Genomic DNA, 54112 nt, shown 5'->3' on the forward strand with positions numbered 1-54112 from the left:
GGCCGCCGCCCGGACCGAGCAGGCCTCGCTCCGTAGCCGCAACGCGACCGCTTTGGCCCAGATCGCCGCTTTGGCCCCCCAACAGGAGCGCGTCGGCGCCGAGGCGGGCGAATCCGGCGAGGCGCTGGAGCGCGCCCGCGCGGCCCGTACGGCGCTGCCGGACCTGGGCGTCGCGCGGTCGGAGGTGGATCAGGCGCGCCTGGCGCTGGCCGGCATCCGCAGCCGCGCCGCCGAGGCGCGCGGCAAGGTCCTGGCCCTGCAGGGCGAGCGCGAATCCCTGGCCCTGCGCCGCGAATCCGCGATCGCCGAGCGCGCGGCCTGGGCCCAGCGCCTGGCCGATGCCGCGAGCCGCCTCACCGCCCTGGAAGCCCGCCGCGAGGAGGCCACCCGCCGGCGCGACGAGGCCCGCCGCCTGCCCGAGCGCGTCGCCGAGGCGCAGGCGGAGGCCACCCGCCGTCTCGAATCGAGCGAGGCGGCGCATCTCGCCGCCCGGGCCGCCCTCGATCTTGCCGAATCCCGCGCCCGCGAGCGCGACGAGACCCGCCGCACGGCCGATTCGGCCTTCGCTGCCGCCCGCGAGGCCGCGCTGCGCGCCGAGGCCGCCGGTGAATCGGCCATCCAGGCCGGAACGGCGCTCGCCGCACGCATCGCCGAGCGCTTCGGCGAGACGCCCGAGCTGCCCACCCCACCCCAGGACGTCTCCGACACCGCCGAGGACCGCGCGCGCCGCCGCGCCGAGCGCCTGGCCCGCGAGCGCGAGGAGATGGGTCCGGTGAACCTCCGCGCCGAGGGCGAGCTGGAGGAGCTGGAGGCGCGCATCGCCCAGATCGTGAAGGACCGCGAGGAGGTGACCTCGGCCATCGCCAAGCTGCGCGGCTCCATCGGCCATCTGAACCGCGAGGCGCGCGAGCGGCTGCGCGTCACCTTCGACCAGGTGGACCGCGAGTTCCGGCAACTTTTCGGCAAGCTCTTCGGCGGGGGCAGGGCGCATCTCGCCTTGGTGGGCAGCGAGGACCCGCTGGAGGCGGGCCTCGAGATCTATGCCGAGCCGCCGGGCAAGAAGCTCTCAGCCCTGTCGCTGCTCTCGGGCGGGGAGCAGGCGCTGACGGCGCTGTCGCTCATCTTCGCCGTCTTCCTCTGCCACCCCGCGCCGGTCTGCGTGCTGGACGAGGTGGACGCGCCGCTGGACGACGCCAATGTCGAGCGACTGTGCGACCTGCTGGACACCATGTCGGGCACCGGCACGCGCTTCCTGGTCGTCACCCACCACGCGCTGACCATGGCGCGGATGAACCGTCTGTTCGGTGTCACCATGCAGGAGCGCGGAGTCTCGCGGCTGCTCTCGGTCGACCTCGGACAGGCCGTCGCCATGGCCGAGGGATAGGCCTTACCGGGGCAAATTCGTGGCCTGCGCGACCCTTTCGCGCAACGATCGCCACATTCACCCGTTCCCCGCCGGAAACGCCGCCTTTCAACGGGTTCATGCGCTTGACAGTCATGCCCCGCCGCCATAGAGCCAGCCTCGCCTTCCAGCGAAAACAAAGTCAGGGAGGAGCCTATGGTGGACGAGCGCAATTCCTTCGAGACGCGCCTCAAGGCCGCTCGGGACCGACAAGGTCTCGACAAGCCCGAGGCCTCGAAAGGAGCCCTGCCTTCCACCTGGGGGTTTGGTCTTCGGGCCGGCGTGGAGATCGTCTCCGCGCTGATTGTCGGAGTGGGGCTCGGCCTCATGCTCGACAAGTGGCTCGGCACTTCGCCCTGGCTCTTCCTGGTGATGTTCTTTCTGGGGGCCGCCGCGGGGATGCTGAACGTCTATAGGCTGTTCACGCCCCGGCCTGGTGCGCGCAAGTAATCTGGTTCGAAGAGGTGCCTGGTGGCCGTTGAAGGGAAAGCGATCGACGCGCTCAGCCAGTTCGAGCTGGGTACCGTCGGCGGAACGATCGGCGCCTCGGTCGGATTCACACAATCCAATATGCACATGGTCATCGCGGGCGCGCTGATCGTGCTCATGATGGTGCTCGGCATGCGTCGCCGCGCCATCGTGCCCGGCCGCTTCCAGAGCCTGGCCGAAAGCGCCTACGGCTTCATCGACGACATGGTGGTTTCGCAGGTCGGTCCCGAAGGCCGCCGCTTCTTCCCCTTCGTCTTCACGCTGTTCATGTTCATCCTCTTCGGCAACATGCTCGGCCTCTTCCCCTACGCCTTCACCTACACCAGCCACATCAGCGTGACCTTCGTGATGGCCGCGCTCGTCTTCGTGCTGATCACGGTGGTGGCGCTGTCGCTGCATGGGATGAAGTTCTTCGGCTACTTCTTCCCCGAGGGCGCGCCGCTCTGGCTCGCGCCCATCATCATCCCGGTTGAGATCGTCTCCTACCTCTCCCGCCCGATCAGCCTCAGCATCCGTCTCTTCGCGAACATGGTCGCGGGTCACGTGATGCTGAAGGTCTTCGCGACCTTCATCGTGATGCTGGCCGGCCTGGGCACGGTTGGACCGTTCCTCTCCATTATGCCGCTCGCGATCAACGTCGTGCTCGTCGGCTTCGAAGTGCTGGTCGCGTTCCTGCAGGCCTATGTGTTCGCGATCCTCACCTGCATCTACCTCCACGACGCTGTCCACCTGCACTAAGCGGACCGTCTGCCCACCTACCGCTTCTCAGCAAACAGAAGGATTGAGAACATGGAAGTTGCTGCCGCCAAGGCTCTCGGAGCCGGTATCGCCGTTATCGCGCTGTTCGGCGTCGGCCTCGGCATCGGGAACATCTTCTCGGCGCTGATCACGAGCGTTGCGCGTAACCCCGCCGCCCGCGATGCCGTCTTCCCGATCGGCATTCTCGGCTTCGCCCTCACGGAAGCCGTCGCGCTCTTCGCGCTGCTGATCGCCTTCCTGATCCTGTTCGCCTGAGCTCGCTGGGCCGGGGCGTCATGCCCCGGCCTCTCCGGCCTCAGCATCTGGTCGCATTTTCCGCGTCGGTCGTCATCGTCCGGCCGGAATTTGCCCCACCACAGGAACACCGCCATGCCGCAGCTCGATTTCGCCAATCCGCTGATGATGAGCAAGCTGGTATGGCTGCTCATCATCTTCTGCCTGCTCTACTACGTGCTGAAGACCTACGCCCTTCCGGGGGTCGCTTCGGTCCTGGATGAGCGCGCTGCGCGCATCACGGCCGATCTGAATGCCGCGCGCGACGCGCAGTCCGCCGGTGAGGCCGCTTTGGCCGAGCTGCGCGCGTCTTCCGCCGCCGCCCGTGCCGAGGCCCATGCCGCCATTTCGGCCGCCATGGTCGAGGCCCAGCTGGCCGCCGCCAAGCAGGCGACCGAGATCAACGAGCGTCTGTCCGCCCAGGTCGCCCAGGCCGAGGCCCAGGTGCGCGCCGCGCGGGACCAGGCCATGGGCGCGCTGCGCCAGGTGGCCGGCGAGACGGCGACGGCCATGCTGGCCCGTCTCTCCGTCGCAGCCCCCGCCAATGACGTGGCCGCCGCGGTCGATCGCGCCGCCAGCCAGGGAGCGGTCTGATGGCCCATCACTACGAACACTTCTATCTCGACCCGAAGTTCTGGGTCGCGGTCAGCTTCGTCATCTTCATCGTCCTGTTCGGCAAGCTCGCCTGGACCAAGGCGACGCAGATGCTCGATGGCCGCGGCGCGCGCATCAAGGCCGAGCTCGAGGAGGCCAGCCGCCTCCGCGCCGAGGCCGAGGCGATGATGGCCGCCGCCCGCAAGGAGCGCGAGCAGGCGATCAAGGACTCCGCCGCGATGCTGGAGCGTGCCAAGGCCGAGGCCGAGCGCGTGGCCGCCGCCGCCAAGGCGGAAGCCGAAGCCTCCGCCCGCCGCCGCGAGCGGATGGCCATGGACCGCATCGCCGCGGCCGAGGCCAGCGCCGTGACCGAGGTCCGCAATGCGGCCGCCGAGATCGCGACCGCCGCGGTGCGCGACATCATCGCGCAGAAGCACACCGCCGCGGCCGACGCGCCGCTGGTGGACAGCGCGATCTCCAGCCTGCCGGCGGCCTTCAAGGCCGCCTGAGACGCTCCACCGATCGGGGCGTGACCAAGGGGGCCTCGCGGCCCCCTTTTTTCGTTTGGGCGCTCCCCCGGCAATCCCTCGACGCATTCCCAAGCCAAGGCTAGCCTCCCGCGACGTCCACAATCGGGAGACCAGAATGATCCGCCCTTTCCTCGCCGCGACGCTGCTCGCGGCCGGCCTCGCGATCTCCGCTCAGGCGGCGACCTTCCGATGGGCCAATGACGGCGACGTCAATTCCATGGACCCCTACACGCGGTCCGAGACCTTTCTTCTCACCTTCAATTCGAACATCTACGAGCCGCTGATCCGCCGGAACCCGCAGCTGCGCCTCGAGCCCGCGCTCGCCGAGCGCTGGGAGCAGGTCGACCCGACGACCTGGCGCTTCCACCTGCGCCGCGGCGTCAAGTTCTCCGACGGCTCGCCCTTCACGGCGGCCGATGTGGTCTTCTCGATCGCGCGCGCCCGGGGCCCCGGCTCGAACATCGCGGCCTATTTCGCCTCCGTCGACCAGGTGACCGCGCCTGACGACTTCACCGTCGTCGTCACGACCAAGCTGCCCAATCCGATCTTCCCCGAGGAGATCACCAGCTTCGGCATCATGAGCAAGGCCTGGCTGGAACGGAATAACGCCCAGCGCGTGGCCGACCTCACCTCGCGCGAGGAGAACTTCGCCACCCGCAACGCCATGGGCACCGGCCCCTTCCTGCTCGCCTCGCGCGAGCCCGACCGCCGCACGGTGCTGACGCGCAACCCCAACTGGTGGGACACGCCGGTCCATAACCTCGACCGGATCGAGTTCAACGTGATCGCCAATGACGCGACGCGCGTGGCCGCCCTGCTCTCGGGCGAGGTGGACATGATCTACACGGTGCCGCCGCAGGACATGCCGCGCATCGGCAGCACCGCGGGCCTGCGCGTGATCCAGAACGCGGAGCTGCGCACCATCTATCTCGGCATGGACCAGAACCGCGCCGAATTGCTGAAGAGCGACGTGCGCGGGCGCAATCCCTTCCAGGACGTGCGCGTGCGCCGGGCGATGTACCAGGCCATCGACATCCAGGCGATCCGCTCGCGCGTCATGCGCGGGCAGTCGCGCCCCACCGGGCAGATCTTCGGACCCGGCGTGAACGGCTTCCTCGAGGCCAACGACCAGCGCCTGCCGCTCGACGTCGACGGCGCGAAGCGGCTGCTGGCGGAGGCCGGCTACCCGAACGGCTTCGGCGTCACGATGGACTGCCCGAACGACCGCTACGTGAACGACGAGGGCATCTGCCAGGCCGCGGTCGCCATGCTCGCCCGCATCGGCGTGCGCGTCACGCTCGCCGCGCAGACCCGCGTGCGCTACTTCGCCGAGGTGAATGCGCCGCGCTTCAACACGAGCTTCTACCTGCTCGGCTGGACGCCCAACACCTATGACGCGCACAACGCGCTGTTCAATCTGGCCGGCACGCGCGACGGCACGCGGGGCATGTTCAACAACGGCGGCTTCTCCCACCCGCAGCTGGACTCGCTCATCGACCAGATCGCCGTCGAGGCGAATCCGGCCCGCCGGCAGGAGCTGATCACGCAGACCTCCAACATCATCCGCGACGAGGCGCTCTACATCCCGCTGCACCAGCAGCAGGTGGTCTGGGCGGCGCGGACGACGGTGCAGCTGGAGCAGCAGGCCGATAACGGCTTCCCGCTGCGCCTGGTGCGCGTCGGCAACTGAGCCGGCAATCCCGCAAGCACCCCCCGTGGGCGCTTGCGGAACGTTCCCAGGCCGGCAGGCCTGACTTTGCTTGACACGAAGGGGTCGATGCCCCTGACTGCGCCTTGAATGCGGCCGGTCGAGTACCGGTGAGAAGCGGGGAAGTAAGGTGAGCCGCGTGGATAGCTCGACGGCCACCACCCCCCTTCGTGGTACCGGCAAGGCGCCTCCGCTCCACGAACCGATGCCGGCGCCCTTTCCCCTTCGCAGCCGCCGCACGCGCTTCGCGCTTCTGCTGCCCTTCGCCGCGGTGCTTGTGCCCATCGTCACCCTGGCCGGCGGCGCCTGGCTGAGCTGGCGCACGGCGATCGAGGACGCCACGCTGCAGCTCAGCCGCACGGCCGATGCCGGCGCCGAATACGCCGCGCGGGTCCTGGAGGCCCAGGCCGTGGCGGTCGGGCGCATCAACGAGCGCCTGCGCGGCCTCTCCGACCGCACCATCTCCGAGGACGAGCGGCGCTGGCACGACGAGTTGGGCGCGATGGTGGAGGAGCTGCCGCAGGCCGACCTGGCCTTCGTGCTCGACCGCAACGGCCATCCGCTCGTCGCGAGCAATCTCTATCCCGTGCCGCGCGACATAGACGTGACGGACCGGGATTATTTCATCGCGCTCCGCGCGGAGGACGCGCCGTCCACCTATGTCAGCCGGCCCTTCCTGGGCCGCGTCGCGAGCCAGCTCCTCTTCGCCGTCGGCCGAAGGCGCGTGGGCACCGGCAACGACAACCTGGAGCCCGGCGCCTTCGATGGATTGATCTTCCTGGCGATCCGCCCCAGCTCGCTGGCCGAGGGCATGCGCCGGCTGCTCGGGCCGGAGGGCGACATGCTCGCTTTGGTCCGCGACGACGGCTACATCCTCAGCAGAACCATCGGCCAGGATGGCCTGCTGCCGCCCATCCCGCGCGATCGGGCCTTCCATGCGGCGGTGGCGAGCGGCGAGAGCGCGCGGACCTATCGCACGATCTCGAGCGTCGAGGGCTTCTCCAGCCTGAACGCGGTGCGCCGGATCGAGGGCTTCCCGATCTATGCGGTGAGCCTTCGGCCGACATCGAAGATCGTCGCGCATTGGGGCCAGCAGATGGTCAGCCATCTGTTGCTGGGCATTCCCGCGGCGCTGTTGCTGCTGCTGCTGGCGCTGCGCGTGCGGCGTGACCAGCTGCGGCTCGACGCGATCAATTCCGGCCTCGAGGACGATGTGGAGCGCAGCGCCGATCGCCTTCAGCGCGCCGCGCGCTTCGGCCTCGTCGCGACCTTCGAGATCGACCTGCGCACCGGGGTCAATCGCCGTTCGGGCGAATACATGGAGCTGCAGGGCGAGGCGCGGTCGCCGGCGGAGGAGAAGCACGAGAACTGGGTCAGGCGCCTGCATCCCGACGACCGCGCGCGCGCCGAAGGGCATTTCCTGCACGCGATCTCCGATACGAGCGCCGTCACCGAATATTCCCAGAGCTACCGCATCGTGACGGCGACCGGCGAGACGCGCTGGATCGCCGCGCGCGGGGAGATCGAACGCGACGAGCATGGGCGCGCCCTGCTCATGCGCGGCGCCCATGTCGATGTGACGCCGCTGCGCAGCGCCGAGCAGGCGCTGGCCGAGAGCGATGCGCGGCTGCGCCTGGCGCAGGAGGCGGCGGGCGTCGGCACCTGGGAGTGGAATTCCGAGGCGCGCACCTTGAACTGGTCGCGCATGATGATCGAGCTCTGGGGCTTCGATCCCGAGGCGGGCCAGCCCGACGTGTCGGCGACGGTCGCGCGGATCGACCCGGCCGATCGCGGCAAGGTGCGGCGCGAGATGGCGCGCGCGCAGCGCCATGGCACCTTCCGCTGCGAATTCCGCATCCGCCGGCCGCGTGCCGACGAGGGGCCGGAAGGCGAGGGCGAAACCATCTGGATCACCGCCCAGGCGCGGCGCGTGCCGCTCGACGGCAGGCCCGGTTCGCGGCTGCTGGGCGTCGCCTACAACGTGACCGAGCGCAAGCTGGCCGAGGAGCAGACGGCCCTGCTGGCCCATGAGGTGGAGCATCGCGCCAAGAACGCGCTGGCCATCGTCTCGGGCCTGCTGCGCGTGACCACGGCCGACACGCCCGAGACCTTCGTCCAGATCATGGAGGGCCGGGTGCAGGCCCTGGCACGAACCATGACGCTGCTCAGCCAATATCGCTGGAAGGGCGCGCAGCTGAAGGAGTTGGTCCAGCACGAGCTCGCGCCCTTTGGCGAGGCGCGCGTCGCGCTCTCGGGGCCGCCCGTGATGCTGGGCTCGGAGGTGGCGCAGCCGCTGTCGATGGCGGTGCACGAGCTCACCACCAATGCCGCGAAATACGGCGCGCTCTCGGCGCCGGGCGGCCGGCTTGAGGTGACCTGGTGGATCGAGGGGACGACGGTGCAGATGGTCTGGCGCGAGATCGGCGGCCCGCGGCTGGACGGGCCGCCGGCGCATCAGAGCTTCGGCACGCAGCTCATCCGCCAGACCTTCGAGAACCGGCTCGGCGGCAGGATGCAGCTGCGCTGGGAGCCGGATGGGCTGGTCTGCGAGCTGAGCTTCGAGATGAGCGGGGCCGCTTAGTCGCCGTTTGAGAAAGGCTTGGCAGGGCTCGGCGGGGATGCTTCAAGCTTGGGATGTGGACACGGGAGGCCCGTGGTCGGGGGGCGCGACCATGCAAACCGGATACTGGTAGGCCATGAACGATCTGAACCGCAGTGTCACCCTTACCTTGACCGCCGATGACTATGTCGCGGCCAACAAGCTGTTCATTTTGAAGTACTTGACCTCATGCTGGCCGCTTATTTCCTGGTTGGGCTTCGCAGCCCTGCTGCTTGGCATCTTTTTCGTACCGTCATTGCAGATGCACGATGCGCCTTTTGCGCCAGCCGTCTATATCGGCTTCGCGGTCGTGATTGCGTTGCCGTTCTTCCAATATTTCGTCGGCGCGGCCATTTTTGCCCGCAAGGCCTACGCGGCCCAGAAAGTCCTCCAGCACCCGATGACAGTTTCATGGTCAGCCGAAGGCTTTAGGAGCATCGCGCAGCAAGGTGACTGGAACATTGCCTGGGGCGACTACATGAAATGGGCAGAGGACGACAAGGTGATCCTCCTGTATCAGGGGCCACGCATCTTTAACATGCTGCCAAAGCGGATACTGACAACCGCCCAAGTCGATGACATCAGGCAAGTCGTGGAAGCCAACGTCAAGCGCGCATAAGGACAGAAGCGTAGGTCGAGCGCCGTCAGATACAAGAGAATCGTGATTCTGAAGGCAGCACTTAGTGACCGTTTGAGAATTCAGGGATGGGCGATCCTTCGCAGGAGGAGGGCACCCATGGCGAGGTGGATCATGGCTTCTGAGACGTCGAGGCGTTGCTCGTAGTCTCGAACCAGGCGGCGCCAGCGGATCATCCATCCGAAGGTCCGCTCCAACACCCAGCGCCTCGGGAGGATATGGAACCCCTTCGGATCTGAGCGTCTGACGATCTCGACGACGAAGTCGAGGAAGGCCGCCTTGTCCATCAGCCTCGTTCGGTCGTAGCCCGCATCCGCGAAGAGGTGCTTCAGCCAAGGCCAGCGCTTTGGAATGGCGGCGAGGATCATCTGGGCGCCTGCGCTGTCCGACACATCGGCCGTGGTGAGATGGACCATGAGCAGCCGCCCATCCGTGTCCACGGCGACATGGCGCTTGCGTCCGACGACCCGCTTGCCTCCGTCATAGCCTCGCACCTCGGCGAAGGGCGCTTTCACCGTCTGGCTGTCGAGAACCCCGCCACTGGGGCTTGCCTCCCGCCCCGCCGCCTCGCGATCCAGCATCAGCGCCACGTCGTGGATCGTGCGAAACAGCAGGCGCCGCACGAAGCGGCGGAACCACCAATAGACGGTCTGCCATGGCCCGAAGTGGATCGGCAGCATCCGCCAGCCTCCGCCCGAGCGCGCCAGATAGCGGATCGCGTTCAGCATCTCGCGCAGGTCCACTGATGGTTTCCTGCCCCGTCTCGGCGGCTTCGGCATCAGCGGCTCGACCTGCGCCCACTCCCCATCCGTCAGATCAGACGGGTAGCGCTTCGTCTTGCGGGCAATCTCGGCCATTCGGCGGCGCGTCTCTCGGGTTCACATCCCGAGCTTGAATCACCACAACCAAGCCGCGCCAACCCATTCTCAAACGGTCACTAAGAGCAGATCCCGATCAGGCTGCTTCGCCTGATCGGGTGAAGATGCTCGAAAAACAACGGGCCAGAGCTTTTGAAGTGAGCCTGTCCGATCGGAAAAAGCTCTGGGACCCGCCGCCCACCGGATCAGAGTTCCATGAACCCGAAGGCCCTGGACGCATCCCCGCGCCAGGCCCCGTGGAACTGCTGCAGGATGCGATCGGCCTGCGTCATCCCGCTCTCCACGATCTCGTGCAGCGGCGCGAGATAGGCCTCCTCGCCCAGGCCGCGCGCCTTCAGCCCGCCTTCGGCGATGGCGAGTGCGTCGCGCGCCACGTCGCGCAGGCTGCGGGCCGGCGATGGTCGCGTCCAGAGCGAGCTTCGGCGCCTCGGCGCGCAGCGCGTGCATCTGCGCCACGCTCCAGTCCTTCGTCAGCGCGCGGGCGGCCTTCTGCGCGGCGTCGTCGTAGATGAGGCCGACCCAGAAGGCGGGCTCGGCCAGCAGCATCGCCTCGCTGCCGGCGTCCGAGCCGCGCATCTCCAGGAACTTCTTGAGGCGGACCTCGGTGAAGAGGGTGGTCACATGGTCGGCCACATCGCCCATGGTCGCCTCCACGCCCCGCAGCCCGTCCAGGCCCCCGTCGGGTCCCCGGGTCATGAAGCGGCGGAAGCTCTGGCCGGCCACGTCGTGCAGCTTTCCGTCGCGCGCGACGAAGTACATCGGCACGTCCAGCGCGAATTCGGCGAAGCGCTCGAAGCCGAAGCCCTCCTCGAAGACGAGGCCGGGAATTCCCGTGCGATCGGGGTCGGTGTCGGACCACACATGGCCGCGCAGCGACTTGTAGCCGGAGGGCTTGCCCTCGCGCAGCGGCGAGCTGGCGAAGAGCGCGGTGGCGAGCGGCTGCAGCGCCAGCGAGACGCGCAGCTTCTCCACCATGTCGGCCTCGTCGCCGAAGTCGAGATTCACCTGCACGGTGGCCGTGCGCAGCATCATGTCGAGGCCGAGATTGCCCTTCAGCGGCATGTAGCGCCGCATGATGGAATAGCGGCTCTTGGGCATCCAGGGCATGTCCTCGCGCCGGACGACCGGATTGAAGCCGATGCCCGCGAAGCCGAGGCCGAGCGGCCCCGCGATCTCATGCACGTCGCGCAGATGCGCGGCCGTCTCCAGCCGCGTCGCGTGGAGGTCCTCCAGCGGGCCGCCGGAGAGCTCGAACTGCCCGCCCGGCTCCAGGCTGACGGAGCTGCCGTCCTTGGTCAGGCCGATGACATTGGCGCCGTCATGGATGGGCTCCCAGCCCTTGGCCCTGATGCCCTCGAGCATCGCGCGGATGCCCTCATGCTCGTAGTCGGGCGGCGTGAAATCGGTGCGGCGGAAGCCGATCTTTTCGTGCTCGGTGCCGATCCGCCATTCGGAGCGGGGCTTGGAGCCCGAGGCGAACCAGTCGGCGAGCTGACGCGCGGAGGTGATCGGCGTGGGATCAGCCTGGCCGGGATTGGACATGGGGGCGCTTTCTATTCCTGGAGACTAGCCTTGGACGTCGAGAGACAAGGAGATCGCTCCAAGTCCCGCGACCAGCGCCGTCTCCGCGCGCAGGATGCGCGGCCCAAGCGTGGTAAGCGTAACAAAGGGACGCCGGGCCAGATCGTCAAGTTCGGGTCGGTCAAAGCCCCCCTCGGGACCGACCAGAAAGCCACAGGGCGCCCGCAGGCCCGCCAGCGCGGCGTGCAGCGGCGGGGCGTCGCGGCGCTCGGCGGCGACCAGCAGCGGCGCGCCGTCCCAGGCGTCGAGCACGGCATGCAGCGGGCGCGACTCCTCGACGACCGGGGACGGAAAGGCGCTCGCATTGCTCGGCCGCGGCGCGGGCGATGCCGGCCAGGCGGAGGGTGTTGCTGCGGTCGGCCACGCAATGGCGCGTCAGCACGGGCTGGATGACGGTGGCGCCGAGCTCGGCGGCCTTCTCGACGGCCCAGTCCATGGCCTCGCGCTTCAGCGCCGCGATGAGGGCGCGCAGCTCGGGCTCGGGGGAGGGCGCGCGCAGCCGCGCTCCCAGGCGCATGGCGCCGCGATCCTTGCGGATGGCGGTGAGCTCGGCGGCGAATTCGCCGTCGGTGGCGTTGAAGGCGCGCAGCTCCGCCCCCGGCGCGCGGCGCATGACATGGCCGATGTGATGGGCCTGGGCCGGCGTCAGGGCGATCTCGACGCCCTCTTCGAGGGGGCCAGGGGGCGTGGATGCGAGGGATGGACATGGCCCGATGTGCCGTGCTGCATGCGCCCGTGCAAGAGAACCCCGCCGTCCCAGGCTATACCGACATCCGCACCGCCGGCTGGGTCGCGCGGCTGCCGGCCGGCTGGCAGCCCTATGCGCTGCTCATGCGGGCCGATCGCCCGATCGGCAGCTGGCTGCTCTTCCTGCCCGGGCTCTGGGGAATCACGCTCTTCGCGCCGGGCTGGGGCAGGGGGCTGTGGCTGACCTTCCTGTTCCTCCTCGGCGCCTTCGTGATGCGCGGCGCGGGCTGCGTGGTGAACGACCTGTGGGACCGCGAGATCGACCGCAAGGTGGAGCGCACGCGGGGCCGGCCGCTGGCCTCGGGCGCGGTGTCGCCGCGCCAGGCGGTGGCCTTCCTGGCCCTGCTCTGCGCCATCGGGCTGGCGGTGCTGCTGCAGCTGAACGCGGCCTCCATCTGGCTGGGCGTGGGCTCGCTGCTGCCGATTCTCCTCTACCCCCTGGCCAAGCGCGTGACCGATTATCCGCAGCTGGTGCTGGGCTTCACCTTCGGCTGGGGCGCGCTGATGGGGCCGGTGGCGGCGGGCGCGCCGCTGGGCCTGCCAGTGCTGGCGCTCTATGCGGCGACCATCGCCTGGATCCTCGGCTACGACACGATCTATGCCCATCAGGACCGCGAGGACGACGCGCTGGTGGGCATCCGCTCCACCGCGCTCACCTTCGGCGAACGGACGCGGCCCTTCCTCGTCGCCTGCTACGGGTCGGCGATCCTGCTGCTGGCGTTGACGGGATGGATCGCCGGGCTTTCGCCCTGGTTCTATCCGGGCCTGCTGCTGCCGGCGGCGGCCCTGGCCCACCAGATCCGCGCGCTGGACATCCATGATCCCGCGCTCTGCCTGACGCTCTTCAAGGCCAATCGCGATGCCGGGCTGCTGGTGGCGCTGGCCCTCTTGCTGGGCCGGTTGTGAGCGACGCCGCCGGCTTCATCCGCGCCCAGACCGCCATCGCCGAGTCGCCCTTGCTGCCGGGCATCCCGCTGCACCTCGCCACCGAGATCACGCCCATCTGGCAGGCCAGCGAGGCCTTCCTCGAACAGCACGGCATGGAGCCGCCCTTCTGGGCCTTCGCCTGGCCGGGCAGCGTGGCGCTCGGTCTGGCGATGCAGGCCGATCCCGGCCTGGTCGCGGGCAGGCGCGTGCTGGACTTCGCCTCGGGCTGCGGAGTCGCGGCGATCGTGGCGGCGCAGATGGGCGCGGCCAGCGTGGAGGCCGCCGAGATCGATCCGCTCGCCATCGCCGCCATCGGGCTGAACGCGGCGCTGAACGGCGTCGAGATCCTGGCCCTGGACGGCGATGTGGTGGGCGCGCCTTGCCGCTGGGACGTCATCCTGGCGGGCGACGTCTGCTACGAGGCGCCGATGACGGCCCATATCATGCCCTGGCTGCGGGCCATGTCGCGGGAGGCGACCGTGCTGCTGGCGGATCCCGGCCGGGCCTATCTGCCGCGCGAGGGAATGGTGGAGCATTCCCGCCACACCGTGCCCACAACACTCGAACTTGAGGATCGACGTGAAAGAAAGGTTGTAATCGCCCGATTACTGCCTTTTTGAGAACACGGATGACCGGAAAGCTCCGCTCCATCATGTGGCCCGCATATCTGGCAGCCCTGCTGCTCTCCCTTCCCGTCGCACCCGCCAGCGGGCGCGATGCCGGCCCGCGCAGCGCGCTCGACCGGGCGCATCAGGGCGAGGACGGTCCTCAGACGACGCGCGGCGCCCCGGCCGCCGTGACCGAGGAAGACGACGAGCGAGAGGCGGAGCGGGAGGGCTGAGCCATCCGAATATTCCTCCTCCTCGCCGCGCTGATCCTGGCCCTGCCGGCCGCCGCCCAGACCAGACGCGACTACGACTCGCAGGGCCGCTCCCTCGGCCGCTCCGAGACGAGCGGCGATACGACGCGCCGCTATGACGCCCAGGGCCGCGGCGCCGGCCGCAGCGAGTACAGCGGCACGACCCAGCGCGACTACGACGCCCAGGGACGCAGCACGGGCCGCAGCGAGCGCAGCGGCGACACCATCCGCAGCTACGACGCCCAGGGCCGAAGCACCGGACGGACCGAGGTGAACGGCGACGTCTCGCGCCATTACGACGCCCAGGGCCGCTCGACCGGCCGGTCGGAGGTCTCGGGTGGCACCGTGCGCCATTACGACGCCCAGGGGCGGCTGACCGGCCAGACCTCGCGCTAGGGACGCGTTTCCCCTCCGCCGGCTTTGGGCTAGACATGGCGGCACAGACGGAGGGCCCGGTTGGCTATGGATGCGCAGTTTTTCGAGGATCTTTCGGTCGGTCAGACCGCCAGTTTCGCCAAGACCATCACTGAGGCCGACGTCCTGCTTTTCTCGGCCGTCTCGGGCGACACCAACCCCGTCCACATCAACGCCGAATATGCCGCGACCACCGTCTTCAAGGAGCGGGTGGCGCATGGGATGCTCTCGGCCAGCCTGATCTCCACCGTGCTCGGCACGCGGCTGCCGGGGCCGGGCAGCGTCTATCTCAACCAGAGCCTGAAGTTCCGCGCGCCGGTGCGCATCGGCGCGACCGTCACCGCCCAGGTGACCGTCACCGAGATGGACGCCCGCCGCAAATGGGTGACGCTCAAGACGCTCTGCACCGTCGAGGGCAAGCGGGTGATCGATGGCGAGGCCGTGATGCTCGTCCCGAGCCGGGAGGCCGCATGACCGAGGTGAAGCGGGTCTGCGTCTTCTGCGGCGCCCAGCCGGGCCACGGCCCCGACCATGCCCGCCTCGCCGCCGCGCTGGGGACGGCGATCGCGAAGCGCGGCCTCGGTCTCGTCTATGGCGGCGGCAAGGTCGGGCTGATGGGCGTGGTGGCCGATGCGGCGCTGCGCGGCGGGGCCGAGGTGATTGGCGTCATCCCCGAGGCGCTGATGGACCGCGAGCTCGGCCATGGCGGCGTCACCGATCTGCGCGTCGTGCCCTCGATGCATGTCCGCAAGGCGCTGATGAACGATCTCTCCGACGGCTTCGTGGTGCTGCCCGGGGGGATCGGCACGCTGGAGGAGGCGGTCGAGATCCAGTCCTGGTCGCAGCTGGGCATCCACGGCAAGGGGTTGGTCTTCCTGGACACCCACGACTACTGGGCGCCCTATTTCGCGCTGCTGGAGCGCATGGAAGGCGAGGGCTTCATCCGCCCGCAGCATGCCGGCCTCGCCTTGCGGGCCCATCAGCCGGACCAGGCGCTGGACCTGCTGGCCGGCTGGGAGCCGCCCCAGGTCACCCGCTGGATGACGCAGACCCAGGTATGAGCGCGCAGACCCATTCCGACTGGCGCGGCCTGCCCGAGGCCGCGCGGGGCGCGACCCTGGCGCTGGGCAATCTGGACGGCGTGCATCTGGGCCACCTGGCCGTCCTGGCCGCCGCCCATCAGGCGCGGCCGGACCTCACCCTCGGCGCGCTCACCTTCGAGCCGCATCCGCGGGAGCATTTCCGCCCCGACGACCCGCCCTTCCGCCTGACCCTGCTGCCGGCCAAGGCCGCGATCCTGGGCGCGCACGGCGCGCGCCACATCATCGCGCTGCCCTTCGGCGCCGAACTGGCGGCCATGTCGGCGGAGGATTTCTGCCGGGATGTGCTGGCCGGGGCGCTGGGGGTCCGCCATCTCACCTGCGGGCCGGACTTCGCCTTCGGCCATCGTCGCGGCGGGGACGTGCATCTGCTCGCCGCCTTCGCCGAGGCGAACGGCATCGGGCTGACCATCGTGCCGCATGTGACGGACGGCGAGGGGACGATCAGCTCCACCCGCATCCGCCGCCTGCTGCAGGACGGCTATCCCGAGCGCGCGGCGGCCATGCTGGGGCGCGACTTCGAGATCGTCGGGCCGGTCACGCATGGCGATGCGCGCGGTCGCACCATCGGCTTCCCCACGGCCAATATCCCCCTCGGGCGGCATCTGGAGCCGGCGCGCGGGGTCTATGCGGTCCTGGCCCGGCTGCCCGACGGGCGGATGGTCAAGGGCGTCGCCAATCTGGGGCGGCGGCCGACCTTGGGGGGCGATCCGGTCTCGCGGCTGGAGGCGCATCTCTTCGATTTCGCCGAGGATCTCTACGGCCAGGAGCTGAGCGTGGCGCTGGTCCACTTCCTCCGCGAGGAGCGCAAATTCCCGGATTTCCCGGCTTTGGTGGCGCAGATCCAGGCCGATGCGCAGGAAGCGCGGCGGCTTCTCGGGAAATAATTCCGCAAACCGCGCCGGGCGGATGCATCCATTTCCGCTCCCGATTCTTAACGCTCTCAGGAGCGTGGAGATTGGAAGTCATGAACGTCTATCTGAAGGTCCAGGACGGCATCGAGCTGGTGGGGACCACCACCCTGGAGGCCTATGGCCAGGACTACGTCCTCGATCTCGACCTCACCGGCACCGGCCAGGCCCTGCGCCTCACCTACGAGCTGGAGGCCGTGCCCTATCTGACGCCCGAGATGACGCTCGGCAGCGAACGCGCCGTCATGCTCCAGATCGGCCAGACGCCCTGTTTCCTGCCCGGCTGGCAGCGCTCCGAAGAAGACTGAGCGTCTAACCGGCGAGCCTGGCCCCGCAGGCCGGGCAGGCCTCGGCGATCACCGCGCCCTCCGCCGGCGAGGTGAGCACCAGCCGCCGGCTGGTCTGGCCCAGGCGCAGGTCGTCGAAGACGCCGATGCGCGCGGCCGGCGTTTCCAGCAGGGCGCGCAGGCCGGGGCAGGGGACCAGATCCCGCCCGAAGCTGCGGTTCGCCCGCATCACGCAGCTGCCCTTCCGTTCCGGCGCTTGACCGGCACCCCCCGACATCCGCATATCTCCCCCCATGCGCGCGCTCCGGACGCTCCGAGATCCTGGCCGAATTCCCGGCCCGGCCTTCCCCTGAAGGCCGGGATCAGGCCCGCACGTCCCTTTATTCCGCGCCGCATTCTCTGAGAACCGGCCGCGCACGAGAACCCCGATGAACGACGCACCCGTGGACGAAACCAAGACCGCCCCGCGCGACTACCGCAAGACGGTCTTCCTGCCCGCGACCGCCTTCCCCATGAAGGCCGACCTGCCCAGGCGCGAGCCGGCGCTGCTCAGGAAGTGGGCCGATGCCGAAAACTGGAAGACGCTGCGCGCGCGTTCCGCCGGCAAGTCGAAATTCGTGCTGCATGACGGCCCTCCCTATGCGAACGGCCCGCTGCACATCGGCCACGCGCTCAACAAGATCCTGAAGGACGTCGTCAACCGCTCGGCCCAGATGGCCGGCAAGGACGCCAATTACATCCCCGGCTGGGACTGCCACGGCCTTCCCATCGAGTGGAAGGTCGAGGAGGAGTACCGCAACCCCAAGGGCAAGTACCAGGGCGGCCGCAAGAAGGACGACGTGCCGGTGCTGGAGTTCCGCGCCGAGTGCCGCGCCTATGCCGCGCATTGGCTGGGCGTGCAGCGCGAGGAGTTCGAGCGCCTGGGCGTGGCCGGCGACTGGCCCGACCGCTACGCCACCATGGATTTCCCCTCCGAGGCGGTGATCGCCGGCGAGATCGGCAAGTTCCTGATGAACGGCTCGCTCTATCGCGGCCTGCGCCCGGTGATGTGGAGCCCGGTCGAGAAGACCGCGCTCGCCGAGGCCGAGATCGAGTACCACGACCATGTGAGCCCGACGCTCTGGGCGCGCTTCCCGCTGGTCTCGGGCGAATTCGCCGGCGCCTCCATCGTCATCTGGACGACGACGCCCTGGACCATCCCGGGCAACCGTGCCGTCGCCTATGGGCCGGAGATCGACTACGCGATCGTGCATGTGGCCGATGTCCGCGAGGGCAGCCATCTCAGGCCCGGCGAGACCGTCATCGTCGCCCTGCCGCTGCTGCCGAAATTCTCCGAGGATGCGGGCCTCGTTGCCCATGTCGTGAAGCAGATCGTGAAGGGAACGGCGCTGGAAGGCGCCATCGCCGCGCATCCCCTTCGCGGGCACGGCTACGACTTCGACGTGCCGGTCCTGCCCGGCGATTTCGTCACGACCGAGGCCGGCACGGGCTTCGTCCATATCGCGCCCGGCCATGGCGAGGACGACTTCAACCTCGGCCGCACCCATGGCCTGCCCGTCCCCGAGACCGTGAACGACGACGGCACCTTCACCCACCACGCGCCGGGCTTCGAGGGGCTGCACGTCTTCAAGGCGCATGACGCCGTCTATGCGGCCGTCGAGGCGGCCGGGAACATGGTCGCCAAGTCGAAGATGACGCACAGCTACCCGCATAGCTGGCGCTCCAAGAAGCCGATCATCTTCCGCGCGACGCCGCAGTGGTTCATCGCCATGGACGACGGCAACGAGATCCGCCGCAAGGCGCTGGACGCCATCGCCGCCACGCATTTCGTGCCCGATGCCGGCCGCAACCGCATCGGCAGCATGGTCGCCGGCCGGCCGGACTGGTGCATCTCGCGTCAGCGCGCCTGGGGCGTGCCCATCGCCGTCTTCGTGGACAAGAAGAGCGGCGAGGTGCTGCGCGAGCAGTCCGTGATGGACGGCATCGTCGAGGCCTTCCGCACCGAGGGCGCCGACGCCTGGTACCAGCCGGGGGCTGCCGCGCGCTTCCTCGGCAACCACCGCAATCCCGACGACTACGAGCAGGTGATGGACATCGTGGACGTGTGGTTCGAGAGCGGCTCGACCCACGCCTTCGTCCTTCCCCCGCGCGACCTGCCTTTCCCTGCCGACCTCTATCTCGAAGGCTCGGACCAGCATCGCGGCTGGTTCCAGTCCTCCTTGCTGGAGGCCATCGGCTCGCGCGGCGTGGCCCCCTTCAAGGCCATCCTCACCCACGGCTTCGTCCTCGACGAGGGCGGGCGGAAGATGTCCAAGTCGCTCGGCAACGTCACCGCCCCGCAGGAGGTCATCACCAAATACGGCGCCGATATCCTGCGCCTCTGGGTGATGAATTCCGACACGGCCGAGGACCTGCGCATCGGCAAGGGCATCCTGGAACAGCAGGCCGAGCTCTATCGCCGCATGCGCAACACCCTGCGCTGGCTGCTCGGCAACATCGCCGGCTTCGACGAGGCCGAGCGCGTGCCGGTCTCGGAGATGCCCGAGCTGGAACGCTGGGTTCTCCACCGCCTGACGGAGCTCGATTCGCGCATCCGCAAGGCCGTCGCCGATTACGACTGGAGCGGCGTGCTGCCCGAGATCCACGCCTTCTGCTCGACCGATCTCAGCGCTTTCTACTTCGACATCCGCAAGGACAGCCTCTATTGCGACGCGGCCGCCTCGCCGCGCCGCCGGGCCGCCCGGACGGTGATCGACCAGCTGCACCGCTGCCTCTGCGCCTGGCTCGCCCCCGTGCTCTGCTTCACGGCCGAGGAGGCTTGGCTGTCGCGCTTCGGCGAAGGCGCGGAGAGCATCCACTTCCAGGAATTCCCGACCCTGCCGGCCGAGTGGCGCGACGAGGCGCTGGCGGCCAAGTGGAACGACATCCGCCGCACCCGCCGCCTCGTGACCGCGAGCCTCGAGGACCAGCGCCGCGACGGCACCATCGGCTCCTCGCTCCAGGCCTCGGTCGCGCTGACCGTGCCCGAGGGCGATGCCGCGGCCACTCTCTCGGCCGAGGAATGGGCCGAGATCCTCATTGTCTCCCAGGCGGCCATCGCGGCCGGTCCCGAGGTCGCCCTCGAGGTCGTTCCCGCGGCCGGCGCCAAGTGCGAGCGCTGCTGGCGCGTGCTGCCGGAAGTGGGCGGGTCCGCCGCGCATCCGACGCTCTGCCTGCGCTGCGAGGACGTCGTGGAGAGCCTGCCCGCATGAGCCGGCCCCTGCGCACCGGCGTCCTCTTCGGCCTGCTGCTGCTGGTCGCCGACCAGCTCAGCAAATGGTGGATCCTGGAGGTCGTGCGCCTGGAGGAGGTGCGCAACATCCCGGTCCTGATGCTGGGCCCCGTGGGGCTGGACCTCACCATGGTGTGGAATCGCGGCGTCACCTTCGGCCTCTTCTCGGGCCAGGGGAGCTGGAACCATCTCATCCTCGCCGTGCTGGCCCTGGTCGTGGCCGGCTTTCTCCTCCGCTGGCTCGCCCGCGCCGAGACCCGGCTCGTCACCTATGCCCTGGGCGCGGTGATCGGCGGGGCGGTCGCCAATGTGATCGACCGCTTCCGCTTCGGCGCCGTGGTCGACTTCGTGGACGTTCACGCCGCGGGATGGCATTGGTATGTCTTCAACCTCGCCGACGCGGCCATCGTCTGCGGCGTCCTCGCCCTTGTGGCAGACGCCTTGATCCGGCCCGAAACCCAGCGCAAAGAGGCGCCATGATGAAGCCCCTGGTTCCAATGCTCGCCCTCGGCGCCCTGCTCGCGGGCTGCGGCTCCGACACGGCGCGCAATTTCGGCCTCACGCGCGATGCGCCGGACGAGTTCCGGGTGACCACCCGCGCCCCGCTCTCCATGCCGCCGAGCCTGGGCAACTTGCCCTCGCCGCGTCCCGGCGCGGCCCGTCCGCAGGAGATGACGACCCAGCAGCAGGCCGAGCTGGCCCTGGTGCCGGGCGGCGTGTCCGCCACGGCGAATGCCGGCGCGCGCAGCGCCGGCGAGCGCGCTTTACTGGCCCAGGGCGGCCGCGAGGTGCCCGACAGCATCCGCAACCAGGTCGATGCGGAAAGCATGCGTCTCGACCGCACCGATCGCAACGTCGTCGACCGCGTGCTGTTCTGGCGCGAGCAGCCCGCGCCCGGCACGCCGGTGGATCCGGCTCGCGAGGCGCAGCGCCTGCGGGAGAACGCGGCGCTGGGCCGTCCGGTCTCCGAAGGCCAGACGCCGGTCATCCAGCCCGTGCGTCAGGGTTGGTTCACGGGCTGGTCGCTCTGGTAGGGAGAGGCTGAGGGGCTCCGCCCCTCTCGCCCCCTGACATCTCCCGGCCCGATACCCCGGGCCGCCGCCATGCGCCCGGCTTGCCGGAATCCCGGCCCGGGATATCCTCTCCCTGGAAATTCCAGGAAGAACACGCGCATGGCGCCCAAGATCCTCATGATGGACAGCCCGCTGTCCGACATCCCCACCGCGCGCGAGATCGCGCCGGCCGGGATGGAGCTGACCATCGCCCCGCTCGGCAGCGACGCCTTCAAGGCGGCCATGGCGGATGCGGACTTCCTGGTGGGCTTCGGCAACAAGGCGATCGATGCCGGCTTCTATGCCGCCGCGCCGAAGCTGAAGCTCCTCCAGCTGCTTTCCGCTGGCTACGACACGGTGGACATCGAGGCGGCGCGCGGCGCGGGCGTGGCGGTCTGCAACAATGGCGGCGCGAATTCCACGGCCGTCTCCGAGCACGCGATCATGCTGATGATGGCGGTGTGCCGCCGCCTGGTCTGGCAGCATGAGAGCGTCGTCAGCGGGCGCTGGCGCGGCAACAACCCCGGCTCCACCAAGCTCTTCGAGCTGCGCGACAAGGTGCTGGGCCTGGTGGGCTTCGGCGCCATCGGCAAGAAGGTGGCGCGGCTGGCGAACGCCTTCGGCATGCGGGTGCAGTATTACGACATCCGCCGCGTCTCCGAGGCCGAGGAGGATGCGCTGCATGTCCGCTTCCGCCTGCTGAACGAAATCCTCCGCAGCTCCGACCTCGTCTCGCTGCACGTGCCGCTGACGCCCGGCTCCAGGCACCTGATCGGCGCGGCGGAGCTCGCGCTCATGAAGCCCAGCGCCTATCTGGTGAACACCTCGCGCGGGCCGGTCATCGACGAGAAGGCGCTGGTCGCGGCGCTGGAGGGCGGGGTGATCGCCGGCGCCGGCCTGGACGTCTTCGACCAGGAGCCGCCGCCGACGGACAATCCGCTCTTCAAGCTGCAGAACGTGATCCTGACGCCGCATTATGCCGGCCCGACCTGGGACAACCAGCAGGCGCGCTTCCGCAACGCCTTCGACAATTGCCAGCGCGTGGCGCGGGGCGAGGCGCCGCTCTGGGTCATCCCCGAACTGCAGTGACGGCCACCCGCGCGGCCCTGCTGGCGGCCGTGGCGATGGTCGCGGCGGCCGGCCCCGCCGCCGCCGCGTCGCGGAGCTTCTGCGGCGGCGCCCTCGTCGCCGAGGCCTTCTACCGCATCACCGTGAGCGCGGAATCCCCGGCCCGCGCGGAATATCGCGGCCAGTTCCGCGCCCCGGACGCGGGCGGCCGGATCCTGACGGCGACCCTGCGCCCCCTCCCGCACGTCCATGGTTGGCGGGTGCTCCGCCCGGCCGCCCCCTTCGAGCTGCGCGGCGACGCGCGGCGGGACGTCGTGCTCCTGTCGCTGCGCCCAGGCGGGGCGGGAGCGCCCAACGCCCAGACGGTCGGTGGCCTGATCGAGTTCGACTGCGCCTATCGTCCGGTGGACTGAGGCCGGTGCGGGGCCGGGCATGACAGCCTGGCCGGCGCGATGATGACGGCTTCATCAGAATCGCGCGCGATGCTGGCGCGGCGCGGCGTCCCGTCGCATGTTGCGGGCATGGACCCCGTCACCCGCCGTTGTGCCCTGAAAGGTGCCGCCGCAACCTTGGCTGCCCCTGCCATTCCCACTCTTGCCCGAGCGCAGACGCTGCCGAGCGCCGCCCCCGTCGGACGGACCGACCGGCCGCTCTTCGGCGCGGTCTCCTGGACGCTCGGAAACGGGCTGAAGGTGGTGCTCGCCGAGAACCGGCGCGCCCCCGTCGCCGCGCATTACCTCTTCGCCTCGGCCGGCGCCGGCGAGGATCCGGCGGGCAAGTCGGGGGTCGCGCATTTCCTCGAGCACATGATGTTCAAGGGCAGCCCCAACATCCCCTCGGGCGCCTTCAGCCAGGTGGTGGCGCGCGAGGGCGGGCAGGACAACGCTTTCACCAGCCGCGACGTCACGGCCTATTACCAGATCGTCGAGGCCTCGCGCCTGCCGCTCATGATGCGGATGGAATCCGACCGCCTGCGCGAGCCGCTGATCCCCGCCGACGAGCTGGAATCCGAGCGCGGCGTGATCCTGGAGGAGCGCCGCAGCCGCACCGACGCCGTTCCGCGCGGCCGCTTCCGCGAGGCCTTCGACGCCGCCATGTGGGGCCCGCAGCACTGGCGTGGCCGCCCGCTGATCGGCTGGGAGGACGAGATCCGCGCCATCACCCGGCAGGACATCCTGGACTTCCACCGCCTGCACTACACGCCATCCAACTGCGTGCTGGTCGTGGCCGGCGACGTGCGCGAGGCCGATCTGCGCCGCTGGGCCGACGAGTTCTACGCGCCCATCCCCGCCCGCGACGCCCCGCCCCGCGCCCGCGCGCCCCTGGCCGCCGCCGCGCCCGAGGCCCGGCTGGAGCGCCACGACCCCGCCGTGCGCGAATCGACCTTCTACAAGAGCTTCGCCGCGCCTTCGGCCACCTTCGCCGAGACCGAGATGGCCGATCCGCTGGAGGTTCTGGCGCATGCGCTGGGCGGCGGCACGGGATCGCGGCTGCACAAGGCGCTGGTCGAGACCGGCCTCGCGGTGAGCGCGGGCGCTGGCTATGACGGCGACACGGTGGGCGTCGGCAGCTTCGCCGTCCATGCGACGCCGCGCCCGGGCGTGGGCACCGCGCAGATCGAGACCGCGATCACGAACGTGCTGACCGACCTCCTGCAGGACGGCCTTCCCGAGGCCGAGATTCGCCGCGCCGTGCGGCAGGAGACCGCGGGCTCGCTGCTGGCGCTGGACGGTCTGGGCGCCGCGCCGCGCATGCTGGGCGGCGCGCTGGCCATCGGCCTGCCGATCGAATTCGTGGAGCATTGGCCCCAGCGCATGGCCGCGGTCACGCGCGACCAGGTGAATGCCGCCGCCCGCACCGTTCTGGCCGAGCCCAAGATCGCCACCGCCGGCTGGCTCCTGCCGGGATGAGGAACCGCCTGGCCCATTCCCTTTCCTCGTCTGTGTGGACCGTTCGATGAGCAACACCCTTTTCGGCGTGGAGCTCCCGCCCCGCCGCGGCTTCTCTGTGCCCATCCAGATCGTCGAGCAGGGCAATATCTCCGCCTGGCTCGTCGAGGATCATTCCGTCCCCGTCGTCTCGCTGGCCTGGGCCTGGCCGCAGGGCGCGGCCGCCGATCCGCGCGGCAAGGAGGGCCTGGCCAATATCTCGGCCGCCCTGCTGACCGAGGGCGCGGGCGACCTGAACAACGTGGACTTCGCCGACGCGCTGATGGATTCGGGCATCGGCCTGTCCTTCTCCGGCGGTCGCGACAGCTTCGAGGGCAGCTTCCGCGCGCTCACCGACGCGCTGCCCGAGGCGGTGCGCCTCGCGCGCCTCGCCATGACGCGCCCGCGCCTGGATGCCGATGCGCTGGGCCGGGTGCGTGCGCGCGCGCTTCTGGCCTCGCGCCAGTCGCTGGAGACGCCGGCCGGCCTCGCGCGGCGCGCCTTCTGGGAGGCCGGCTTTCCGGACTTCTCGGCCGGGCGGCTCTCCACGCCCGAGACCATCGCCGCCATCCAGCCGGAGGATATCCGCGCCTGCCTCGACGCCCAGCTCACGCGGGGCAAGCTGCTGGTGGCGGCCTCGGGGGCGATCGACGCCGCCGGGCTGAAATCCCTGCTGTCCGAGCTCTTCGGCGCCCTGCCGGAGCATTCCCTGCCCGAACACGTCCCCGCTGCCCGACCTCGCGCCCTTCGGCGTCGCGCGGCGGCCCAAGGCCGCGCCGCAATCCACGCTCGTCTTCGGCCAGAACGGGCTGCTGCCGACCGATCCCGCCTGGGAGAGCTTCCAGGTCGCGCTGCGCATCCTGGCCGGCGGCGGCTTCACCAGCCGGCTGATGAAGTCCGTCCGCGAGGAGCGGGGCCTGACCTATGGCATTGGCGCGGGGCTCGACCTGCTCTTCGGCCGGGCATTGGTCATCGGCAATGTGCAGACGGCCAATGCCAGCGTGGGCGAGGTCTGGAACCTGATCCGCAGCGCCTGGACGGAGATGGCCGCCAACGGCCCGACCGAGGCGGAGGTCGCCGATGCCCTGGCCTTCCTCGGCGGCTCGCTGCCGCTGCAATTCACCGACAGCCGCCGCACGGCGGGCCTGCTGCTGAATCTGCGCCAGACGGGCCGCGCCCCGGACTGGCTCGCCGGCCGGCCAGCCCGTCTCGCGGCGATCGACCGCGCGCGCGTGGCCGAGGCCGCCGCGCGGGTGCTCAAGCCCGAGGCGCTGGTGCTGGCCGTCGCCGGCGAGCCCGTGGGTTTGTAGCCTGGTTTTCACGCCTTAAGATTTTCGGAATCAACGGGGATTCCCGGACTTCGTGCGGCCGCAATGCGCTGTTAACCTGCCCAACATGATTGGGATGGGCGGGGTATGAGCGATACGAGTCTGGAGACCGCCTGGGCGCGGGTAGAGCGTCTGGCGGCCACGGCTGGCGGCAGTGCGATTCGTCCCCTCTTCGACGCCGATCCGGAGCGCTTCCGCAAGTTCTCCCAGAGCGGCGGCGGCCTCTTCCTCGACCGGTCCAAGACCTCCATCTCGCCCGAGGTGCAGGAGGCCCTTCTTGCTCTGGCCGTCGCGGCCGATGTCGAGGGCAAGCGCGCCGTCATGGCCTCGGGCGGCATCGCAAATCCGACGGAGGGCCGCGCCGCGCTGCACATGGCGCTGCGCAGCCAGCTGCCGGAGGCGCCCGCCGAATGCGCCGACGCCCAGGCGACGCTCAAGCGCATGCGCGAATTCACCGAGGCCGTGCATCGCGGCGAGATCCGCGGCGCGACCAACCAGCGCTTCGACACGGTGCTGAACATCGGCATCGGCGGCTCGGACCTCGGGCCGGTGATGGTGGGACGCGCGCTGTGGCGCGCCGGCGATCCGATGCGGCCGATCCATCTGGGCAATGTCGACGGCCATGGCTGGGAGACGGTGCTGCCCTCGCTTGATGCGCGGCGGACGCTGGTGCTGGTCGCCTCCAAGACCTTCACCACCCAGGAGACCATGGCCAATGCGCGGCTGGTCAAGCAATGGATGGAGGCGAGCGTCGGCCCGGCCGGGGCCTCGGCGCATTTCGCCGCGCTCTCGACCAATATGAAGGACACCGCGGAATTCGGCATCGCGCCCGACCGCGTCTTCCCCTTCCAGGACTGGGTGGGCGGGCGCTTCTCGCTCTGGTCCTCCATCGGGCTGTCGCTGGCGCTGTCGCTGGGCTTCGACCGCTTCCAGGCGCTGCTCGACGGCGCGGCGGCCATGGACAGCCATTTCCTCGCCGCGCCGATGGCGGAGAACCTCCCCATCCTGCTCGCCTTGACCGAGGTCTGGCATGTGAACGGGCTGGGGCTGCGCCGCCGCGCGGTGCTGCCCTATGACGAGCGGCTGCGGCGGCTGCCGGCGCATCTGCAGCAGCTGGAAATGGAGAGCCTGGGCAAGCGCGTGCTCGTCTCGGGCGCGCCGGTCACGCGCGCCACGGGGCCGGTGGTCTTCGGCGAGCCGGGGACCTCGGCGCAGCACAGCTTCATGCAGCTGGTGCATCAGGGGGCCAAGCCGGTCCCGGTGGACTTCATCCTGGTCGCCAAGCCCGACCACACCCATGCCGAGAACCACCGCATCCTGCTCGCCAATGGCCTGGCCCAGGCCGAGGCGCTGCTGGCCGGGCGCAATGCCGGGCAGGTGGCCGACGACATGCGCAAGGCCGGCGCGGACGAGGCGACCATCGCGCGCCTCGTGCCGCACAAGATCTTCCCCGGCGACCGCCCCTCGGTGACCATCCTCCTGCCGCATCTGGATCCCTTCACCTTGGGGGCGCTGATCGCGCTCTACGAGCACAAGGTGTTCACCCTCGGCGCGATCTGGGAGATCAATCCCTTCGACCAATGGGGCGTGGAACTGGGCAAGGTCCTGGCCAATCCCCTCGTGCGCGAGCTGGAGGCCGGCACGCCCGGCACGGGCCACGATCCCTCGACTACCGGCCTGCTGGCCGAGGTTCTGCGCCTGCTGAAATGAGCCTCTCCGAGCGCGCGAAGATGCTGGCGGGCCAGCTCTATAACGGCGCCGATCCGGAGCTCCTGGCCGAGGTCGCGGCCACGGCCGCCTGGCTCGCGCGCTACAACGCGGCCGGGGTGGAGAGCCCCGCCGCGCGCCTCGCCTTGCTGCGCGAGCGCTTCGCGGCGGTGGGCGAGGGCGCGACGATCCGCCCGCCCTTTCATTGCGACTACGGCTGGAACATCCGCCTCGGCGCGGGGGTCTTCCTCAACTTCAACTGCGTGATCCTGGACGTGGTGCCGGTCGAGATCGGCGACCGCACGCTGATCGGCCCCGGCGTGCAGATCCTCGCCGCCGACCACCCGCGCGACGCCGCCACCCGCGCCGCCGGGCTCGAATCCGGCCGGCCGATCCGCATCGGCGCGGATGTCTGGATCGGCGGCGGCGCACTCATCCTGCCGGGCGTGACGATCGGCGACGGGGCGATCATCGGCGCCGGCGCGGTGGTGACGCGCGACGTGCCGGCCGGCGCCACGGCCGTGGGCAATCCGGCCCGCCTCCGGGGCTGACCAAGCCCGCCGCGTTTTCTGCTAGTCTGCCGGCGTGACGATCCGACTCCTCCCCACCACCACCGCCAACCGCATCGCCGCCGGCGAGGTGGTCGAGCGCCCGGCCGCCGTCGTGAAGGAGCTGGTCGAGAACGCGCTCGACGCCGGCGCGAAGCACATCCGCGTGGCGCTGGAGGAGGGTGGCATCGGCCGCGTCCTCGTGGAGGATGACGGCCACGGCATTCCCGAGGACGAGCTGGCTCTGGCCGTCGAGCGGCACGCCACCTCCAAGCTGCCCGAGGAGGCGATGCTCTTCGCCATCGGCACGCTGGGCTTCCGGGGCGAGGCGCTGCCCTCCATCGGCGCGGTGGCGCGGCTGTCCATGACCTCGCGCATTGCCGGCGGGCAGGCCCATCGCGTGACGGTCGAGGGCGGGCGGAAATCGCCCGTGCAGCCGGCCTCGGGCGCGCCGGGCACGCGCGTCGAGGTGCTGGACCTCTTCTTCGCCACCCCCGCCCGGCGGAAATTCCTGCGCACCCCGCGCGCCGAGGGCGATGCCGCCATCGATTCGCTGCGCCGCCTGGCCCTGGCCTGGCCGAAGGTCGGCTTCGAGGCGACGCTGGACGGCCGCAGCGTGCTGAACCTCGCTCCCGCCCCGCGCGACAGTCGCATCCGCGACCTGCTGGGCGCGGATTTCGCGGCCGCCGCCCTGCCGGTCTCGGGCGTATGGGATGGCTTGTCCATCGCCGGGCTTGTCGGCGGGCCGGCCTTCACCCGGGCCAATGCCCTGGAACAGCACCTCGTGGTGAACCGCCGCCCGGTGCGCGACCCGCTGCTGCGCACGGCGCTGCGCGTCGCCTATCGCGAGGTGATGACGGTGGGCCGCCATCCGGCCGCCGCGCTCTTCCTGGAGCTGCCGCCCCAGGATGTGGATGTGAACGTGCATCCGATGAAGACCGAGCTGCGCTTCCGCGAGGCCGAACGGGTGCGCGGCGCGGTGATCTCGGCGCTGCGCCGCGCGCTGGGGCAGGGCGTGGGCGCCGCGCCCACCGGCAGCATGGGCTATGCCGGCCCGGCGCGGCTTTCCTTCCCCTCGCCGCAGGCCTATCGGCCGTCCTATCCCGCGTCGCAGCCGCGTGGCTTTGCCGAAGCGCCGCTGCCCATGGCCTTCCCGTCGCCCAAGCCCCTGGAGGCCTCCGACGCCACCCCCGTGCCGGCCGAGCATCCGCTGGGCCGCGCTTTGGCCCAGGTGCTGGAGACCTATATCCTCGCCGAGGCGCCGGACGGGTCGCTCATCCTGGTGGACCAGCACGCCGCCCATGAGCGCCTGACGCATGAGCGCCTCGCCGAGGAGATGCATGCCGGCGGCATCCGCGCCCAGCCCTTGCTGCTGCCCGCCGTGGTGGAGCTGCCCCAGGCCCATCGCCTCGCCGAGGCCGCGCCGGAGCTGGCCAAGCTCGGCCTGGAGCTGGAGGGCTTCGGCCCCGGCGCGGTGCTGGTGCGGGCCATGCCGGCCGTGCTCGGCGCCCCCGATCCCGCGCCGCTGCTGCGCGACCTGGCCGAGGAGTTGGAGGAGAGCGGCGAGGGCGTGGCGCTCGCGCTCAAGCTCGATGCGGCCATCGCGCGGCTCGCCTGCCATGGCAGCATCCGCGCCGGGCGGCGGCTCAACCCGGCCGAGATGGACGCGCTGCTGCGCGCCATGGAGCGCACGCCGCGCGCCGCCACCTGCAGCCACGGCCGGCCGACCTTCCTGAAATTCGGTCAGGCCGAGTTCGCGCGGCTTTTCGGGCGGAGCTGAAGGCCCTCCCAGACCACCTCGCAGGCCACGGCCGCGCGCAAAGTGAGGGTGGTACCGTCGAATTCGGCCAGGGGCGCGCCGCCGCGCAGCACCGCCAGCACGGGATCGGCCGGGCCGGGCAGGGGCCAAGGCGGCAGCGTCACCTGCGCCACGCCGCCGGCCTGCAGGCGGATCAGCGGGCGCGCAGGACCGCCGGCCAGGGCGACCACCGCACCCTCGCCGAGGATTCGCGCGGCGCGCCAATGCGCCTCGGGGATCAGCACGTCCTCGGCCTCCCAGATACGGCAGGCGGGCAGAAGCGGGCCTTCGCCGCGCCCGCCGGAGAGGCGCAGCGGCACGCCCTCGGCCCGGAGCGTCGCGCCGGCTTCGGCCGCGCCGAGCAGCACCCAGCCGGCCGGTGGCGCGACCACGCGCATCGTTCCCAGGATCAGCGTGGAGGAGGGCGCGGCGGCGGGCAGATGCACCGCCAGTAGCCCCGCCTGGGGCAGGCCCATCGCGCGCGGCCGCTCGTCCAGCCAGAGCGTGGTCGTTCCCGGCCGGCGCTGGAAGAGCAGCCTCATCGCGCGCACTCGGCGGCCAGCAGCCAGGCGGTGCGGCGGATCATGGCGGCCTCGTCCCAGGCGGCCACGGCCTCGCGCGCCCGGTCCAGGCGCGCCGCGGTGCCCTCGCGGTCGGTCAGCGTCGCGCGGAAGGCCCGGGCGATGTCCGCCGCGTCGCGAAGCACGAGGCGCGCCTTGCCCTCCGCCTCCGGCCAGGCCTCCAGCGCGGCGCGGCTGGCGAGGAAGGGGCGCCCCGCCCAGGCCGCCTCCTGCAAGGCGAGCGGCACGCCGCCCTCATGCTCGGAGGCAAGCAGCACCGCATCGGCGCAGGCCAGTAGCGCGGGCATGTCCTCCACCCAGCCGAGCAGGTCGAGGCCGGGCGTGCCGGAAAGGGCCTCGGCCAGCGGCCCGTCGCCGGCCAGGACGAGGCGCGCCGGGGCGATGGCGGCGGCGATGGCCGGGGCCAGGTGCGCACCCTTGCGCTCCTCGATCCGGCCGGGCTGCACGAGCAGGGGCACGCCCTCCGGCAGGCCGAAGCGCGCCCGGTCGGCGACGGCGGGCGCGCGGGGCGGGAGGCCGTTGGGGAGGTCGGCCACGCGGCCGGCGTGCAGGCCGAACAGCCGCTCCAGCCGGCGGGCCGAGGGGGCGGAAACCGCCGCCCAGCCCGGATTCAGCCCGGCCAGCCAAGCCCGCTCGCTGTTGCTCAGGCGCCAGTCGGTGCGGACCAGATGCGCGACGGCGAGGCTCGGGACGGCCGCCTCCCGCAGCGCGGCCAGCGCGCCGAAGGCCTCGGAGGGAAGCGGGCAGCACACCAGGGCGGCGTCGGGCCGCCAGGCGGCGAGGAAGGGGGCGAGCGCCGCGCTTTGGCGGCGGTGCGCGGCGGCGAAGCCGAGCTCGGGCAGGGGGCGCAAAGGGAGGGCGATCCCCCGGCAGGGGCCGAGCCGCGCGCCGGCGGCCTCCAGCACCCGGGCCTCGGCCGCGACGGCGACCTCGGCGCCCATCGCGGCGAGGCCGCGCGCGACCTGGAGCGTCTGCAGCTCCGCGCCGCCCAGGAAGGGCGAGGGGATGACCGCGAGCACACGCTCCGGCGCCCCCGGGCCGATCATCCGCGCAGGACGAGCAGCCGCGCCTTGCCGTGGCTGCGGTCGGCCAGCGTCTCGAACCGCGTCTCGGGGATGGGGTCCTTGGCGCCGAGCTCGGTGCAGATCAGCGCGCCGGGGGCGAACCAGCCGGCGGCGTCCAGCGCCTCCAGCCCCGGACCCAGCAGCCCGCCGGCATAGGGCGGGTCGAGGAAGGCGAGGGTCGCGGCGTGGACCGGACGCGGCGGCTTCGTCGCGTCGCCGGCGATCACCTGGGCCTCGGCGCCGCAATTGGCGATATTGGCGCGCAGCGCGATCAGCGCCGCGCGGTCCTTCTCGATGAAGACGCCCTTGGTGCCCCCGCGCGACAGCGCCTCGAGGCCCAGCGCGCCCGTGCCGGCGAAGGCGTCGAGCACAATCGCACCGTCGACCAGCTCGCGCCCCGCCCAGGGAGAGTGCCAGAGCATGTCGAAGAGGGCCTGGCGCGCACGGTCGGAGGTGGGGCGCGTGGTCTCGCCGAGCGGCGCGACGAGGCGCTTGCCCTTCCACTGGCCCGAAATGATTCTCATGAATGCTTCCTCGTGGGGGCGCTGAGACCCAGCTGCTCGCGCAGCACCTTGGGGTTGACCTCGTCCACCAGGCCGCGCTCGAGCTGGCCCAGCTGGAAGGGCCCGTAGGCGACGCGCAGCAGGCGCGAGACCTCCAGGCCGAGATGCGCCATCACGCGGCGGACCTCGCGGTTCTTGCCCTCCTGGAGCGACATGGTCAGCCAGGCGTTGTCGCCCTTGCGGCTGTCGATACCGGCCTCGATGCCGCCGTAGCGCACGCCCTGGATGGTGATGCCGTTCTTCAGCTCCTCCAGCGCCTTGGTGTCCACATAGCCGTAGACGCGCACGCGGTAGCGCCGCACCCAGGCATTGCTCGGCAGCTCCAGCCGGCGCGCCAGGGCGCCGTCATTGGTGAGCAGCAGCAGCCCCTCGCTGTTGAGGTCGAGCCGGCCCACGGAGATGAGGCGCGGCAGGCCCTCGGGCAGCTTCTCGAAGACGGTGGGCCGCCCCTCGGGGTCGCGATGGGTGGTGACGAGGCCCGCGGGCTTGTGGAAGCGGAAGAGCCGCGTGCGCTCGGGCTCGTTCACCGGCTGGTTGTCGACGAAGACCACGTCGTCCGGCTGGACGAAGGTGGCCGGCTGGGTGACGAGCTTGCCGGAGAGCTTCACCCGGCCCTCGGCGATGATCTTCTCCGCGTCGCGGCGGCTGGCGACGCCCGCGCGGGCGAGCCACTTGGCGATGCGCTCGCCGCGTTCGCCCTGGTCGGCATCGGCCTCAACGGCGGGGGCGGCCTTGCGGCCCTTGGGCGGGGGGGTCATGCGCAGGCCTCCACGAAGGCGCGGAGGATGAGGGGATCGGCCGGATCCACCCCATATTCCGGATGCCATTGCACGCCGAGGGCGAAGCGGTGCCCCGGCGCCTCGATACCTTCGATCAGCCCGTCGGGGGCCGTGGCGTTCACCACCAGCCCGGGGCCGACCGTCTTCACGGCCTGGTGATGGGCCGAATTCACCGCCATCCGCGCGCGGCCGGCGATGCGCGCCAGCAGCGTGCCCGGCGCGATCGCGATCTCGTGGCCCGGCTCGGTGCGCGGATTGGGCTGCTCATGGGCGATGTCGCTCGGCAGCTCGTCGGGGATGTGCTGGATCAGCGTGGCGCCCAGCGCCACCGCCAGCAGCTGCTGCCCGCCGCAGATGCCCAGCACCGGCGCGTCGCGCTCCAGGGCGCGGCGCGTGACGGCGAGCTCGAAATCCGTGCGGCCGGGCTTGAGCGTGACCTTGGGATGCACGGCCTCGTTGCCCCACAGCGCCGGGTCCACGTCGAAGGCGCCGCCGGTGACCAGCAAGCCATCGATGGCGTCGAGGTATTCGGCCGCGAGCTCGGGGGCATGGGGCAGGGCCACCGGCAGGCCACCGGCCGCGATGATCGCGGAGAAGTAGTTCTGCCGGAGGGCATACCAGGGCAGCTTCGACCAACCGCCCGCAGGCTCGGCGTCGAGGGTCAATCCGATGACGGGACGTTTCATGGGGGGTGTGAAGCAGCGTGGCGGTCCCGCGACAAGATGAAGTTTGCGCGTGGCGGCCCCGCTCGCCAAAAGAAGTCGCATGACCCCTATGGAAATCGCCCTGGAGGAGGCGCGCGCGGCCGCGTGGCGCGAGGAGGTGCCGATCGGCGCCGTCGTTACCGATTCCGCCGGCCGCGTGCTGGCGCGCGCGGGCAATCGCGTGGAGGAGCGGCGCGACCCCTCGGCCCATGCCGAGATGCTGGCGCTGCGCGAGGCCGCCGGCCAGCTGGGCGAGAAGCACCTCGCGGGCGCGACGCTCTGGGTGACGCTGGAGCCCTGCGCCATGTGCGCCCAGGCGGCGAGCCTCTTTCGCGTGCGGCGGGTGGTCTTCGCCGCCTATGACCCCAAGGGCGGCGGCACGGAGCACGGCGCGCGGGTCTTCGCCCATCCGCAGTGCAACCATGCGCCGGAGGTGGTGGGCGGCGTGCGCGAGACCGAGGCCGGGGCGCTGCTGCGGGAATTCTTCGCGCAGCGGCGCTGAGCGTCATCGCCGGCCTTCGCCCTTCACGCGCCGATGTTTCATCTCCGTGGCGAATATCCGCCATGCGAAGGTGGAATCTGTAAATGCCCTCCTTGGCCTCCATCTGGTGGTGACCCGAGACGGCCTATTCCGACCGCTCCCGTTTTCGATGGACGATTTCATGTTCCGCACCACCCTTCTGGCCGCCGCCGTGGCCGGCCTTTTCTCCGTCTCCGCCTTTGCCCAGTCGGGCTTCTCGCCCTCCGGCCCGCGCCTCGTCGGCGAGGGCAACAACCCGCATGTCGTCTATGACGCGCCTTCGGCCAATGTCGTGGGCTCCGCCCAGGCGACCGTCACCGGCGGGCCGGACGAGTCGCAGTACGAGACGCAGCGCGTGTTCCGCACCCAGGCCCCGGGCTTCGCGCGCGACCCCGCGCAGATCCCGGTCAACAGCAGCAACTGAACCTCACCAGATCGGTGAATTGGGCGGCCGGTGGGCGATCCACCGGCCGTTCGCGTCTGGGCCCCCCGCTTGGGGCCTCGGGCCTGGCCGGAGCCCTGGCGAAATTTGCCGGACCTCATATGTTGTATATGCACTTAACGGCCCGCCCCATTATTAAGGGAACCATCGTCATGAAGCCTTCCATTCTCCTCGCCGGCCTCCTCGGCGCCTTCCTCTCCTCCGGCGCCTTCGCGCAGACCAGCACGCTGGACGAGGCCCCGAGCCCCACCGTCGTCTATTCCGACCTGGTCACGATCGGCGGCCCCGTCCTGGGGGGCATGGGCGCCGACAGCGGGGCCGACGCCTGCCGCTGACGGCTACGGGCCCCTGCCTCAGTGAATCGCGGTCTCCGGCTCCGAGCCGGACCGCCAGACGCCGCGATACATCCCCTCCGTCCCGAAGGGCATCGCGGCCAGGCCGGCCGCGTCCACCGCGATCAGCCCGCCCTGGCCGCCCGCCTCGGGCACGCGCCTGAGCGCGACCTCTTCCGCCGCCTGGGTGACGCTCCGTCCGCCCAGGCGGATGAGCGCGGAGATCTCATGCGCCGCGGCGCAGCGCAGGAAGGCCTCGCCCGTGCCGGTGCAGGAGACGGCCACCGCGCCATCGGCCCAGGTGCCCGCGCCGAGGATGGGCGAATCGCCTACGCGCCCGGCGCGCTTGTTGGTCATCCCGCCCGTCGAGGTCGCGGCCGCCAGCGCGCCGGAGGTGTCGCGCGCGACCGCGCCCACCGTGCCCATCTTCGCGGCGATGTCGTGGTCCAGCGCCACGACGCGCGCGGCCTTCGCCGCCTCGAGCTGGGCGCGGCGATGGGCCGTCTGGAAGTATTCGGGCGGCTCCATCGCGAGGCCCTGGGATTGGGAAAACTCATCCGCCGCGGCCCCGGCCAGCAGCACATGCGGCGTGGCGCGCATCACCTCGCGCGCGGCGAGGATGGGGTTGCGGGGCCGCGTGACGCCCGTCACCGCGCCGGCCTTCGAATCGCCGCGCATCAGCGCCGCATCCATCTCGATCGTGCCGGCGGCGGTGAAGGTGCCGCCGCGCCCGGCATTGTAGAGGGGGCAGTCCTCCAGGCTCATTACGGCCGCGACCACCGCGTCCTCCGCGCTGCCGCCGGCGGCGAGGATCGCCCCGCCCGCCTCCAGCGCGGCGCGCAGCCCGGCGTGATGGGCGGCGCGCGTCTCCTCCGTCAGCTCCGCGCGGGAGATGGTGCCGGCGCCACCGTGAATAGCCAGGGTCCAATTGCTCATGCGGTACAGCCATATCCCCGCATCGGCCGCCGTCAACCGCCCAGGCGCAGGCCCAGCTCGCGCACGGTCTCGATCTCCTGCTCGTTCATCAGCCGCGAATCATCGGCATAGCCCTCGGGATCGAGATAGCGCACCGGCATGTCGAAGCGGGCGAGCACGGCCAGATGCTGCGGGTCGTTCACGGCCAGCTTGAAGGCGTCGTGAATGGCCAGGACGATCTCGGTGGGCGTGCCGCGCGGGGCGGCGATGCCGTAGCTGCTCTCCGCGGTGTAGTCGTAGCCGATCTCGCGGAAGGTCGGCACATCGGGGAAGCGCGCCGCGCGCGCCGAGGTCCAGACCGCGAGCGGCCGTACCCGACCCTCGAGCGCCATGTCCGACCAGGCGGAGGTCTCGGCGGAAAAGTCGATCTGCCGGCCGAGCAGCGCCTGCAGATTGGGCGCCGCGCCGCGGAAGGCCACCGGCGTCCAGTCCAGCCCCGCCTGCCGCGCGACGCGGCGGGGGACGATGTCGGTCGTATTCGCGCCCGGCGTGCCGAAGAAGACCCTCCCGGGATTGGCGCGGGTGTGGTCGATCAGTTCCTGCATGGTCCGCCAGGGCGCGTCGGGGCGGACGACCACCCCGCCCATATAGCCCACGAGGCGGATGATCCAGGTGAAGTCGGTGAGAGGATCATAGGTCGGCGTCATGCCCGAGGCGCGCATGAGCGCGGGCATCCGGAAGGTGCCGAGCGGCATCTGGCTGAGCGTATAGCCGTCGGGCCGGGAGTCGCGCATGGCCTGGGGGCCGAGCGTGCCCGAGGCGCCGGGCTTGTTCTCCACGACGATCGGCTGGCCGAGATGGCGCGAGGCGATGTCGCAGACCGTGCGCATCTGGATGTCGGTGGCGCCTCCCGGCGTCCAGGGCACGAAGACGCGCAGCGGCTTGTCGGGAAAGCGGCCTTGCGCCAGCGACGGGGCGAGGGATGGAACGGCCAACGACGCGCCCAGAAGGGTGCGGCGGGTGAGCTGGATCATCGTTTCCTCCGTTTCGTGGAAGTCTGATGACTTGAGGGTCGGCTCCGCAACCCGGCAGCTTCGCAGTTGCGAAGCCACACGCGCAGGCTGCCCGCATCCGGTCGTAGCATCCGGAGGTTGCAAGGGTGTATCCATCCGCATGTGACGCCCTCCGCAGATGACGGCGCACATCAGGAGGAGACACCGCATGAACATCCCCCGCCGCACCCTGCTGGGAGCGGGCGCCGCCTTGGCCTCCGTGCCCTTCATGGCCGAAGCCGCCGCGCCCTTCCGCAACGACCTGCCGCCCGCCTGGCATCGGTTCCGCATCGGCGAGTTCGAGGCCACCGTGGTCTCGGACGGACGCCTTCCGCTCGGCCAGCCCGGCCCGGCCTTCCCCGCCTCGCCGGCGGCCGAGATCGCCTCGCTGATGGAGTCGAATTTCCTGCCGGTGAACGCGGCCAATCTCGAGCAGAACGCGCTCATCGTGAACACCGGCCGCCAGCTCATCCTCTTCGACACGGGCATGGGCGACAGCATGGGCGCGGCCAGCCAGATGTTCGGCCCCACGACGGGCCGGCTGCTGCGCAACATGCGCGCGGCGGGCATCGAGCCCGCGCAGATCGACATGGTCATCCTCACCCACGCCCATTGCGACCATTGCTGGGCGCTGGTCGACGCCCAGGGCAACCGCAACTTCCCCAACGCCCAGGTGGCGGTGACCGAGACCGACCTGCGCTACTGGACCGACCCCGCCAATAAGCGCGGCCCCGAATTCATGACCGCCTTCATCGACGGCGCGACCAAGAATCTCAACGCCTATCGCGACCGGATGGTGATGGTGCGGGACGGGGCGGAGGTGGTGCCGGGCATCCAGGCGATCGCCGCGCCGGGGCATACGCTGGGGCACACGATCTACGCGATCACCTCGGGCGGGCGGACGCTGGTGAATTCGGGCGACCTCGCGCATCACCAGGTGCTGCTGCTGCGCCGCCCGCTCTGGGAATTCTCCTTCGACACGGATCCCAAGATGTCGGCGCAGACGCGCGCGCGGGCGCTGGACCGCTTCGCGACGGACCGCACGCAGGTGCTGTCCTACCACTTCCCCTGGCCGGGGCTCGGCCATGTGGTGCGCGAGACCGAGGGCTTCAGCTGGCTGCCCTCGCCGATGGAAGTGACCTCGCTGGAATAGGGAGCCCGGCCGGGAGGGCGGCGGGGCCCCTAGTGATGGGCCCCGCCCATGCTGAAGAGGAGGATGAGCAGGCCTATCCCCAGCAGTGCCAGCAGGGCCGGGATCGCGGGGATGAGCAGCACCAGGCTCGCCTGGCCAGGTCGCCCGCGGGCCTTCAGCGCCACCGCGCCCCAGAGGCAGCCGAGGCAGATCGCGAGGGCCAGGAACTCCAGCCCCAGCAGGGCCGGATAGCTGCCGCGGTCCGTCACGAGGGACAGGATCTGCTGCAGCACGAAGAGGGCGACGAGCGCGTCGAAGACGAAGAGTAGGCGGAAGCGGGTCACGTCCGGCGCTCCTGATGGGGCGCCGAACATGGCCCGAACGCGCGGCGGGTGGATCGCGCGTTTTGTCGCGTCGGTCCCGTCAGCCGGCGCCGCGCAGCACCTGGCGCCAGACGCGGAGGAAATTGCCCGACCAGAGCAGCCCGATTTCGCGCGGCCCATAGCCGCGGCGCTCGAGCTCGGCGGTGACGTTGCGCGTCTCGGCCGCATTCGCCCAGCCGACGACGCTGCCGCCGCCGTCGAAATCCGACGAGATGCCGACATGGTCCAGGCCGATGCGCCGGATGGCGTGCTCCACATGGTCCACGAGATCGGCCACGCTCGCCTGGGTCACGCCATTGGCGCCCGGCGCCTTGAGGAAGGAGGCGACGGCGGTGATCTGCGCCACGCCGCCGCAGGCGCGCAGCGCGTCGAGCTGCTCGTCGTCAAGGTTGCGCGGATGGGCGTTGAGCGCGGCGCAGGCCGTGTGCGTGACCGCGATGGGCACGCGCGAGAGCGCCGCCGCCTGCATCATCCCGTCCTTGGAGACATGCGAGCCATCGAGCATCAGCCCCACGCGGTTCATCTCGCGGATGGCCGTGCGGCCGAGGGCGGAGAGCCCGCCATGCTCGCTCTCGCCATCGCCCAGGTTCTTGCGCGGCCGCGCGCTGTCGGACAGCGCGTTGTGCCCGTCATGGGTGAGGGTGAGATAGATCGCGCCGAGTTCACGCCATTGCGCGATGCGGCCGAGATCGTGGCCCATGGCATAGCCGTTCTCCACGGCCGAGAGCACGGCGGGGATGCCGGCGGCGAAGCTCGCCTCCACCGCCTCGGGCGTGGCGCAGAAGCGGCTCGCCACGCCATCGGCGCGGGCGCGGATGTGGTGGAGCATCGCCTCCGCCCGCGCGGCGGCCGCGGCATGGCCGGCAATGGTCGCGCGCGCCCTGGCCGACATAGGCGATGAAGACGGCCGCGCTCATGCCGCCCGCGATCATCTGCGGCAGGTCCACGCATTGGCGGGTTTCGCTGAGCCAGTCGGGCGTCTCGGGCCAGCGGATGTCGATATGCGTGTCGAGGACGAGCGGGTTGAGCTGGTTCACTTCGAATCTCCGAAGCCGGTGAGGAAGCGTTCCAGCAGCCTGCCGATCAGATCCACGTTGTAGCCCCCCCTCCTGGCAGATGGCGGTGGGCAGTCCGAGCCGGCCGATTGCCGCGCCCGCGCGGGCGAAGCCGTCCCTGCGTGACCTTGAGCGAGGCGAGCGGCTCGAACTCGCTCGCGTCGAAGCCCAGCGGCACGACCAGCGCGTCGGGCCGGAAGGCGGTGATGGCGGCGATGGCGGTTGTCGAGCGCGGCGAGCCACCCTTCGTCGCCCGTGCCGAATTCCTGCGGCAGATTGAGGTTCGCGGTCCCCCGTCTCCTCCGCGAAGCCGACATACCAGGGGTAGTAGCGCGCCGGGTCGCCGTGGATGGAGATGGTCAGCACGTCGTCGCGATCCCAGAAGATGCCCTGGGTGCCGTTGCCGTGGTGGCTGTCGATATCGAGCACCGCCACGCGCGCCGCGCCCGCATCGCGCAGCCGCTGCGCGGCGAGCGCGCTGTTGTTGATGTAGCAATGCCCGCCGGCGCGGCCCGCATAGGCGTGGTGCCCGGGCGGGCGGCACAGCGCATAGGCCGCGCCACCCTGCGCGGCGACATCGGCCGCGGCCAGCGCGCAGCCCGCCGCGCCGATCGCCGCCGTCCAGGTGCCGGGGCCGATGGGGCAGGCGGTGTCGGCCATGTGCGCGCCGGCGCGCGAGATGACATGCGTGGGCGCCCGCTGCGTCTGGGCCAGCATCTCCGGCGTGGGGAACATATTGGCCACGACCTCGGGGCCGGCGCCGGGCAGCTCGGCCCATTGGGCGGCGGCCTGCTCCAGGAATTCGAGATATTCGGGCGTGTTGAGCTTCAGCAGCTCCTCGCGCGTGGCGGGTGGCGTGGTTGCCGGCGCGAGGCCCAGCGCCTCCAGCCCGGCGCGCAGCGCGGCCGCGCGGGCGGGTATCTCGAAATTCGAGCGTACCGTGCCGCGCGTGAGGAAGAATTGCGGCGCGTGAAGCGCCTCGTCGGGATGATGGAAGGCCTTCATGGGCGTGAGTGAAGCGCGCCTGGGCGCCCTGGACAACCGCGCCCCGCGCTGGCCATGCTGCGGCCCCATGATCCCACTCGATGCCGGCGCCCGTCGCGCCATCCTCGACGCCGCCGATTCGCTGCGTGACGAGACGCTGGACTGGCTCTTCCGCCTGGTTCGCTGTCCCCTCGACCCTAGGCAACGAGGCCTCGGCGCTGAACGAGATGGAGCGGCTGTACCGCCATCTCGGCCTCGCGCCGCGGCGCGTGCCCACGGTGCCGGAGAAGCTGGAGGGCCATCCCGGCTTCTCGCCGCCGCTCATCGACTACGAGGGGCGCGACAATGTCGCCGCGATCCACCGGCCGAAGGCCGCGCAGGGCCGCAGCCTCGTGCTCCAGGGCCATGTGGATGTCGTGCCCGAGGGCGCGGCCGATATGTGGGGAAACGCCGCCCTTCGTCCCCACCATCCGCGACGGGCGCGTCTATGGCCGCGGCGCGGGCGACATGAAGGCGGGCGTCGTCAGCTATTGCATGGCCTTCGCCGCGCTGAAGCGGGCCGGGCTGCAACCGGCCGCCGAGGTCCAGCTCCAGGCCGTCATCGAGGAGGAATGCACGGGCAACGGCGCGCTCGCGACGATGCTCGCCATGCCGCGCGCCGATGCCGCCATCATCCCCGAGCCGGGGCCGGGCGTGGATGCCTATTACTCGGCCGAGGTCGGCGTGGTCTGGGCCTGGGTGACGGTGAGCGGAAGGCCGGCGCATGTGCGCGACATGCAGTCGGGCATCAATGCGATCGAGGCCGCCAACGTCATCGCCGGCGCCTTCAAGGACTACGAGGCCGAGCGCAACCGCGCCGAGAACATCCACGCCGCCTTCCACGGTGTGAACCATCCGGTGAACGTGAATTTCGGCACGATCCAGGGCGGCGAGTGGAACAGCTCGGTCGCCACGCGCTGCCGCATCGGCATGCGCGTCGGCGTCATGCTCGGCTATTCCGCCCGCCAGGTGCGCGAGGACATCGAGCGTCTCGTGGCCCGCGCGGCCACCGACGACCGTCTGCGCGGCGCCCAGGTGAAGCTGGAGTTCAAGGGCTTTATGGCCGAGGCCTGCGAGCTTTCGGTCGAGACCGATATCGGCCGCCTCTCGCGCCGGAGCTACGCCGATGCGACGGGCAGCGAGCTGCGCGGCATGCCCATCCTGGGCCTGACCGATGCGCGCCACTTCGTCCTCTATGGCGACATCCCCTGCATGGTCTTCGGGCCGGATGCGCAGGAGATCCACGGCATCGACGAGAGTGTGGGCATCGAGAGCATGCACGGCATCACGCGCACCATCGCGCTGACCATGGCGCAATGGTGCGGGGTGGAACGCGCATGAGCCCGACCAACCTCCCGCTCTCCGGCGCGCGGCTGTGGGACAGCCTGATGGAGATGGCGAAGATCGGCGGCACGGCCAAGGGCGGCTGCAACCGCCAGACGCTTACCGATGTGGACGGCGAGGGCCGCGCGCTCTTCCAGAAGTGGGGCGAGGCGGCGGGGCTGACGCTCACCGTCGATCGCCTGGGCAACATGATCTTCCGGCGCGAGGGGCGGAATCCCGCGCTGCCGCCGGTCGCCATCGGCAGCCATCTGGATACCCAGCCCACGGGCGGCAAGTATGACGGCGTGCTGGGCGTGCTGGCCGGGCTCGAGATCATGCGGGCCCTGCATGAGGCGGGCGCGCAGACCGAGGCGCCCATGCTCCTCATCAACTGGACGAACGAGGAAGGCTCGCGCTTCTCGCCGCCCATGATGGGCAGCGGCGCGGCCATGGGCATCTTCACCGAGGCCGAGGTCCTGGCGAAGCAGGCCTTCGACGGCGCCGTCTTCGGCGAGGAGCTGCGGCGCATCGGCTGGCAGGGCACGGCGGACCCGACGGACCTCCAGAAGGTCGGCCAGTATCTCGAACTGCATATCGAGCAGGGCAAGCTGCTGGAGGATGGCGGCCAGGACGTCGGCATCGTCACCCACGCGCTCGGCCAGACCTGGTTCGAGGTGGTCGTGGAGGGCGAGGAGGCCCATGGCGGCTCGCCCATGGCCGGGCGGCGCGCGATGCGATGATGGCGGCCGCGCCGCTCATCGCCTTCGTCGAGGAATGCGCGCTCGCCACCCTCTCGCCCGGTGGCGAGGCGGGACGCGGGACGGTGGGGGTGGTGGACATCTATCCCTCCAGCCGGAACATCGCGCCCAGCCGCGTCTTCTTCACCATCGACATGCGCCATGGCGACCCCGATTGCCTCGCGCGGATGGAGGCGGCGCTGACGGCGCGCGCGCAGGAGATCAGCCTCGCGCGCGGCGTGAAGATCACCGTCACGCGCTTCTGGCACTCGCCGCTGACGCCCTTCGATCCCGCGCTGATCCAGGCCGCCCGCGACGGCGCGACGGCGCGCGGGCTGAACTGGCGCGACATCCCCACCGGCATCGGCCACGACGCTGTCTATATGGCGCGCCGCGTCCCGACGGTGATGGTCTTCTGCCCCTGCCATGGCGGGCTCAGCCACAACGAGGCCGAGAGCATCACGCCCGAATGGGCGACGGCGGGGATGCAGGTCCTGGCCGATGCGGCCCTGGCGACGGCGCGGCTCGTGCAGCCGTGATTCCACGCTTCGCGGGGCTGTCCAACTCCGGCGATCCTGTTATCGCCGCTACAAATTCCAAGGAACGATAAGATGCGCATCGCCGTCGGCGGCTTCCTGCACGAGAGCCACTCCTTCGCCCCCGTCGTCACGCACTGGGTGAACTTCCTCCAGCCGGGCGGCCTGCCGCCGCTGCTGCGCGCGTCGAAGATGGTCGAGGCCCTGAAGGGCACCTCGGTCTGCGCCGCCGGCGCCATCACCGAGGCCACGGGCAAGGGCGCGACCATCGCCCCGCTGGGCTGGTGCTTTGCCCAGCCTGCCGGCCCCGTCACGCGAGAGGCCTTCGAGCGCATCAGCGCGATGCTGCTCGACGCGCTGTCCCAGGCGCTGATGGAAGGCCCGCTGGACGGCATCTTCATCGACCTGCACGGCGCCATGGTCAGCGAGGATTATTCCGATGCCGAGGGCGAGGTGCTGCGCCGCATCCGCGCCGTCGCCGGAAACGAGATCCCGCTCGCCATCACGCTCGATCCGCATGCCAATATGACGCGGCTGATGGCCGAGTGCTGCGACGTGATCGTGCCCTATCGCACCTATCCGCATGTCGACATGCTGGCCGTCGGCCGCCGCTCCATGGGCCTGCTGATCGAGCGCATCGCGCGCGGCAAGCCCTGGGCGATGGAATATCGCGAGCTGGACTTCCTCATCCCCATCACCAGCCAGTGCACCATGGTCGAGCCCATGGCCGGCGTGATGGCCAAGCGGCTCGAACTGGAGAAGCAGGTCGTCGAGCTCGCCTATTGCTTCGGCTTCCCCTATGCCGACTTCGCCGGCTGCGGCCAGGCCATCGCGGCCTATGGCGAGACCAAGGAGGCGGCGGCCGCCGCCGCCGACGCGCTGGCCGGCTACATCGCCGGTCAGGAGAGCGCCTTCATCGGCGGCGTGCAGGACGCGTCCGAAGCGGTGGCCGAGGCGATCCGCATCGCCTCCGGCGCCGGCAAGCCGGTGGTGATCGCCGACACCCAGGACAATCCCGGCGGCGGCGGCCATGGCGACACGACCGGCCTGCTGGCCGAGCTCATCCGCCAGGACGCCCAGGGCGCGGTCATCGCGCCGATGAACGACGCCGAGGCCGCCCTGGCCTGCCACGCGGCCGGCGAGGGCGCGACGGTGACGCTGGCGCTCGGCGGCAAGAGCGACGGCGCGCCTTTGCAGGTCACCGGCGTGGTGGAGCGGCTGGGCGACGGGAAGTTCACGCTGACCGGGCCGATGGGCAAGGGAAATCCGGCGGATCTCGGCCCCGCGGCGCTGCTGCGGATCGGCGGGGTGCGCGTGGTCGTCGTCAGCCGCAAGATGCAGGCGCATGACCAGTCGATGTTCCTCCAGCTCGGCGTCGAGCCCTCCGAGCAGAAGATCCTGGCGGTGAAGTCCAGCGTGCATTTCCGCGCGCATTTCCAGCCCATCGCCGAGACGGTGATCGTCGCCGCCGCGCCTGGCCCCGTGGTGGCCGATCCCGCGACGCTGCCCTTCACGGCGCTGCGCGAGGAGATGCGGCTGCGCCCGGGCGACAACCGCCGCTTCGGCTGGAAGAAATTCCGCCGTCCCGCCGCGGCCCAGGGCGGCGCCGACTAACCCCGCAACCGGAACGGAGCGAAACCCATGCCGATCCTCGAAGCCCTTGCGGCGCTGAAGCCCGAAATGCGGGAATGGCGCCGCGATTTCCATGCCCATCCCGAGATCGGCTACGAGGAGGTGCGAACCTCCTCCATCGTGGCCGAGAAGCTGGAATCCTGGGGGCTGGAGGTGCATCGCGGGATCGGCAAGACCGGCGTCGTCGGCGTGCTGCGCGGCAAGCATCCGGGCAATCGCAGCATCGGGCTGCGCGCGGACATGGACGCGCTGCCCATGCCCGAGCTCAACGACTTCGCCCATCGCAGCACCAACCCCAACGCCATGCATGCCTGCGGCCATGACGGGCATACGACCATGCTGCTCGGCACTGCCAAGCATTTGGCCGCGACGCGCGACTTCGCCGGCACCGTCCACTTCATCTTCCAGCCGGCCGAAGAGGGGCTGACCGGCGCGCTGGCCATGATCGAGGACGGGCTGTTCAAGCGTTTTCCCTGCGACGCGGTCTATGGCATCCACAACCAGCCGACCTTGCCGCTGGGCATCGTCGCGATCCGCCCCGGCACGGTGCTGGCCGCGGTGGACTATTTCTCGATCAAGCTGAAGGGCCGCAGCAGCCACGCCGCCGCGCCGCATCTGGGGCTGGACCCGCTGCCCGGCGCGACACAGCTCTACAGCGCGCTGCAATCGCTGGTGAGCCGGCGGATGAACCCGCACAGCACGGCGGTGCTCTCCATCGGCCAGTTCCATGCCGGCACCTCCGACATCGTGATCCCCGAGGTGGTGGAGATGCGCGGCACCATCCGCACGCTCACGCCTGAGAACCGCAAGCAGATGGACGAGCTTTTCCACGCGATGGTGAAGGGCACGGCCGAAGCGCATGGGTTGGAGCTGGAGCTCGACTACCGCCGCTCCTATCCGCCGACCATCAACACGCCCGAGCAATCCGCCCTGGCGGCCGAGGCGGCCACCGCCGTGGTCGGCGAGGAGGGCATCAAGTCCGACCTGCCCTCGCTGACGGCGGGCGAGGACTTCTCCTACATGCTCCTGGCCTCGCCCGGCGGCGCCTTCCTGCTGCTCGGGCAGGCGGGCGAGGATGGCGGGCACGCCGTGCCCGTCCACAATGGCCGCTACGACTTCAACGACGACCTCCTGCCGATCGGAGCGAGCTGCTTCGTCGGCATCGTCGAGAAAGAGCTTTCGCGCGGCTAGGCCTTTTGTTTTTCGAGCATCTTCACCCGATCAGGCAAAGCAGCCTGATCGGGATCTGCTCTAAGCGGCCGCCGATTCCAGCTCCCGCCCGCGGATGAAGTCGCTCGCCTTCTCCGCGATCATCAGCGTCGTCGCATAGGTGTTGGCGCTGGTCATCGAGGGCATGATGGAGGCGTCGACCACGCGCAGGCCCTGAAGCCCGCGCACGCGCAGGCGATCATCCACCACCGCCATCGGATCGGTGTCCGGCCCCATGCGGGCCGTGCCGATCAGATGATAGGTCGTGCTGCCGTTCTTGAAGGCGAAGTCGAGCAGCTCGTCATCGGTCTGCACGTCGTGGCCGGGCAGGGTCTCGGTGTCCACGAAGGGCGCGAGCTGGGGTGTCGCGAGCATCCGCCGCAGCAGCCGCATGCCGCCGATATGCACGCGGCGGTCGTTCTCGTCGGAAAGGTAGTTGGGCTGGATCTCGGGATCCTCGAAGACGTCGGCGCTGCGCGCGCGCACCCAGCCCTTGCTCTCCGGGCGATGCTGCCAGGCGCCGGCCGTCATGCCGGGATAGTCGTCCAGCACATAGACCATGCCCTCCTTGTAGGAGCCGGGCGTGAAGACGCATTGCAGGTCCGGCTGGTCCAATCCTTCGAAGCTCTTCCAGAAGACATGCACATGCGAGGGCGCGGTGGCGAGGATGCTGTCGCGCTTCATCCCCCAGCGCAGGATCTGGTTGCCGAGCTTCAACCCGCGCGAGAGCTCGTTCAGCGTCTCGACACCGGGCTTGGCGCGCATCACGAAGCGGCTGGCGTAATGGTCGCGGAAATTCTCGCCCACGCCGGCCAGCTCGTGCTTCACCTCGACGCCGAGCTTCTGCAGCAGCCAGGACGGCCCGATGCCGGAGACCTGCATCAGCCGCGCCGTATTCGCCGTGCCGCCCGAGAGGATGACCTCGCGCCGCGCCCGCACCTCGGTCGGCGTGCCGCCGCGCTCGGAGATGTAGCGTACGCCGACGGCCTTCTTGCCCTCCAGCACGATGGCATTGGCGCGCGCATTGGTCCGCAGCGAGAGGTTAGGCCGGCTCAGCGCGCCATGCAGGAAGGCGCGATAGGAGCTCACGCGCTTGCCGTTGAGAATCGCGCGTTGAAAATAGCCCACGCCCGCCTGGTCGCCGCTGTTGTAGTCGGGGTTGCGCGGAATCCCCATGCCGACGCAGCCGGCGATGAAGGCCTCGGAGAGCGGATGGATCCAGTCCATGTCGGTGACCGGAATGCCCTGGGTGCGGCCGCGCCTGGCGTCGTCGCCGAAGCCGATGCGCCGCTCGGTGCGCCGGTAATAGGGCAGGCTGTCGGCATAGCCCCAATGGCGATTGCCCAGCTGCGCCCAATGGTCGAGGTCGTTGGGCTGTCCGCGGTTATAGATCATCCCGTTCACCGAGGAGCTTCCGCCCAGCGTGCGGCCCTGCACCGTGTCGATGCGCCGTCCGCCCGTGCGCTCCGTCGGTTCGGTGCTGAACTGCCAGGTGACGCCGGGGTCCTTCAGCGTCTTGATGAAGCCGGCGGGGATGTGGATGAAGGGGTTGCGGTCCTTCGGCCCGGCCTCGAGCACGCAGACGGACACGCCCGGGTCCTCGCTGAGCCGCGCCGCCAGCAGCGAGCCTGCCGCGCCGCAGCCCACGATCACGTAGTCGAACTCGTCCATCGGCGCGGTCCCCCCTGTTTGCAGGATAGCCTAGCGCCGATCAGAAGGGCGACAAGATGTCGATCAGCTGCTGCCCCAGCCGGGGCTGCTGGATATCCGACAGTGAGCCCCGCCCGCCATAGGCGATCCGCGCCTCGGCCAGACGGTCGTGGCGCACCGTGTTGTCGCTCGCGATGTCCTGGGTGCGCACGATTCCCTGCACGGAGAGCTCGCGCAGCTCGTTGTTCACGCGCACCTCCTGCCGGCCCATCACGACCATGTTGCCGTTGGGCAGGGACTGCGTGACGGTGGCCGCGAGGCGCAGCGTGATCTGCTCGTTGCGCCGGACGGTGCCGTTGCCGTCGCTCGCGCCCGCGCTGTTGGTGTTGACCAGGCTTTCGGCATTGGCGCCGCGCGGCAGCAGGCGGCGCGTCTGCGTCTCCAGGCCGAGGAGATTGGGCACGCCCATGGCCTCCGTGCCATTGCGGCTGCGCTGGGTCCGGTTCTGCAGCTGCGCCTCGTCCTGGACCGAGACGAGCACGGTGATGAGGTCGCCCACCTGCGCCGCGCGCTGGTCGCGCAGGAAGGTGCTGCTGCCCGATCGCCAGAGCGAATTCGCCATGGGCGGCGCCTCGCGCGGCTGGGGCATGGGCATGGTGACGGGGCGCCAGCGGGGATCCTCCGTCGGGTTGGTCATGGGCGACATGTCGGGCGCGCGGCCGATGCGCGAGAGACGCTCGGCCTGGCCGCATCCGGCCAGCGCCAGCAGCGCGAGGACAGCGAGGCGCGGGCTCATCGCGCGGCCATCGGGATGGTGCCCATCGCGACCCGCACGCGCCCCGGCGCGACCGCCACGCCCTCCACGATGCTGCGGCTGGCGAGGTTCATCACCGGCACGCTGGCCCCACGCGCGGCGGCCTCCAGCGCGCGGCCCTGGGCGGTGAGCGAGATGCCGGGCGATTCCAGCAGCAAGGTCACGAGCGCGTTCTTCAGCACGATCGAGAGCGGGCCGAGGTCGACCACGGCGAAACCCTGATCGACCGCCATCGGACGTCGCAGCTCCTGGCCGACGACCTGCTCCAGCTGCTGGGCATGGCCGGGGCGAACGCGTTCGGCGCGCATCCGGAGCAGCCGCGCGTCATTGCGGCCCACGATCTCGCCCAGCGCCAGGCGCCGCGTGGCGACCACCACGGGCACCGTGGTCACGGCGCGTCCGGCCAGGCGCAACCGCTGCGTGGCCATGCCATCCGCGAGCACGACCAGCGTCGCCTGGAAGCGCGCGCCGGGCTGCTCGACAGAGGCCCCCTCGATCGCGAGCTGGAACCACGATCCGGCCGGGATCATCGGTGGGACGAGCCCCGGAAGCTCGATCTCCGTCTCGGCCTCGATGCCCTGGCGCGCGAGCTCGTCGCGCAGCACGGCCTCGATCTCGGGTCGCGGCACCGGCCGCCCCGGCCGTTCCACCACGATCCGGTCCGCGGCGGTGAGCGGCCGCCAGGCCAGGCCATGGCGCCGCGCGATGTTGAGCAGGTTCTGCGTCTCCAGCACCATCCGCCGGCCGGGCTGCGGCGCGGCGGCGATGACCGTGTCGGGCGCATTCTCGAAGAGGTCGGAGAGGCGCAGCGTATCGCCCTCCAGCAAAGCGTGGGGCCGCAGCATCGCGGGCTCCGACGCCGCGGCGGGTGCCGCGAGGGCCAGCAGCGTGGCCAGAGCGCGCCGGCGCATCAGCGCAGCCTCGTCAGCGTCTCGAGCATCGCATCGGAGGCGGTGATCACCCGGCTGTTCATCTCATAGGCGCGCTGGGCGGTGATCAGCGAGGTGATCTCCTGCACGGTGTTCACGTTGCTGGTCTCGATGAAACCCTGCGACACCGCGCCATGCCCCGGCTGGCCGGGCGCGGCGGCCTGCGGCTGGCCCGAGCCCGGCGTGGCGAGGAAGAGGTTGTCGCCCACCGCCTCCAGCCCGCCCTCATTGGCGAAGATGGCGGTCTGGATCTGGCCGACATTCTGCGGCGCGAGCTGCCCGTCCAGCGCCGCCAGAACCTCGCCGCTCGCATTGATCGTCACGTCGCGCGCGGCGGCGGGGATGGTGATGCCCGGCTGCACCACATAGCCCTCGGCCGTCACGATCACGCCCTCCGGGCTCAGCGCGAAGGTGCCGTCGCGCGAATAGGCGATCTCGCCGGAGGGCAGCTGGATCTGGAAATAGCCATTGCCGCGGATCGCGAGGTCGAAGCGGTTCTCGGTCTGCTGCAGGCTGCCCTGTTCGGACACGCGATAGATCGCCGCCGTGCGCACGCCCAGGCCGATCTGCGCGCCCGAGGGCAGGACGCTGCCCGTGTCGCTGCTCTGCGAACCGACGCGCCGGAGGTTCTGATAGATCAGGTCCTGGAACTCGGCGCGGCGGCGCTTGAAGCCGGTCGTGCTCATATTCGCCAGGTTGTTCGAGATGACCTCCACATTGGTCTGCTGGGCGAGCATGCCCGTGGCGGCGATGTGCAGGGATCGCATGGTCTAGTTCCTCCGCCGCAGCAGGCGGTCGATGGCGCTCTGCTGGCGGTCGCCCTCGCGTTCGAGGAACTGGCTGGCCATCTGGAATTCACGCAGCTCGGCCATCATGCGGGTCATCTCCACGACGGATTGCACGTTGCTGCCCTCCACCGCGCCCTGCACGACGGCGGGACGCGCCACCTCCTCGGGCTGCTCACCGCCAGCGTCGAAGTTGCGGTCGCCCTCGGCGCGCAGGGCCTGCTGGTTCTCGAAGCGCACGAGACGCAGTCGGCCGAGCACGCCGTTCTCGCTGCGGACGGTGCCGTCGCCCAGAATCTCGATGCGCGTGTCGCCGGGCGCGATGGCCAAGGGCTGCGAATTGGCGTTCAGCACGGCGTTGCCCTGCTGGTCCACGAGGCGGCCATCCTGGCCCAGGGCGAAGCGGCCGGCGCGCGTGTAGCGCTCGCCCTGCGACGTCTCGACGGCGAAATAACCCTCGCCGGAAATCGCGACGTCGAAGGGATTGCCTGTGGTGGTGATGGGACCGGCCGTGAGGTTGCGCCAGCTTGCGCGGTCCCAGGCATAGTCGACCTCGCGCGCGCCCTGGGGCCCGGCGACGCGCCCCTGGCGCGTGACCACCTCGGCGAAGACCGGGCGGCTCGCGCGAAAGCCGGGCGTGTCAGCATTGGCGAGGTTATGCGCGGTGATGTCGCTCGCGCGCATCTGGGCGGTCAGGCGGGAGAGAACGATGTAGCTCGGGCTGTCCATGGCGGCGCTCCAAAAGGGCTGGCCCAGGGATCGCAAGGCGCGTGCCAGCCGGGGAGGGCGCTTTCGGCAGGGATTGCCCGGTGCATGGCGGCAAGGATTGCCCGTGGTCGGCAGCTTTCGCGAGGCCGCGCGCCGTTCAACGCTTCGTTAACCTCCTGGCGCGAGGATGCCTCACCGGTAACCAGGAAGGTGTGGGCGCCAATGGCGGCGAAGAAGAGCGAGGAGCCGGCCGAGGGCGGTCCTCCGCGCGGCGGGATGAAGAAGAAGCTGATCCTGCTGGGCCTGCCGCTGGTCCTGGCGGGGATCGGTGCGGGACTGTGGTTCGGCGGCATCCTGCCGGGGATGCTGGGGCTTCATTCGACCGAGCAGGGCGCGTTGGTGCGGGCCGAGCCCATGCCCGCGCCGCGCCAGCCCGTCTTCGTGGCGATGCCCGACATCACCGCCAATCTCAACGCCCCTGGCCGGCGCGCCTTCATCCGGCTGAAGAGCCAGATGGAGGTCTCCGGCGCGCAGGATGCGGCAATGCTGCAGGCGGCCATGCCGCGGCTGGTCGACCTCTTCACCACCTATCTGCGCGAGATCCGTCCCGAGGAACTGCGCGGCAGCGTGGGCACTCACCGCCTGCGCGAGGAGCTGATCGCGCGCGCCAATATCGCCGCCGCGCCGGCGCGGATCACTGACGTCCTCTTCACCGAGATCCTGGTCCAATGAGCGGCGAGGAGGACGACCTGGCCGCCGCCTGGGGGGCGGCGCTCGAGCAGGAGCCCCCTGCCTCCGAGCCGGAGGTCGCGCCCGATGCGGCCCGCGTCCTGAACCAGGCCGAGATCGACAGCCTGCTGGGCTTCGAGGATGACGGGGAAGGGGGCCAGGCCGCCCGGACCGGCATCGAGCGGATGATCCATTCGGGCCTCGTCTCCTATGAGCGCCTGCCGATGCTGGAGATCATCTTCGACCGGCTGGTGCGCATCCTCTCGACCTCGCTGCGCAACTTCACCTCCGACAATGTCGAGGTCTCGATCGACAGCATCGCGAGCCAGCGCTTCGGCGACTACCTGAACAGCGTGCCGCTGCCGGCGATGCTGGCGGTCTTCAAGGTCGAGGAATGGGACAATTTCGGGCTGATCGTCGTCGATTCCTCGATGATCTATTCGGTGGTGGACGTGCTGCTCGGCGGGCGTCGCGGAACGGCCGCCATGCGCATCGAGGGGCGGCCCTATACCACCATCGAGCGCACGCTGGTGGAGCGGCTGATCGGCGTCGTGCTGAAGGATCTGGGCGATGCCTTCGCGCCCATCACCAATGTCGAATTCCTGTTCGAGCGGCTGGAGGTCAATCCCCGCTTCGCCGCCATCTCGCGGCTGTCCAATGCCTGCGTGCTGACGCGGCTGCGCATCGACATGGAGGATCGCGGCGGCCGGCTCGAGCTGCTGCTGCCCTATGCGACGCTGGAGCCCGTGCGCGAGCTTCTGCTGCAGCAGTTCATGGGCGAGAAATTCGGCCGCGACAGCATCTGGGAAACCCATCTCGCCGAACAGCTGCGCCACACCGAGGTCTCGCTGGACGTGGTGCTGGACCAGCAGGTGATGCCGCTCTCCAGCGTGATCGCGCTGCAGCCCGGTGACCGGATCGTCCTGAATGCCGCGCCCGGCTCGCCCGTGACGCTGCAATGCGGCCCCGTCCAGCTCTTCGAGGGCGAGTTCGGACGCCGGGAGAACCGGCAGGCGGTCCGCATCTCCGAAGCGCTGCGCCCTGTCGCGGAGGCCCTGGCATGAACGCGCTCGAATGGATCGTGCAGCTCACCGTCATCGGCCTGCTGGGCATGACCCTGCCCATGGCCTGGCGGCTCGACCGGATGCTGCGCGCGTTGCGCGCGGATCGCGCGGCGCTGGAGCAGGGCGCGGCGGGCCTGGGCGAGGCTTCCCGCCACGCGGAGGCCGCGCTGCTGCGCCTGCGGGCCACCGCCGAACTGGCCGGCCGGCAGGTGGCCGAGCGCGTCGCCGGCGCCGAGGCGATCCGCGAGGATCTTCGCTATCTGGCTGAGCGGTCCGAGGCCCTGGCCGACCGTCTGGAAAGCGCGGTCCAGGCCGCGCGGCCCCTCGCGCCCGCGGCGCAGCCCGTGCGCAGCGAGGCCGAGCGCGAGCTGATCCGCGCGCTGGGTCTCAAATGATGCCGCGCCCGCGCCTCCTGCCGCTGGCTCTGGTGGGAATGGTGGCCCTGCTCGGCGTGAAGCTGGGCGGGCTTTTCCAGGGCTCGCGGCCTTCGGTGGCCCTGGTGAGTCCCGCCTTGGCGAGCGCGCCCGCGCCCCCGGCGGCCACCGCCGCTCCCGCGCCGCCCGCGCCCGATGCCGTGGCGGAGCGCGCCGTTCTCGAAGCCCTGCGCGCGCGACGCACGGAGATCGAGGCCCGCGAAGCCGCTCTCGCCCAGCGCGAAATCCTCGTCGCCGCCGTCGAGCGGCGTCTCACGGGGCGGCTGGACGAGCTCGCCGCCCTGCAACAGCGGCTGGAGGCCGAGGCCCGCTCGCGCGACGAGCGCACCGAGCAGGGGTGGCGGCAGATGGTCCGGCTCTATGAGGGCATGCGGCCGCGCGACGCCGCGGGCATCTTCGACGACCTCGACATGCCGGTGCTCATCCAGGTGGTCGATCGCATGCGCGAGGCCAAGGCCGCCCCCGTCCTCGCGGCCATGCGGACGGAGCGCGCGCGACTGGTGACCACCGAGCTCGCCCGCCATCGCTCGCGCCGCGACGACTGAAACACCCCACCGCGAAAAGGATCGCAAGATGGCCCTGGATAAGAACATGAACGTCCTCATCGTCGACGACTACAAGACGATGCTGAGGATCATCCGCAATCTGCTCAAGCAGCTCGAATTCGACAATGTCGAGGAGGCGACGGACGGCTCGGAAGCCCTGGCGAAGCTGCGCGCCGGAAATTTCGGCCTCGTCATCAGCGACTGGAACATGGAGCCGATGACGGGGCTCGACCTGCTGAAGGAGGTGCGGGCTGATGCCCGGCTGCGGAGCCTGCCCTTCATCATGATCACGGCCGAGAGCAAGACAGAGAATGTCGTCGCGGCCAAGCAGGCCGGCGTCTCCAACTACATCGTGAAGCCCTTCAACGCCGAGACGCTGCGCGAGAAGATCGAGAAGGTGCTGGTCCATGCCTGACACGCTCCTGCCCGAGGGCACCCCGGATGCGATCGAGCGGGCCGTGCGCCAGGTGCTCGGCAGCCTTGCCGGCGACATCACCACGACCGAGGCCACGCTGCTGGCGGAGCTGGAAGCCCTCGGCCGCGAGGTCCAGCACGCCAAGACCGAGATCGCGGCGCTGCGGGTGGACGACATCAATGCGAGCCACATCCCGCGCGCGACCGATGAGCTCGACGCCGTGGTCGAGCACACGGCGAATGCGACCAACGAGATTCTCGATGTCTGCGAGGGGCTGGAGGCTATGCAGTCCCGTCTGCCCGCCGCCGAGCGCGAGAAGCTCGCCGCCTTCGTCACCCGCATCTATGAGGCCTGCAGCTTCCAGGACATCACGGGCCAGCGCATCGGCAAGGTGGTCTCCGCGCTCAAGGCGATCGAGAACCGCGTGGCGGCCGTGACGGCGCGGTTTGGCCCCGGCGCGGGAAGCCTGCCGGCGGTCGAGGAGAGCCGACCCATCACGGCGACGACCGAAGGCCGCGCTTTGGCCAATGGACCGCAGCTTCCGGCCGCGGCCAGCAGCCAGGCCGAGATCGACAAGCTCCTGGCGAGCTTCGATTGATGCGGCGCGTCGCCTTCAGCCTCTGGCTCGGTCTTCTGGCGGCTCCGGCCGCGGCGCAGGATCG

General features: G+C 70.5%; 61 protein-coding genes and 2 pseudogenes (1 of these 63 cut by a window edge). 43 read left to right on the forward strand and 20 right to left on the reverse strand.

Translation table 11 applies throughout. The features are described 5' to 3' along the window. The 9 genes and pseudogenes from ACO057_RS13855 to ACO057_RS13895 all read left to right on the forward strand — a co-directional run. A pseudogene (locus ACO057_RS13855) lies at positions 1-1384 on the forward strand (chromosome segregation protein SMC); the annotation flags it as partial. Between the two features lie 174 nt (positions 1385-1558). Beyond that, positions 1559-1852, forward strand: coding sequence for an AtpZ/AtpI family protein (locus ACO057_RS13860; RefSeq protein WP_421992682.1), 294 nt, complete (start codon positions 1559-1561; stop codon positions 1850-1852). A 21-nt stretch (positions 1853-1873) separates the two neighbouring features. Next, positions 1874-2629 (forward strand): F0F1 ATP synthase subunit A, encoded by a 756-nt coding sequence (locus ACO057_RS13865; RefSeq protein WP_421992684.1) that lies wholly within the window; start codon positions 1874-1876, stop codon positions 2627-2629. A 51-nt stretch (positions 2630-2680) separates the two neighbouring features. Next, a complete protein-coding gene (locus ACO057_RS13870; RefSeq protein WP_237217023.1) occupies positions 2681-2905 on the forward strand; it encodes an ATP synthase subunit C family protein in 225 nt (74 codons plus the stop codon). Between the two features lie 114 nt (positions 2906-3019). Further along, positions 3020-3517, forward strand: a complete 498-nt coding sequence (locus ACO057_RS13875; RefSeq protein ID WP_421992686.1) for a F0F1 ATP synthase subunit B' — start codon at positions 3020-3022, stop codon at positions 3515-3517. Further along, on the forward strand, positions 3517-4026 hold the full coding sequence (locus ACO057_RS13880; protein ID WP_421992688.1) for a F0F1 ATP synthase subunit B: 510 nt from the start codon (positions 3517-3519) through the stop codon (positions 4024-4026). Before ACO057_RS13875 ends, ACO057_RS13880 begins: the two co-directional genes overlap by 1 nt. 136 nt (positions 4027-4162) lie before the next feature. Next, entirely contained in the window at positions 4163-5737 is a 1575-nt protein-coding gene (locus ACO057_RS13885; protein WP_421992690.1) for an ABC transporter substrate-binding protein, read from the forward strand. Positions 5738-5960: 223 nt separating this feature from the next. Beyond that, entirely contained in the window at positions 5961-8336 is a 2376-nt protein-coding gene (locus ACO057_RS13890; RefSeq protein WP_421992692.1) for an HWE histidine kinase domain-containing protein, read from the forward strand. Positions 8337-8451: 115 nt separating this feature from the next. Continuing rightward, the gene (locus tag ACO057_RS13895; protein ID WP_421992694.1) at positions 8452-8973 is read left to right on the forward strand and encodes a YcxB family protein; all 522 of its coding nucleotides are present in this window, start codon (positions 8452-8454) and stop codon (positions 8971-8973) included. Between the two features lie 80 nt (positions 8974-9053). On the opposite strand, the gene ACO057_RS13900 is transcribed toward ACO057_RS13895, so the two are convergent. The 4 genes and pseudogenes from ACO057_RS13900 to ACO057_RS13915 all read right to left on the reverse strand — a co-directional run bounded on the left by ACO057_RS13900 (position 9054) and on the right by ACO057_RS13915 (position 12063). Further along, positions 9054-9848 (reverse strand): IS5 family transposase, encoded by a 795-nt coding sequence (locus tag ACO057_RS13900; protein ID WP_421992696.1) that lies wholly within the window; start codon positions 9846-9848, stop codon positions 9054-9056. Positions 9849-10054: 206 nt separating this feature from the next. Further along, positions 10055-11411: pseudogene (locus ACO057_RS13905) on the reverse strand (glutamate--cysteine ligase). Between the two features lie 24 nt (positions 11412-11435). After that, positions 11436-11675, reverse strand: a complete 240-nt coding sequence (locus ACO057_RS13910; RefSeq protein WP_421992865.1) for a 16S rRNA (uracil(1498)-N(3))-methyltransferase — start codon at positions 11673-11675, stop codon at positions 11436-11438. After that, the gene (locus ACO057_RS13915; protein WP_421992698.1) at positions 11572-12063 is read right to left on the reverse strand and encodes an RsmE family RNA methyltransferase; all 492 of its coding nucleotides are present in this window, start codon (positions 12061-12063) and stop codon (positions 11572-11574) included. Before ACO057_RS13915 ends, ACO057_RS13910 begins: the two co-directional genes overlap by 104 nt. 92 nt (positions 12064-12155) lie before the next feature. Between ACO057_RS13915 and ubiA the strand changes: the two genes are divergently transcribed. The 8 genes from ubiA to ACO057_RS13955 all read left to right on the forward strand — a co-directional run bounded on the left by ubiA (position 12156) and on the right by ACO057_RS13955 (position 16716). Beyond that, positions 12156-13103, forward strand: coding sequence for a 4-hydroxybenzoate octaprenyltransferase (gene ubiA / locus ACO057_RS13920; RefSeq protein WP_421992867.1), 948 nt, complete (start codon positions 12156-12158; stop codon positions 13101-13103). Next, the gene (locus tag ACO057_RS13925) at positions 13100-13744 is read left to right on the forward strand and encodes a class I SAM-dependent methyltransferase (RefSeq protein ID WP_421992700.1); all 645 of its coding nucleotides are present in this window, start codon (positions 13100-13102) and stop codon (positions 13742-13744) included. The genes ubiA and ACO057_RS13925 overlap by 4 nt, the downstream gene beginning before the upstream one ends. An 8-nt stretch (positions 13745-13752) precedes the next feature. Further along, positions 13753-13965, forward strand: a complete 213-nt coding sequence (locus tag ACO057_RS13930; protein ID WP_421992702.1) for a hypothetical protein — start codon at positions 13753-13755, stop codon at positions 13963-13965. A 288-nt stretch (positions 13966-14253) separates the two neighbouring features. Next, positions 14254-14379, forward strand: a complete 126-nt coding sequence (locus ACO057_RS13935) for a hypothetical protein (protein ID WP_421992704.1) — start codon at positions 14254-14256, stop codon at positions 14377-14379. Positions 14380-14445: 66 nt separating this feature from the next. Beyond that, positions 14446-14871 (forward strand): MaoC family dehydratase, encoded by a 426-nt coding sequence (locus tag ACO057_RS13940; protein WP_421992706.1) that lies wholly within the window; start codon positions 14446-14448, stop codon positions 14869-14871. Next, the gene (locus tag ACO057_RS13945; RefSeq protein ID WP_421992708.1) at positions 14868-15458 is read left to right on the forward strand and encodes a TIGR00730 family Rossman fold protein; all 591 of its coding nucleotides are present in this window, start codon (positions 14868-14870) and stop codon (positions 15456-15458) included. The genes ACO057_RS13940 and ACO057_RS13945 overlap by 4 nt, the downstream gene beginning before the upstream one ends. Next, entirely contained in the window at positions 15455-16384 is a 930-nt protein-coding gene (ribF, locus tag ACO057_RS13950; protein ID WP_421992710.1) for a riboflavin biosynthesis protein RibF, read from the forward strand. The genes ACO057_RS13945 and ribF overlap by 4 nt, the downstream gene beginning before the upstream one ends. A gap of 71 nt (positions 16385-16455) precedes the next feature. Beyond that, positions 16456-16716: a hypothetical protein gene (locus ACO057_RS13955; protein WP_421992712.1), complete on the forward strand. Its 261-nt coding sequence runs from the start codon at positions 16456-16458 to the stop codon at positions 16714-16716. A gap of 4 nt (positions 16717-16720) precedes the next feature. On the opposite strand, the gene ACO057_RS13960 is transcribed toward ACO057_RS13955, so the two are convergent. Beyond that, positions 16721-16924 (reverse strand): hypothetical protein, encoded by a 204-nt coding sequence (locus ACO057_RS13960; protein ID WP_421992714.1) that lies wholly within the window; start codon positions 16922-16924, stop codon positions 16721-16723. Between the two features lie 199 nt (positions 16925-17123). On the opposite strand from ACO057_RS13960, the gene ileS reads away from it, so the two are divergent. From ileS to mutL, 10 genes are all read left to right on the forward strand, one after another. Further along, positions 17124-19946, forward strand: a complete 2823-nt coding sequence (gene ileS, locus ACO057_RS13965; RefSeq protein WP_421992716.1) for an isoleucine--tRNA ligase — start codon at positions 17124-17126, stop codon at positions 19944-19946. Next, a complete protein-coding gene (gene lspA, locus ACO057_RS13970; RefSeq protein WP_421992718.1) occupies positions 19943-20446 on the forward strand; it encodes a signal peptidase II in 504 nt (167 codons plus the stop codon). Before ileS ends, lspA begins: the two co-directional genes overlap by 4 nt. Further along, positions 20443-21000 (forward strand): DUF3035 domain-containing protein, encoded by a 558-nt coding sequence (locus ACO057_RS13975; RefSeq protein WP_421992720.1) that lies wholly within the window; start codon positions 20443-20445, stop codon positions 20998-21000. The genes lspA and ACO057_RS13975 overlap by 4 nt, the downstream gene beginning before the upstream one ends. Positions 21001-21138: 138 nt before the next feature. Next, positions 21139-22107 (forward strand): 2-hydroxyacid dehydrogenase, encoded by a 969-nt coding sequence (locus ACO057_RS13980; protein ID WP_421992722.1) that lies wholly within the window; start codon positions 21139-21141, stop codon positions 22105-22107. Beyond that, positions 22104-22499: a hypothetical protein gene (locus ACO057_RS13985; RefSeq protein ID WP_421992724.1), complete on the forward strand. Its 396-nt coding sequence runs from the start codon at positions 22104-22106 to the stop codon at positions 22497-22499. Before ACO057_RS13980 ends, ACO057_RS13985 begins: the two co-directional genes overlap by 4 nt. A gap of 156 nt (positions 22500-22655) precedes the next feature. Then, entirely contained in the window at positions 22656-23996 is a 1341-nt protein-coding gene (locus tag ACO057_RS13990) for a M16 family metallopeptidase (RefSeq protein WP_421992726.1), read from the forward strand. A 746-nt stretch (positions 23997-24742) separates the two neighbouring features. Then, positions 24743-25324 (forward strand): M16 family metallopeptidase, encoded by a 582-nt coding sequence (locus tag ACO057_RS13995; RefSeq protein ID WP_421992869.1) that lies wholly within the window; start codon positions 24743-24745, stop codon positions 25322-25324. 105 nt (positions 25325-25429) lie between these two features. Then, positions 25430-27052 carry a glucose-6-phosphate isomerase gene (gene pgi / locus ACO057_RS14000; protein ID WP_421992728.1) on the forward strand — a complete coding sequence of 541 codons (1623 nt, stop codon included), beginning with the start codon at positions 25430-25432 and terminating at the stop codon, positions 27050-27052. After that, the gene (locus tag ACO057_RS14005) at positions 27049-27600 is read left to right on the forward strand and encodes a sugar O-acetyltransferase (protein WP_421992730.1); all 552 of its coding nucleotides are present in this window, start codon (positions 27049-27051) and stop codon (positions 27598-27600) included. Before pgi ends, ACO057_RS14005 begins: the two co-directional genes overlap by 4 nt. A 34-nt stretch (positions 27601-27634) precedes the next feature. Then, positions 27635-29377 (forward strand): DNA mismatch repair endonuclease MutL, encoded by a 1743-nt coding sequence (gene mutL / locus ACO057_RS14010; RefSeq protein WP_421992732.1) that lies wholly within the window; start codon positions 27635-27637, stop codon positions 29375-29377. Here mutL and ACO057_RS14015 read toward each other — a convergent pair. From ACO057_RS14015 to ACO057_RS14035, 5 genes are read right to left on the reverse strand one after another with little or no spacing between them, the layout of a single operon-like run. Further along, positions 29341-29937 (reverse strand): hypothetical protein, encoded by a 597-nt coding sequence (locus ACO057_RS14015; protein WP_421992735.1) that lies wholly within the window; start codon positions 29935-29937, stop codon positions 29341-29343. The genes mutL and ACO057_RS14015 overlap by 37 nt on opposite strands. Further along, the gene (locus ACO057_RS14020) at positions 29934-31022 is read right to left on the reverse strand and encodes a glycosyltransferase family 4 protein (RefSeq protein ID WP_421992737.1); all 1089 of its coding nucleotides are present in this window, start codon (positions 31020-31022) and stop codon (positions 29934-29936) included. Before ACO057_RS14020 ends, ACO057_RS14015 begins: the two co-directional genes overlap by 4 nt. Next, entirely contained in the window at positions 31019-31564 is a 546-nt protein-coding gene (locus ACO057_RS14025; RefSeq protein WP_421992739.1) for an RsmD family RNA methyltransferase, read from the reverse strand. Before ACO057_RS14025 ends, ACO057_RS14020 begins: the two co-directional genes overlap by 4 nt. Continuing rightward, positions 31561-32361: a pseudouridine synthase gene (locus tag ACO057_RS14030; RefSeq protein ID WP_421992741.1), complete on the reverse strand. Its 801-nt coding sequence runs from the start codon at positions 32359-32361 to the stop codon at positions 31561-31563. Before ACO057_RS14030 ends, ACO057_RS14025 begins: the two co-directional genes overlap by 4 nt. Beyond that, a complete protein-coding gene (locus ACO057_RS14035; protein WP_421992743.1) occupies positions 32358-33068 on the reverse strand; it encodes a gamma-glutamyl-gamma-aminobutyrate hydrolase family protein in 711 nt (236 codons plus the stop codon). Before ACO057_RS14035 ends, ACO057_RS14030 begins: the two co-directional genes overlap by 4 nt. A gap of 88 nt (positions 33069-33156) precedes the next feature. On the opposite strand from ACO057_RS14035, the gene ACO057_RS14040 reads away from it, so the two are divergent. The 3 genes from ACO057_RS14040 (at position 33157) to ACO057_RS14050 (ending at position 34383) form a co-directional block, all read left to right on the forward strand. After that, complete coding sequence (locus ACO057_RS14040) at positions 33157-33588, forward strand: nucleoside deaminase (RefSeq protein WP_421992871.1); 432 nt, start codon at positions 33157-33159, stop codon at positions 33586-33588. 160 nt (positions 33589-33748) lie between these two features. Further along, positions 33749-34030, forward strand: coding sequence for a hypothetical protein (locus ACO057_RS14045; RefSeq protein ID WP_421992745.1), 282 nt, complete (start codon positions 33749-33751; stop codon positions 34028-34030). Between the two features lie 170 nt (positions 34031-34200). Beyond that, positions 34201-34383, forward strand: a complete 183-nt coding sequence (locus tag ACO057_RS14050) for a hypothetical protein (RefSeq protein ID WP_421992747.1) — start codon at positions 34201-34203, stop codon at positions 34381-34383. Positions 34384-34401: 18 nt separating this feature from the next. Here the strand turns inward: ACO057_RS14050 and ACO057_RS14055 are convergent, their stop codons facing one another. Together ACO057_RS14055 and ACO057_RS14060 are read right to left on the reverse strand one after the other, a co-directional pair. Then, positions 34402-35316: an isoaspartyl peptidase/L-asparaginase family protein gene (locus ACO057_RS14055; RefSeq protein WP_421992749.1), complete on the reverse strand. Its 915-nt coding sequence runs from the start codon at positions 35314-35316 to the stop codon at positions 34402-34404. Positions 35317-35348: 32 nt separating this feature from the next. Next, entirely contained in the window at positions 35349-36329 is a 981-nt protein-coding gene (locus ACO057_RS14060; protein WP_421992751.1) for a tripartite tricarboxylate transporter substrate binding protein, read from the reverse strand. A 187-nt stretch (positions 36330-36516) separates the two neighbouring features. On the opposite strand from ACO057_RS14060, the gene ACO057_RS14065 reads away from it, so the two are divergent. After that, positions 36517-37500, forward strand: a complete 984-nt coding sequence (locus ACO057_RS14065) for an MBL fold metallo-hydrolase (RefSeq protein ID WP_421992753.1) — start codon at positions 36517-36519, stop codon at positions 37498-37500. 29 nt (positions 37501-37529) lie between these two features. Here ACO057_RS14065 and ACO057_RS14070 read toward each other — a convergent pair whose 3' ends face one another. From ACO057_RS14070 to ACO057_RS14080, 3 genes are all read right to left on the reverse strand, one after another. Beyond that, positions 37530-37823, reverse strand: coding sequence for a hypothetical protein (locus ACO057_RS14070; RefSeq protein ID WP_421992755.1), 294 nt, complete (start codon positions 37821-37823; stop codon positions 37530-37532). 79 nt (positions 37824-37902) lie between these two features. Then, positions 37903-38625 carry a dipeptidase gene (locus ACO057_RS14075; protein ID WP_421992873.1) on the reverse strand — a complete coding sequence of 241 codons (723 nt, stop codon included), beginning with the start codon at positions 38623-38625 and terminating at the stop codon, positions 37903-37905. After that, entirely contained in the window at positions 38525-39922 is a 1398-nt protein-coding gene (locus ACO057_RS14080) for a hypothetical protein (protein ID WP_421992757.1), read from the reverse strand. The genes ACO057_RS14075 and ACO057_RS14080 overlap by 101 nt, the downstream gene beginning before the upstream one ends. A 390-nt stretch (positions 39923-40312) precedes the next feature. On the opposite strand from ACO057_RS14080, the gene ACO057_RS14085 reads away from it, so the two are divergent. From ACO057_RS14085 to ACO057_RS14105, 5 genes are all read left to right on the forward strand, one after another. Then, entirely contained in the window at positions 40313-41281 is a 969-nt protein-coding gene (locus ACO057_RS14085; protein WP_421992759.1) for a M20/M25/M40 family metallo-hydrolase, read from the forward strand. Then, positions 41278-42003 (forward strand): hydantoinase/carbamoylase family amidase, encoded by a 726-nt coding sequence (locus ACO057_RS14090; protein ID WP_421992761.1) that lies wholly within the window; start codon positions 41278-41280, stop codon positions 42001-42003. The genes ACO057_RS14085 and ACO057_RS14090 overlap by 4 nt, the downstream gene beginning before the upstream one ends. After that, entirely contained in the window at positions 42003-42539 is a 537-nt protein-coding gene (locus tag ACO057_RS14095; protein WP_421992763.1) for a M20/M25/M40 family metallo-hydrolase, read from the forward strand. The genes ACO057_RS14090 and ACO057_RS14095 overlap by 1 nt, the downstream gene beginning before the upstream one ends. Before the next feature lie 72 nt (positions 42540-42611). Beyond that, positions 42612-44150 carry a M81 family metallopeptidase gene (locus ACO057_RS14100; RefSeq protein WP_421992765.1) on the forward strand — a complete coding sequence of 513 codons (1539 nt, stop codon included), beginning with the start codon at positions 42612-42614 and terminating at the stop codon, positions 44148-44150. Positions 44151-44177: 27 nt separating this feature from the next. Further along, positions 44178-45359, forward strand: coding sequence for a M20 aminoacylase family protein (locus ACO057_RS14105; RefSeq protein WP_421992767.1), 1182 nt, complete (start codon positions 44178-44180; stop codon positions 45357-45359). Positions 45360-45419: 60 nt separating this feature from the next. Here the strand turns inward: ACO057_RS14105 and ACO057_RS14110 are convergent, their stop codons facing one another. Genes ACO057_RS14110 through flgF form a run of 5 tightly spaced genes read right to left on the reverse strand, consistent with a single transcriptional unit; the run spans position 45420 to position 50284 of the window. Then, positions 45420-47048, reverse strand: coding sequence for a GMC family oxidoreductase (locus ACO057_RS14110; protein ID WP_421992769.1), 1629 nt, complete (start codon positions 47046-47048; stop codon positions 45420-45422). Positions 47049-47088: 40 nt separating this feature from the next. Next, complete coding sequence (gene flgH, locus ACO057_RS14115) at positions 47089-47823, reverse strand: flagellar basal body L-ring protein FlgH (protein WP_421992771.1); 735 nt, start codon at positions 47821-47823, stop codon at positions 47089-47091. Continuing rightward, positions 47820-48752, reverse strand: a complete 933-nt coding sequence (gene flgA, locus ACO057_RS14120) for a flagellar basal body P-ring formation chaperone FlgA (protein ID WP_421992773.1) — start codon at positions 48750-48752, stop codon at positions 47820-47822. The genes flgH and flgA overlap by 4 nt, the downstream gene beginning before the upstream one ends. Further along, positions 48752-49537 (reverse strand): flagellar basal-body rod protein FlgG, encoded by a 786-nt coding sequence (gene flgG, locus ACO057_RS14125; RefSeq protein ID WP_421992775.1) that lies wholly within the window; start codon positions 49535-49537, stop codon positions 48752-48754. Before flgG ends, flgA begins: the two co-directional genes overlap by 1 nt. Before the next feature lie 3 nt (positions 49538-49540). Further along, entirely contained in the window at positions 49541-50284 is a 744-nt protein-coding gene (flgF, locus tag ACO057_RS14130; RefSeq protein ID WP_421992777.1) for a flagellar basal-body rod protein FlgF, read from the reverse strand. 201 nt (positions 50285-50485) lie between these two features. On the opposite strand from flgF, the gene ACO057_RS14135 reads away from it, so the two are divergent. The 7 genes in view from ACO057_RS14135 to ACO057_RS14165 are tightly spaced (at most 34 nt apart) and all read left to right on the forward strand, a layout consistent with a single transcriptional unit that may run on beyond the window. Further along, entirely contained in the window at positions 50486-50995 is a 510-nt protein-coding gene (locus ACO057_RS14135; RefSeq protein ID WP_421992779.1) for a flagellar basal body-associated FliL family protein, read from the forward strand. Continuing rightward, the gene (fliM, locus tag ACO057_RS14140; protein ID WP_421992781.1) at positions 50992-52056 is read left to right on the forward strand and encodes a flagellar motor switch protein FliM; all 1065 of its coding nucleotides are present in this window, start codon (positions 50992-50994) and stop codon (positions 52054-52056) included. Before ACO057_RS14135 ends, fliM begins: the two co-directional genes overlap by 4 nt. Next, positions 52053-52451 (forward strand): DUF6468 domain-containing protein, encoded by a 399-nt coding sequence (locus ACO057_RS14145; RefSeq protein WP_421992783.1) that lies wholly within the window; start codon positions 52053-52055, stop codon positions 52449-52451. Before fliM ends, ACO057_RS14145 begins: the two co-directional genes overlap by 4 nt. Next, the gene (locus tag ACO057_RS14150; protein WP_421992785.1) at positions 52451-53035 is read left to right on the forward strand and encodes a MotE family protein; all 585 of its coding nucleotides are present in this window, start codon (positions 52451-52453) and stop codon (positions 53033-53035) included. The genes ACO057_RS14145 and ACO057_RS14150 overlap by 1 nt, the downstream gene beginning before the upstream one ends. A 34-nt stretch (positions 53036-53069) precedes the next feature. Continuing rightward, the gene (locus ACO057_RS14155) at positions 53070-53450 is read left to right on the forward strand and encodes a chemotaxis response regulator CheY (protein WP_421992875.1); all 381 of its coding nucleotides are present in this window, start codon (positions 53070-53072) and stop codon (positions 53448-53450) included. Further along, on the forward strand, positions 53443-54048 hold the full coding sequence (locus ACO057_RS14160) for a protein phosphatase CheZ (protein ID WP_421992787.1): 606 nt from the start codon (positions 53443-53445) through the stop codon (positions 54046-54048). The genes ACO057_RS14155 and ACO057_RS14160 overlap by 8 nt, the downstream gene beginning before the upstream one ends. Further along, positions 54048-54112, forward strand: partial view of a hypothetical protein gene (locus tag ACO057_RS14165; RefSeq protein WP_421992789.1) — the 5' end (the start) only. Its footprint extends 2878 nt past the window's final position; 65 of the gene's 2943 nt are visible here — the first part of the coding sequence; it begins with the start codon at positions 54048-54050; the stop codon falls past the right edge of the window. Before ACO057_RS14160 ends, ACO057_RS14165 begins: the two co-directional genes overlap by 1 nt.

Origin of the sequence: Roseococcus sp., from assembly GCF_965227005.1 — a bacterium.
GTDB lineage: Bacteria > Pseudomonadota > Alphaproteobacteria > Acetobacterales > Acetobacteraceae > Roseococcus.

Coding starts and splice junctions, on each gene's coding strand:
- ACO057_RS13860 (WP_421992682.1), top strand. CDS start 1,559: ATGGTGGACGAGCGCAATTCCTTCGAGACGCGCCTCAAGGCCGCTCGG.
- ACO057_RS13870 (WP_237217023.1), top strand. CDS start 2,681: ATGGAAGTTGCTGCCGCCAAGGCTCTCGGAGCCGGTATCGCCGTTATC.
- ACO057_RS13875 (WP_421992686.1), top strand. CDS start 3,020: ATGCCGCAGCTCGATTTCGCCAATCCGCTGATGATGAGCAAGCTGGTA.
- ACO057_RS13880 (WP_421992688.1), top strand. CDS start 3,517: ATGGCCCATCACTACGAACACTTCTATCTCGACCCGAAGTTCTGGGTC.
- ACO057_RS13885 (WP_421992690.1), top strand. CDS start 4,163: ATGATCCGCCCTTTCCTCGCCGCGACGCTGCTCGCGGCCGGCCTCGCG.
- ACO057_RS13890 (WP_421992692.1), top strand. CDS start 5,961: ATGCCGGCGCCCTTTCCCCTTCGCAGCCGCCGCACGCGCTTCGCGCTT.
- ACO057_RS13895 (WP_421992694.1), top strand. CDS start 8,452: ATGAACGATCTGAACCGCAGTGTCACCCTTACCTTGACCGCCGATGAC.
- ACO057_RS13900 (WP_421992696.1), bottom strand. CDS start 9,848: ATGGCCGAGATTGCCCGCAAGACGAAGCGCTACCCGTCTGATCTGACG.
- ACO057_RS13915 (WP_421992698.1), bottom strand. CDS start 12,063: ATGCGCCGCGCGCCGGGGGCGGAGCTGCGCGCCTTCAACGCCACCGAC.
- ubiA (WP_421992867.1), top strand. CDS start 12,156: ATGGCCCGATGTGCCGTGCTGCATGCGCCCGTGCAAGAGAACCCCGCC.
- ACO057_RS13930 (WP_421992702.1), top strand. CDS start 13,753: ATGACCGGAAAGCTCCGCTCCATCATGTGGCCCGCATATCTGGCAGCC.
- ACO057_RS13940 (WP_421992706.1), top strand. CDS start 14,446: ATGGATGCGCAGTTTTTCGAGGATCTTTCGGTCGGTCAGACCGCCAGT.
- ACO057_RS13945 (WP_421992708.1), top strand. CDS start 14,868: ATGACCGAGGTGAAGCGGGTCTGCGTCTTCTGCGGCGCCCAGCCGGGC.
- ribF (WP_421992710.1), top strand. CDS start 15,455: ATGAGCGCGCAGACCCATTCCGACTGGCGCGGCCTGCCCGAGGCCGCG.
- ACO057_RS13960 (WP_421992714.1), bottom strand. CDS start 16,924: ATGCGGGCGAACCGCAGCTTCGGGCGGGATCTGGTCCCCTGCCCCGGC.
- ileS (WP_421992716.1), top strand. CDS start 17,124: ATGAACGACGCACCCGTGGACGAAACCAAGACCGCCCCGCGCGACTAC.
- lspA (WP_421992718.1), top strand. CDS start 19,943: ATGAGCCGGCCCCTGCGCACCGGCGTCCTCTTCGGCCTGCTGCTGCTG.
- ACO057_RS13975 (WP_421992720.1), top strand. CDS start 20,443: ATGATGAAGCCCCTGGTTCCAATGCTCGCCCTCGGCGCCCTGCTCGCG.
- ACO057_RS13980 (WP_421992722.1), top strand. CDS start 21,139: ATGGCGCCCAAGATCCTCATGATGGACAGCCCGCTGTCCGACATCCCC.
- pgi (WP_421992728.1), top strand. CDS start 25,430: ATGAGCGATACGAGTCTGGAGACCGCCTGGGCGCGGGTAGAGCGTCTG.
- ACO057_RS14005 (WP_421992730.1), top strand. CDS start 27,049: ATGAGCCTCTCCGAGCGCGCGAAGATGCTGGCGGGCCAGCTCTATAAC.
- ACO057_RS14015 (WP_421992735.1), bottom strand. CDS start 29,937: ATGAGGCTGCTCTTCCAGCGCCGGCCGGGAACGACCACGCTCTGGCTG.
- ACO057_RS14020 (WP_421992737.1), bottom strand. CDS start 31,022: ATGATCGGCCCGGGGGCGCCGGAGCGTGTGCTCGCGGTCATCCCCTCG.
- ACO057_RS14025 (WP_421992739.1), bottom strand. CDS start 31,564: ATGAGAATCATTTCGGGCCAGTGGAAGGGCAAGCGCCTCGTCGCGCCG.
- ACO057_RS14030 (WP_421992741.1), bottom strand. CDS start 32,361: ATGACCCCCCCGCCCAAGGGCCGCAAGGCCGCCCCCGCCGTTGAGGCC.
- ACO057_RS14035 (WP_421992743.1), bottom strand. CDS start 33,068: ATGAAACGTCCCGTCATCGGATTGACCCTCGACGCCGAGCCTGCGGGC.
- ACO057_RS14040 (WP_421992871.1), top strand. CDS start 33,157: ATGGAAATCGCCCTGGAGGAGGCGCGCGCGGCCGCGTGGCGCGAGGAG.
- ACO057_RS14045 (WP_421992745.1), top strand. CDS start 33,749: ATGTTCCGCACCACCCTTCTGGCCGCCGCCGTGGCCGGCCTTTTCTCC.
- ACO057_RS14050 (WP_421992747.1), top strand. CDS start 34,201: ATGAAGCCTTCCATTCTCCTCGCCGGCCTCCTCGGCGCCTTCCTCTCC.
- ACO057_RS14055 (WP_421992749.1), bottom strand. CDS start 35,316: ATGAGCAATTGGACCCTGGCTATTCACGGTGGCGCCGGCACCATCTCC.
- ACO057_RS14060 (WP_421992751.1), bottom strand. CDS start 36,329: ATGATCCAGCTCACCCGCCGCACCCTTCTGGGCGCGTCGTTGGCCGTT.
- ACO057_RS14065 (WP_421992753.1), top strand. CDS start 36,517: ATGAACATCCCCCGCCGCACCCTGCTGGGAGCGGGCGCCGCCTTGGCC.
- ACO057_RS14080 (WP_421992757.1), bottom strand. CDS start 39,922: ATGAAGGCCTTCCATCATCCCGACGAGGCGCTTCACGCGCCGCAATTC.
- ACO057_RS14085 (WP_421992759.1), top strand. CDS start 40,313: ATGTCGTGCCCGAGGGCGCGGCCGATATGTGGGGAAACGCCGCCCTTC.
- ACO057_RS14090 (WP_421992761.1), top strand. CDS start 41,278: ATGAGCCCGACCAACCTCCCGCTCTCCGGCGCGCGGCTGTGGGACAGC.
- ACO057_RS14095 (WP_421992763.1), top strand. CDS start 42,003: ATGGCGGCCGCGCCGCTCATCGCCTTCGTCGAGGAATGCGCGCTCGCC.
- ACO057_RS14100 (WP_421992765.1), top strand. CDS start 42,612: ATGCGCATCGCCGTCGGCGGCTTCCTGCACGAGAGCCACTCCTTCGCC.
- ACO057_RS14105 (WP_421992767.1), top strand. CDS start 44,178: ATGCCGATCCTCGAAGCCCTTGCGGCGCTGAAGCCCGAAATGCGGGAA.
- ACO057_RS14110 (WP_421992769.1), bottom strand. CDS start 47,048: ATGGACGAGTTCGACTACGTGATCGTGGGCTGCGGCGCGGCAGGCTCG.
- flgH (WP_421992771.1), bottom strand. CDS start 47,823: ATGAGCCCGCGCCTCGCTGTCCTCGCGCTGCTGGCGCTGGCCGGATGC.
- flgA (WP_421992773.1), bottom strand. CDS start 48,752: ATGCGCCGGCGCGCTCTGGCCACGCTGCTGGCCCTCGCGGCACCCGCC.
- flgG (WP_421992775.1), bottom strand. CDS start 49,537: ATGCGATCCCTGCACATCGCCGCCACGGGCATGCTCGCCCAGCAGACC.
- flgF (WP_421992777.1), bottom strand. CDS start 50,284: ATGGACAGCCCGAGCTACATCGTTCTCTCCCGCCTGACCGCCCAGATG.
- ACO057_RS14135 (WP_421992779.1), top strand. CDS start 50,486: ATGGCGGCGAAGAAGAGCGAGGAGCCGGCCGAGGGCGGTCCTCCGCGC.
- fliM (WP_421992781.1), top strand. CDS start 50,992: ATGAGCGGCGAGGAGGACGACCTGGCCGCCGCCTGGGGGGCGGCGCTC.
- ACO057_RS14145 (WP_421992783.1), top strand. CDS start 52,053: ATGAACGCGCTCGAATGGATCGTGCAGCTCACCGTCATCGGCCTGCTG.
- ACO057_RS14150 (WP_421992785.1), top strand. CDS start 52,451: ATGCCGCGCCCGCGCCTCCTGCCGCTGGCTCTGGTGGGAATGGTGGCC.
- ACO057_RS14160 (WP_421992787.1), top strand. CDS start 53,443: ATGCCTGACACGCTCCTGCCCGAGGGCACCCCGGATGCGATCGAGCGG.